Consider the following 55,093-nt stretch of genomic DNA (forward strand, 5'->3'; position numbering starts at 1 on the left):
TTGCCAAATATTACAGAGAGACTGCCTCAGGTCAGTGTTTGGGTGAATCCTTTAACCACTGGTCAAGAAGCCGCGCCATTTTCTGTAGGAGCGAGCGGCGGCCTACATATCCTGGCGCTTGCGAAACGCCCAGCGGCCGGCGATGACGGTGAAGGTGGCGACCAGCGCCACAAGTATCCAGAAACCCTCCGGGTCCCCGGAGAAGGGAATGCCGCCGACGTTCATGCCGAAGAAGCCGGCGATGATGTTGATCGGCAGTGCCAGCACCGTGACCACGGTCAGGGTGAACAGGGTGCGGTTGGTCTGTTCGTTGATATTGGCGGCGATCTCTTCCTGCAGCAGCTTGATCCGCTCGCCGAGGGCGGTGAGGTCGTTGATGATCAGGGCGAACTCCTCGGTGGACTTGCGCAGCTCCTTGACGTCCTCCTTCTGCAGCCATTGCGGCGGACGGTTGAGCAGCCGCAGCAGCGAGCCCGGCTCCAGCGCCAGCAGGCGTTGCAGGCGCACCAGCACCCGGCGCATGGCTCCCAGCTCGGCGCGGTTGGTGGAGATCCGCGCGGCCAGCAACTGGTCTTCGATCTGGTCGACGTTGAGGCTGGTCTTGCGCACGATCTGGGTCAGCACTTCGCCCTGGTCGCGCAGCAGGTGCACCAGCAGTTCCAGGGGCGAGCGGAAACGTTCGCCGGCCTTGACCGAGGAGCGCAGCTTGTCCACCGAATGCAGGGGCTGCAGGCGCGCGCTGACGATCAGCCGGCTGCGCACGCAGACCCACAGGGTGGAGATGTCCGAGGAGACCATGCTGCCGAAGTTGAACACCACGTCGTTGACCACCGCCAGCAGGGCCGAATCCACATGCTCGATGCGGGTCGAGCGCGAACCTTCGTGCAAGGCCTCGAAGAATTCTTCCGGCAGGGCCAGGTGGGTCTGCATCCAGCGTTCGCAGGCGGCATGCGCCAGGTTCAGGTGCAGCCAGAGAAACTCCTCGCCATCGTCCGGTTGTTGCAGGGCTTGCAGGGCCTTGGCCGAATCCAGTTCGCGACCCCGCTCGCCGGGGCGAAACGCAAAGCCGTAGAGCAGGCCGAACAGATCCGAATCGCGATGGGCATGGTCGATGCTGTGGTTCATGGAGTCTCGCAGGAGGGAAGGCACCTGTAGGCGGTTTTACAGGTTCACTTGAACCCGATCATCGCAAGGCTTCATGACTGTTTTGTGACGGTTTGAAGCGCAATATTCAGCGCTTATAACCGGCTGTCGGAGGCCCTCAAGAAAGCCTCTTTCAGGCCGATCACGCATACAACGACTGCGCGGCCGGCTTGCCTCGGTTCGCCTGACAGGGATGTTCGCACGCTACCCATGCCCGCCTCGGGCGTGCTCTATCCCTGTTGAGAGATCTCATTCGATGTCCTTGCAAAAATCCCTGAGAGCGCAAGTTCTGGCTTTGTTGAGCGGCAGTCTGCTGGCGATGCTGTTGATCGCGCTGGCGTGTTTTCACTTCCTGTCCAATGGCGTGCAAGGTTATCGCGACCTGATCGAGGGGCCGCTGCGCACCTCGCAGTTGATCGATGAAGCCAACCTGCAGTTCAAGGTCCAGGTGCAGGAATGGAAGAACGTGTTGCTGCGTGGCAAGCAGAGCGCCGACCTGAGCAAGTACTGGCAGCAGTTCGAGGATCGCCAGCGCGATGTGCAGGGCATTCTGGGCCAACTGGCGGCGGAGCCGGGTATAGGCGCGACCCTCAAGGGCCGCATCGAGCGCCTGCGTGAAGAGCATCGGGTGCTGGGCACGGCGTACCAGAAAGGCCGCGATGCCTTTGTCGCCGCCGGTGCCGACCCGGCCGCCGGCGATGCCGCGGTCAAGGGCGTGGACCGCGCCGCCAGCGAGCAGATGAGTGAACTGGTGAGTGAGCTGCGCAAGCAGGGCAGCGAGCAGTCGCGGGATATCAGCGCCGGCGCCCAGCGCACAGTGTGGATCGGCCTGCTGGTGATGCTGGCCTCGGGTTTGCTGATCGGCCTGCTGAGCCTGTGGCTGGTCAACCGCAGCTTGGTAGAACCGATCCGCCAGTTGATCGACTACGTGGCGCAACTCAGCCGTGGGCGGATTGCCGAACCCGTGGCCAGCAGCCGTCAGGACGAGTTGGGCAAGCTGGCGGTGGCCGCCAACACCTTGCGTGATTTCCTCGCCGAAACCTTCAGCCGTCTGCAGCGCAGCGGGTCCGACCTGGACAGCGCCAGCGGCGAGCTGAATGCCATTGCCACCCTGATGTCCCAAGGCACCAACGACCAGTTCAACCGCACCGACCAGGTCGCCACGGCGATGAACGAAATGTCCGCCACCGCCCAGGAAGTGGCGCGCCATGCGGCGGATGCGGCGCGGGCCGCCGATGACGCCGACCAGTCGGCCCAGCAGGGCGAGCAGGTGATGCAGGGCACCATCCACACCATCACCCTGATGCGCGGCGAAATCGCCAACACCGCCGAGGTGATCCGCCGCCTGGAAGCCGACAGCGGGCGTATTGGCAAGGTGCTGGAAGTGATCCGCGGCATTGCCGAACAGACCAATCTGCTGGCACTCAACGCCGCCATCGAGGCGGCGCGGGCTGGCGAGGCCGGGCGCGGTTTTGCGGTGGTCGCCGACGAGGTACGCAGCCTGGCGCAGCGCACCGCGGCATCGATCATCGAGATCAACCAGATCATCCAGAGTGTACAGACCGGTGCGCTGGACGCCGCCCATGCGATCGAGAGTGGCCAGGCGCGCAGCGATGCCAGCGTCGAGCAGGTGACCCAGGCCGGCGCCATGCTGGAGCGGATCACCGAGGCGGTCGAGGCGATCCGCGACATGAACCGGCAGATCGCCACGGCGGCGGAAGAGCAGACCTCGGTGGCCGAGGACATCTCGCGCAACCTGACCGAGATCACCTCGATCGCCAGCACCAACCTGGATAACGTGCAGCGCACCGAGCGCGCCAGCCAGAACCTGCACGAGCTGTCGGGGCAGTTGAACGAGGTGACGGCACGCTTGAGTGCCTGATGCGCCAGAGCATGAAAAAAGCCGCGTGGCCTTTCGGTCACACGGCTTTTTTGTCTTGAAGAATTACTTGTCTTGCTTGTTGCTCAGGACCTTGCCGGTCTTGGCATCCAGATCGACGTCCCACTCGACGCCCTTGGCGTCACGCAACTCCACCTGGTAGACGTATGCGCCGGCCGCGGTCTGTTCCAGTTCGGTGTCGGTGATGTTGGCGGCGGTGGTGCCAGGGTGTTCGGCCAGTGCTGCCTGGTTGAGTTTTTCCAGGTCCATGATGGTGCCGGCCTTGAGCAGGCCCGGGATCAGGTCCGGGCGCACGTCGGCCTGGGCCAGGCCGGCGGTCAGGGTCAGGGCGGTAGCGGCGAACAGGGCAGTCAACGTTTTCATAGTGTCTTTCCTTGGGGTGATTCGTTTTGAGTGGGTTCAGATTAGCCGGCGCAACTTAATTCACCCTTAATTCAGCGCAAGCTTTGCGTCGTTTGTTCAATTCCAGTGGCCCTCGGGTATTTCAAGCTGTGCTCTCGAACAGGAGAGACAGTGATGAAAGCAATGATCAAAGGCTTGTACGGTCCCGCGTTTTTCGCCGGCTTCATCGGCGCTGGCGTGTGGGTGATAGGCACGCCGGGGCTGGCCCCGGGCTGGTTGCTGCTGGTGTTTGCCGGGGCGCTCGGGGTGTCCTTTCTGGCGGAGTGGTGGTTGCCCTATGAGGTGGACTGGAACCGCCCGCAGCAGGATCGCCTGCGTGACGTGTTGCACGCGCTGGTCAATGAAAGCCTGAACGCCCTGGGGTTGCTGCTGTTGCCGGGGTTGGTGAGCCTGCTGGCGTTCGATGGCTTGTGGCCGCGTGGCTGGTCGTTGTGGGCGCAGTTGGCGCTGGCGATGGTCGTCGCCGACTGCGGCCTGACCCTGGCGCATTACTTCAGCCACCGGCTGTCCTGGCTGTGGCGCCTGCACGCGGTGCATCACAGCGTGCAGCGCCTGTATGGCTTCAACGGCTTGATGAAGCACCCGCTGCATCAGTTGCTGGAAGCCAGCGCCGGGTTGTTGCCGCTGCTGTTCTTGGGGATCCCGTTGCCGGTGGCGCAGCTGTTGGCGTTTGCCATTGCCATCCAGTTGCTGTTGCAACACTCCAATGTCGACATGCGCCCCGGTCCCCTGGGCTGGGTGTTTGCCTGGGCGCCGATGCACCGCTTTCACCACATGAAGTACGGCACCGCCGGCAATGTGAATTTCGGCCTGTTCTTCAATGTCTGGGACTGGTTGCTGGGCACGGCGTTTTATTCCTCGGCCTACCCGATCCGCCAAGGCGACCTGGGCATCGGCAGCCAGCCGGATTATCCGCAGGCGTACTGGCGACAGTTGCTGGCCCCCTTCGGCAGGCAAGCCGTGCATGAGGAACCGCCGGTGCCCTTGCCGTTGCGGCGTTGAGTCAGTCCAGCAGGCGCAGTTCGATGTGTTGCAGGGCCTGGCGCGCGGTGACGCCGAACAGGCTTTTCAGGGTCCGGGAGAAGTGCGCGGAATCGGCAAAGCCGGCGCCATGAGCCGCCTCGGTGATGGCCTGGCCCGCCAGCACCAGGCCCATCGCCAGGCGCAGGCGCCGCCACAGCACCAGGCGCCGCACCGGCAAGCCGAGCTGGCCGCTGAACAGCCGTTCGAGCTGGCTCAGGGACAGGTGCGCATGGGCCGCCAGGGCGCTGGCCGAAACCTTGCCGGCCAATTGTCGGTCGAGAGCAGCCAAGGCTTTTTCGATCCGCCGGTCCTGGAGGATTCGGCGCGGGCAACGCTGCAGCGCTTCGGTCAGCGCCGGCAGCGACAGCTCGACACACAGCAGGCTGTCTTGCAGGGCCTGGGCGTCAATCGTCAGCGGTTCGGCGTAGAGGGTGAACAGGGGGCCGGGCGCATCGAGGATGGCATGCCGTTGCATGGCCGGGATGAACACCTGTCGGGCAGTGCAGGGCTGGCCGTCGAGGCTGACGGTGACCGGCGCGCCGGGGGCGAGGATCAGTTGATGGGCGTAGTGGGCGTGGGGCACGGTGCGCCCCAGCTCTCCCTGGATCAGTCCGTAGTCACGCCCGAGCCACAGCTGGCCTGTCCACTCGGGCGTGCGCACGGCGACCGGCTCAGTAGCCGTTGGCCTCGAGCAGCTGGCTCACGCTGCCGCTGGCCGGACGCTTGACGTACTTGAGCAGCTCCGAGGCGCGGTTGGTGAAGATGCCGTCGACACCGGAGTCCAGGACCTTCTTGAAGTCCACCGGCTCGTCGATGGTGTAGACGTGCACCAGCAGGCCCTGGTCGTGGGTGAACTGGTTCATCCAGGGTTGCACCAGGTCGAAGTAGCTCTGGTCGCCGCCGTTGGTCAGTGCCGCCGACGGACCGGTGCCGATGGCGCCCTGGGCCTTGGCGTAGCTGACCCACTGCTCGAACTCGGCCTTGTCCTTGGGTTCCTGCTTGGCGTAGTAGGCCGCCTTGTCCTTCTCGCCGCTGTTGGCGAAGGTCACGTCGGACTTGGGCTGCATGCCGCCTTCACCGATCCACAGCAGAAGGATCTTCGGCACCTTGGGCATTTCTTTCTGCAGCAGTTCCAGGCTGCTCTTCTCGAAGGTCTGCAACACCACCTTGCCTTTGCCCTGGCCTACCGCCAGGTCGCTTTTCGCCAGCTTGGAGCCGGCCGGGCTGAGCCAGCCGCGGTCCTGGAGTTTTTCCTTGAGGTCGTGCTCGATGCCGGGGAATTGCTTGGGCTCCTTGGTCTCGATGTACAGGCCGGGCTTGTGCTGCGGGTTGCTCTGGGCGATGTCGATGATTTCGTCGAGGGTCAGGATCTTCAGGCCGACGTAGCTCGGACGGGCGCGGTCGGGATGGGCCTGGTTGAACCAGCTGCCGGCGTCGAGGGTTTTCAGTTCGGCCATGGTGAAGGCGTTGGCCGGGCTGTCCTTGCGCTCGGGGAACTTGCTGGCGACGTCGGTGGTGCGCTGCAGGTTGTTGTCATGCAGGGCGAACAGCACGCCGTCCTTGCTGCGTTGCAAGTCCATTTCCAGGTAGTCGGCGCCCAGGTCGCGGGCCAGCTTGTAGGCGGCGGCGGTGGACTCAGGTGCATCGAAGGACGCGCCCCGGTGAGCGATCACCGCGGGGTGTGGAATGCCTTGGCTGACAGCCAGTGCAGTGGGGCTTGGGCTGGCGGCCTGTGCCTGGCCCAGGCCAAGCATCAGGCTCAGCATCAGGGCGCTTTTGGTGAAGGTGGCAGGCATGGTCGAGGTCCTTTCGTGGAGGGCGGTTTTCAAAGGACTACCTTTTAACAATTGAATGGCCGTTGTGCTATCGCGAAACCGACATAAATCTGCACATGCGGCAAATTTTCCGACGCTTTTGTGGGGTGCTTTGCAGTACGCTTGCGCCCTGAAGTTTCCCCGTCAGAGGGAAGCCCGAGATTTCCACTCTTGCCTGGCGTGTAAACCATCGATCACCTGTCCTGCGGGACACTCAGTGAGGTTTACCATGCGCATCACATCCGAACTCATCTGCCAGGCCGCCGACCAGCTCAAGGGTTTTGTCGGTTTCAACCGCAAGAGCGGCCAGCACATCGTGCGCTTCAGCGAAGACTCCTTCGGCATGGACGTCGCCGACGACGCCATCACCCCCGCCAGCGAATTCGTCTGGGCCACCGCCGAGGGCCAGGTCATGGTGCTCAAGCGCGAGCTGATCCAGTTGCTGCTGGAGCAGAACATCGATGAGCGCATCAACATCAGCGAACCCTTGCGCGTGTACATGCGCCGCACCGACCTGCCGGAGATTTCGGCGGTGCGCAACCGGGTGCCGGTGGCGCAATAACCGGGATGCGCGGTGGCCGGGCTGGCGATCAGGTCTCAGCGTTCGAACAGATAGGCGCGTTCAACCTTGCACACCCGGGTATGACAGGCCGCGTACCAGTCGCTGCGCCCGCGTTCGCGGGCGACGCGGTGTTCGGCATTCTGCTTCCAGGCGAGGATCGAGGCCTGGTCCCGCCAGTAGGAGACCGTGATGCCGAAGCCCTCCTCGTTACGCGCGAACTCCATGCCGAGAAATCCCGGCTGCTGCCGCGCCAGCTCGACCATGCGTTCGGCGGCCTGTTCGTAGGCCGGGTCCGGCTCGCGGCGCTGGGCGCTGAAAATCACCGCGTAATAGGGCGCCTCGGGTGTGCGGGCGATCATGCGTGACGCTCCAGGCAAGCGGCGAGCAGGGCGCTGACCAGGGGCGGCACGACGCCTTTGAGCGCCGCCCGTTCCGGCTGGAACAGGGTGGCGATGAAAAACCGATGGTCGCGCAGTTCCACCGCCCGCAGGTCGCCGGCCGAGTCGTAGCCGCTGGGGCGCAGGTTGTGCTTGAGCAATTGCGCCGCGAACTCCGGGTTGACCCCGTAGCGACAGCGATAACCCTCGCTGATCAGGCGCTCGCCATAGGCTTCGGCGATGCGGCTGCCTTCGCACAGGTGAATGCTGTCGGTGGCCTCCACCAAGGAGCAGGTCAACGGCGTGAGCAAGGCGCGTGCTGCTTCGGGATGGGTTTCGCCGTGTTCGGCATCGGCCCAGCCCAGGACGTTGCGCGCGTATTCCAGCACCGCATGCTGAAAACCGCCGCAGGTGCCGAGGAAGGGCCGCTGCTGTTCGCGGGCAAAACGGATCGCCCGCAAGGCACCGTCCATCGAGCGGTAGGGGCTGGCGGGCACACACCAGATGCCGTCGACCTCTTGCAGTGGCTCGTCGCAGGTCAGGCTGTCGGTGGCCATCCAGCGGTAGTGCACCTTGAGGCCGGTTTCCTCGGCGGCCATTTCCAGGGCCCGGGGAATGGCCTGGTGCGCGGTGACCTGAGGGTCGTAGTCGCCTACCAGGGCGATGTTCAGGATGGGTGGACGTGCGATGTGCGGCATGGACTACTCCCGGTATGGCCAGCGCTTGTGGGTGGCTGGCAGTCACTATAGATTGGCGTTCACGCATTCAATATTGGCATTTACCCAAGTGAACAATGCAGCTACGCACTATCGGCTCGACTACCCCGACCTGTCGCTGATCCTCGCCCTGGTGCGTGGCGGCTCCCTGGCCCGCGCGGCGGCGTTGCTGAAGGTCGATGTATCGACGGTGTTCCGTGCGGTGCGTCGCCTCGAAGCCGCGCTGGGCCAGCAGCTGTTCGACAAGAGCCGCGCCGGCTACCTGCCTACCGGCCTGGCCCGCACCCTGGCCGAGCAGGCCGAACGCGCCGAACAGGCGCTGGACGCGGCACAGGTCGGGGTGGAGCAGGGCGGCGCGGTGGTCAGCGGCATGGTACGCCTGACCTGTACCGATTCGGTATTGCAGGGCTTGCTGTTGCCGGCGCTGGCGCAATTCATGCCGCGTTATCCGGCACTGGCCCTGGAACTCAGTACTTCCAATGATTTCGCCAACCTCAGCCGGCGCGACGCCGACCTGGCCCTGCGCCTGACCCGCACACCGCCCGAGCATCTGGTCGGCCGGCAGTTGCGTGCGGTGTCCTACCGGGTCTGTGCCAGCCCGAGCTATCGGCAGTCGGTCGGGGCGACGGATTTGGCCGGGCTGACCTGGATCGCCCCGGACGATTTTCTCCCGGACCACGCTACTGTGGCCTGGCGCCGGCAGGCGTTGCCCGGCGTGGTGCCGGGTTATCGCTGCAACAGCATGCTGGCGGTCAGCGAACTGGTGAAGGCCGGGCTGGGTGTGGCGGTGCTGCCGGATTTCCTGCTCGACGACACGACGGCCCTGCAACCTCTGAGCGACCCGCTGCCGGGATGCGATACCGCGCTCTGGTTGCTGACCCGCGCCGACTGCCGGGCGCTACGCGCGGTGGTGACGCTGTTCGACGAATTGAGCCAGCGCTTGCGCGCGCCGCAGTGAGTCATGCCTGGGGCGGGGCCTTGTGCAGGACATGCTGATGCATTTCCGAGGTCAGGCTCTCGATGCGTTCGGTCAGCTGTTTGGTCATCTCGGTCAGGCGGGTGTTCTGCTCCAGCAGTTCGAGCAGTTGCGCGGTGTGTTGCGCGGCTTGCGCCTGACGTTCGCTGTTGGCGATAGCGATGGCTTCGCGGTGCTGGGCATCGGCCTCGGTCTGGGCTTTGTCGCGTGCGGCCTGGCGGGTCTGGGCCAACAGGATCAGCGGCGCGGCATAGGCCGATTGCAGGCTGAAGGCCAGGTTGAGGAGGATGAAGGGATAGACGTCGAAGTGCGTCACACCGCTCAGGTTGAGCCCGACCCAGACCAGCACGATCAGGGTTTGCGCGCCGAGAAAGGCCGGGGTGCCGAAAAAACGGGCGAAGGCTTCGGCCTTCAGGGCAAAGCTGTCGGTGCCGAAGGTCGGGGCCAGATGGGCATGGGGGCGATGAAAGCGCAGGTGGTCGACAGGGGCGGCTGAGGCTGTTTCGGATGGGGTCGGGTTCATGGCGGGCTCGGGGCGATGGGACTGCCGGTCACTATAGTCCGTTGCCCGACGCCTTCCCTGGCGTCGACGCCGTTGATTCAGAACGGCCGGTTCAGAGCGCGGCGCGTTCGTTGGCAAACATGCTCACCGCCTGTACCGCCTCGCTGGCACCGTCACGAATCTGCAGGATCACGGTGCCGGCCTGGTCCGCCAGGTCCACGCCCTTGGCCGCCCGGTCCCGGGTGCCATCCATGCTTTTGATGGCCTGCTGGGTTTCGTGCTGGATCATGTCGATCATCCCCGAGATTTCCGCAGTCGAGCCGCTGGTACGGGCGGCCAGTTGCCGGACTTCGTCGGCGACCACGGCAAAACCTCGGCCCTGTTCGCCGGCACGCGCGGCTTCGATCGCGGCATTGAGCGCCAGCAGGTTGGTCTGCTCGGCGATCGCGCGGATGGTGTTGACGATGGCGGTGATCTGCTCGGAACGTTCGCCGAGCTTGGCGATCAGGGTCGAGGAGTCTTCGATGTTGGCGGCGATCTGGCGCATCTCGCTGGCCGCCTGCTGGATCACCGCGGTGCCCTGTTCGGCGACTTGCCGGGTTTCCACCGAGATGTGGTAGGCCTGGGTCGCGCTCTGGGCGTCCTGGGCGTGTTTCTCCACCATCGCGGTCACGTCGGAGGCGAACTTCACCACCTTGCACAGGCGCCCGGCGGCGTCGTACACCGGGTTGTAGTTGGCCTCCAGCCATAGCGATTGCCCGCGTTTGTCGACGCGCTCGAACTGCCCGCTGAAGAACTCGCCCTGGTTGAGGCGCCGCCAGAAGTCCTGGTAGGCGCTGCTGTTGGCCAGCTCGGGCTTGCAGAAGATCCGGTGATGCTTGCCCTTGAGTTCGGCAAGGCTGTAGCCGAGGCGATCGAGGAAGTTCTGGTTGGCCGTGATGACGCTGCCGTCGAGGTTGAACTCGATCACCGCCATGGCGCGGTCGATGGCGTGCAGCTTGCCTCTGGACTCGCTTTCCTGCTGGATTTTCTCGGTGACGTCGAGGGCGTACTTGACCACCTTGCAGACCTTGCCGTCGGCATCCCTGATCGGGTTGTAGCTGGCCTCCAGCCACACCGGCTGGCCTTGGGCATTGACCCGTTCGAAGGTTCCCGATTCGAATTGGCCGTTTTTCAGGCGCGTCCAGAGCTCGCGGTATTGATTGCCGCGGGCGAACTCGGCGTTGCAGAACTGGCGATGGGATTGGCCGATGACCTGCTCCGCGCGATAGCCCATGGTCTTGAGGAAGTTGTCGTTGGCCCGCAGGACAGTGCCTTCCAGGTCGAACTCGATCACCGCCATCGAACGGTCGATGGCCTCGAGCAGGCTGGCTTGCTGGGCGATGGTCTGGTGCAAGGCGTCGATGGTTTTGTTATGGCGGTTGAATAGCATGATGGCTGGTGCTCAGTGGGAAAAACCTGGAGTCAGTCCCTGTTGTCTGCGCCTGCATGCCGAAAGCCCCGGGGCCTTGGCACTGTCTGCTCAATGCCAGCATTCCATGACTGACAGATAACCCTTGGAAGGGCACGCCCCTGTCCGGAGCACACCCTTGCTCAACGTCTGAGGTGAGACGCTGGGCCTGCGAGTTAATTTAGGGAAGTTATGTTGCACGGCGGCGAATGTGCCGCGCGGCTTTTTTGGGGTAACCGCATGGCGGCATTATGCCGGCTTGGTTCGGAGTGATGTTCGTGAAAGTTGTACAAGATGTTGGTTTTTACATTCTTGTACAACTTCTCAGGAGCCGGTCGGCACGGCGAGGAAGGCATTGTTTGCCGGGGCGGCGGCCGCGACTTTGTTGCGCCCGGTGTTTTTCGCGGCATACAGGGCCTTGTCGGCTTCCATGAGCCACATCGCCGCATCGCGCAGCCCCGGGTGCCAGGCGGCCAGGCCGATACTCAGGCTGACCCTGAGTTGCGGTACGCCCGGATGGCGATAGTTGCCGAAGACTTCCCGTAGCCGTTCCATCACTTCGCCGGCCTGCTGGATCGAGGTCGCGGGCAGGATCACGCAGAACTCGTCGCCGCCATAGCGCCCGGCCAGGTCGTCCTGGCGCAGGTTGAGCTTGAGGTCCCGGCTCAACTGATGCAGCACGGCATCGCCGAGGATATGGCCGTAGCTGTCGTTGATGTGTTTGAAGTGATCGATGTCGATCAAGGCAATGGTGCCGTGGCAGCGTTGCTGCTGGCACTTGGTGAACTTGAGGTGCAGCAGGTCTTTCCAGGCGCCATGGTTGAGCAGACCGGTCAGGCTGTCGGTGCGGCTCAGCGCGCGGAGGGTGCGCTTGTGCTCGGAGAGCTTGATCGCCAGCTGGTAGCAGACCATGCCCACCGCCATCGGGTAGAGGGTCAGCATCGGCAGGCAGGCGTAGATCTGCAGCTGGGTGGCCTGCCCGGTGAAGGCAGGACCGAGCAGCAACCATGACAGCAGCACACCGCTCAGCTGCGCCAAGGAGCCGTGGATGAACAGGCGCAGGCCACCGGCCGCGACGTTGTTCATCGCCATCATGGCCAGAATGGTCACCGTGGGCAGCGGGTTGAACTGCATCGCCGCTGCCCAGAAACCACCGAAGAGCGAGTCGCACAACAGGTTGCGGCGTTCGGCCTGGTAGGGGAAAGCCGCGCGGGTCGAGATCAGGTACGCCAGGTGCGGCCAGACAAAGCCGTTGAACAGTAGGAACAGCCAAACCCAGGTCGGTTGCTGCACCGGGTACAACCCGGCGAATACGCTGAGGCTGCCGATCCCCAGCCCGACGATCCTTGGCATGTAAATACGTTTGGCAAACGACAGCCCTTTGCCTTGTTGGTTATCCATAAATGTCCGCGTCAGCCCGGGTTTGAAACACTTTGTGGTGTTTTTATTGGCCGTCACCCTTCATTGGGCAAGGCGACGAATATTGTCATTTATTCCAAGAAGAATAATCAGTGTCCTTGCAGGCCATTTAGTGGAACGAGCGTACGCAAACGCCTATTGCAGAGCGCTCGCTGCAAGCCATGGCGGCTGGCATATCCGTTTGTTGGAGTAACCGAGAGAGAAGGGGAGTCAGGCTTGATAGCAGGCCAGGAACATGTCCAGCGTGGACTCGACGATGCGCTGCTGTTCGTCTTCCTTGAGGGGCGGCTGGTTCATGGTGATCTGCGGCCAGAAGGCAAACGCCTTGAGCATGCCGTGGAGCTGCTGGGCGGCGAAGTCCGGGTCCAGCGGCTTGAGTCGGCCGTCCGCCCGGGCGGAGCGAATCCACACCATCAGGCTTTCTTCACGCTCGCCCATGCGCGCCACCATGTACTGGGCGCGTTCGGGGGAATGCAGGGTAGCGGCAATGGCGACCCGCGCCAGGTTGAGGAAGTTGTCATCGGCCAGCAGTTGCAGCTTGGCCATCAACAATTCCCGCAACTGTTCACGCAGGGTTAATCCGGGGTGGTAAAGAATGTCTGTTCGCGCCCTGATGCTCGCCCATAACTTATGCATGATCTCGGTGAACAACTCCTCCTTGCTGGGGAAGTGGTTGTACACCGTGCGCTTGGACACTCCGGCCGTTGCCGCGATCTTGTCCATGCTGGTGATATCGAACCCGCTGGCGTGGAATTCGGTAATCGCCGCCTGGATGATGGCTTCGCGTTTGAGGTCGGTCAGGCGCTTCGGAGCTGTCATAAGTTGGGTTCGATGGCGGTCGTTGGCAGTTATCCGGGGCAGTTTACTTAGTCCCGGGTTTGTTGCAATCTAGAAAAACTACACTGTGCAGTGTAGTTCGTGACAGAAAAAATGATGGCCGGCTGACGCTTGCGTGCATTGGCCTTTGTCGTTCCGCAGAGAATCACCGGAGCCTTGTCGGGCTCCTTGGAGTCACTGATTCATGGCCACTCTCTCTTCCCGTGCAGACAGCGCCTCACGTCCCGAAACGTCCCAGCAGGAACAAGGTGCGTTCCGTAATCACGCGCCGGTCCGGCGTGCCGGGCTGGGCAAGACGCTGGGTATTTTCTGGCGCATGTTGTTCCACAAACCGCGTAACACCCGCCCGGTCGGGGCCATCCCGGTGCAGCCACTGACCCACGAACAGCTGTTGGCGGCGCCGAACCAGAGCGTCTACCGCCTGGGGCATTCGACGGTGTTATTGAAGCTGCACGACAAGTTCTGGATCACCGATCCGGTGTTCGCCGAACGCGCATCGCCAGTGCAATGGGCCGGCCCCAAACGTTTCCACCAGCCGCCTATCAGCCTGGCCGAATTGCCACCGATCGAAGCGGTGATCCTGTCCCATGACCACTACGATCACCTGGACTACCAGACCGTGCTCAAGCTGGCGGACAAGACCCGCTATTTCCTCACGCCCCTGGGCGTGGGCGATACCCTGGTGAAGTGGGGTGTGCCGGCCGACAAGGTACGCCAGCTGGATTGGTGGGAAGGCACTGAAGTCGATGGCATTCGTTTTATCGCCACGCCTTCGCAGCATTTCTCCGGTCGTGGCCTGTTCGATGGCAACAGCACGCTGTGGGCGTCCTGGGTGATGATCGATGGCGACAGCCGGATCTTCTTCAGCGGTGACACCGGTTACTTCGACGGCTTCAAGCGGATCGGCGAACGTTACGGTCCTTTCGACCTGACCCTGATGGAAACCGGCGCCTACAACGTCGAGTGGCCGGGCGTGCACATGCAGCCTGAACAGACCTTGCAGGCGCACATCGACCTCAAGGGGCGCTGGTTGTTGCCCATCCACAACGGCACATTCGATCTGTCGATGCATGCCTGGTACGAGCCGTTCGACCGCATCCTCTCGCTGGCCTGGGAACGCAGCATCGCCATTGCCACGCCGCAGATGGGCGAGCCCTTCAACCTGGCGCACCCGCAACGGGGGCACGCCTGGTGGATGGAGGTCGACCCTGTGGCCGAGCAGGCAACGGCGAGCGATCTGTAGACCCTTCGTCGGCCATAGCTTCGAGCCCGGCCATCGCCAGGTTGCCGTGTTGGCGTCTGGGGGAGTATCTAGAAAACTCTCCTCAATGCTCCAACGGACGGACCTTGTGATGGCTTATCGGCTTCATCTGTTTGGTGCATCCGGTTCCGGTACCACGACCTTGGGCCAGGCGCTGGCCCAGCGTTTGGCTATCGCACACTTTGACGCCGACAACTTCTTCTGGCGCCCCAGTGAGCAGCCCTTCAGTCTGCGACGTCCACGGGACGAGCGCATCCAGTTGTTGCAGCAACAGGTGGCGGGGTTGGACAGCTGGGTGTTGTCCGGTTCGCTGTGCGGTTGGGGCGACCCGATGATTCCGGCCTTCACCCATGCCATTTTCCTCCGCCTGGACCCCGAGATCCGCCTGCAGCGTTTGCGGGTTCGCGAGTTTCAGCGTTACGGCGAGCAGATCCATGAGGGCGGCGAACGCCACCTCGCTACTCAAACCTTTCTTGCCTGGGCGGCCGGCTACGATACGGGTGGCCAAGGCACGCGCAGCCTGCGCCGGCATGAGAGCTGGATCACCGGGCTGAGCTGCCCGGTAATCCGCCTCGATGCCACTCACCGCTCGGTGCAAGCGCTGCAGGAAGAAGTGCTGAGTGCCCTGGATCACTCGATCATGGCGTAGTCGGGTCGTTCCATCGGGTTGGGCGTGGCGCCCTTGATATTCATGCCGCGCCCCGGGGCGAAGCCAGGGAAGAACACCAGGCCTTCTGCTTCCAGGCGAAACGCCAGAGCCAGCCGGGTCACGTCGAGCAATTCGCCGCCAGCCTCGAAGCGGTGAATGGCGGCTACCGAGACGCCGGACTGCTGTGACAGATGTTCCTGGCTCCAACCCAGCATGGCGCGGGCTTGAATGCAGTGTTCTGAGGTGAACTGGAAGAGAGCGATACGTTCCAGGGTGACTTTCATCGCGAGTGAGGCCATGGGGTTTCTCCGGAAGCGGGTGAAGATGAGTCGATAAAGTACTGTTTATTTGTACAGTTGTTTTGCGCCCGGATCAAACTCATTTTGCCGATTGCCTCAACGTCTTAGTGACAAGGCTTGTCCCGGCGCTATGCCCCGGTTTCCAGATAAGCGCTGGGCGGTTGCCCCGCTACCCGGCGGAACATGGTGGAAAAGGCGGCGGGGCTGTCATAGCCGAAATCGAGGGCGATTCGCGTCACTGCCTCACCCGCGGCCAGCCGGGTCAAGGCCCTGACCACGCAGGCGCGCTGGCGCCACTGGACGAAACTCATGCCGGTCTGCTCGCGGAACAGGCGGTTGAAGGTGCGCAGGCTGATATGCAGTTGTTGCGCCCATTGCTCGGGGGACTGGTGGGCATTGGGTTGTTGCAGAAAGGCCTGGCACAGCGTGAGCAGGCGCGGCGTTTCGGGCAGGGGAATGTGCAGGGGCAGGCGGGTGGTGCGGTTCAGTTCATGCAGCAACAGGTTGATCAGCGCACCGTCGCGCCCGTCCTTGTCGTACGCCAGCGGCAGATCCACCGCCTCCATCAGCAACTGGCGCATCAGCGGCGACACGCTGATCACCTGGCACTGATCGCCCAGGGCCGGCATCGCCGCCGGCTCGATGTACAGGCTGCGGGTGCTGACCCCGAGCATCAACACCTCATGGGCCACCTGGGGCGGAATCCATACCGCACGCTGTGACGGCACCACCCAGCGGCCATTCGTCGTACTGACCTGCATCACCCCGGTGGCGCCATACAACAGCTGCGCACGACGATGGCTGTGGTTCGGCAGCAGGTGGCCCTGGGGGTAATCGGTGCCGATCGCCACCACGGCGCGTGGGGTGTGATCCAGCAGGTCTATCGAAGTGTTACGCATGGCGTCAGCGTCCACGGGTTGGCGTAAATGCAAATAATATTGGCTGACTTGCTAAAGCCGGCCAAGCCCTGGCGCTCTATTGTCGAGGTCTTCTGCTAACGGAGAACCTTCGATGTTTTATCTATGGCTGGCGCTGTTTGGCTGCATGACCGGGATCAGTGCGGTGCTGTTCGGTTTCGGCGGCGGCTTTGTGGTGGTGCCGCTGCTGTATCGCATGCTGCTGAGCAGCCACGGTGCTGACGATGCCGTCGCCCGGTCGGCCATGCATATAGCGGTCGCCACCTCGACCTGCGTGATGATCGTCAACGCGCTGATGGCCACCGGCAAACACCGCCGCGCCGGCAACCTGATTCGGCATTACCTGTGGCCACTGGGCGGCTATATCGGGCTGGGAGCGATAGCGGGAGCGGGCTTGGCAATGGCGGTGAATGGTGAGGTGATGCGTTACGCCTTTATCGCCTATCTGGCGCTGACCATTGCCGATTGCCTGATGCGTCGTGGCTTTCTTGAACAGGCCGATACCCGCACGCCGCGCCGCCTGGGGCGACTGGAAACCACCGGCGGCCTGGGCATCGGCGTCATTGCTACCTTTCTGGGAGTTGGCGGCAGTGTGATGACCGTGCCCCTGCTGCGCCGTTGCGGCCTGAGCATGACCCAGGCCACCTCCATGGCCAACCCGCTGAGCGTGCCGGTGGCCCTGGCCGGGACCATGACCTATATGGCCCTGGCCGGTTTCAGCCGCTTCGATCTGGGGCCCTGGTTTATCGGCTATGTCGACCTGCTGGCCTTTGTCGTGCTGACCCTGGGTTCATTGCTGGGTATTCGCCTGGCCTCGCCGTGGATCGGGCGCATTCCCGACCGGCTGCATGCGTGGGTGTATATCGGCCTGTTGGTGCTGGTGATGCTCGGCATGCTGGCCCGCTAAGGATTAGCCTGTCGCCAACCCCGGCGCTTCACGAATGATGAAGTGGTCGAGGTTCTCGATGTTGGCGCTGAATACCCCGAACGTCTGTTCGGGGTGTTTCTTGCTCGGCACCTGTTTCAGCTCCGGGGTCACCCCATAGAAGAAGCAATACAGCTCTTGCTCGCTGTCGATGGCATGCTTGATTTCTTCGAGGAAGGCTTTGCGCTTGCGGTAGTTCTCGATCAGCTTTTTGCTCAGGTAGACGTTGACCGAATAGGGCTTCTTTTTCGCCTCGTCCGCTTGCTTGAACCAGACCTTCTGTTCGAAGTCGATGCGAAAGCTCTGGGTGTAGTCCTTGATCTCCTTGATCTTGCCCCAGTAGATCAAGCCCTTGTTGTCCAGCAAGTATTCGATCTTCTTGAAAAACGAGGCATAGGACGCCGTGTGCTCGCCAATCTTCAACGGCATGCGCTTGAGCAGCTCCTTGTCGTCGATATTCGACACAAAACACTCCACCGGATGGGCGAAGACACTGGTCTTGTCCGGCGTGCTGGCCTGGGCCGGGTGAGGCGTGCGTGGGCTGGAGGTGGACGCTGGCGCTGCAGTTCCTGGCGTTTCGACATCCGCAGTGGGTGTGGCAGGTTTGCGCACATATTCGCGGCGGGCCAGCAGCAATTCCGATGGGAAATGTTCCTCCCGATCATTCTCGTCCGGCGCCCCCTCCGTCCCGGCTGCCAGCGTCCTGCTGCTGCCATAAGGGCAGCCCTCGATATGCCGGGTGGCGGGCAGGTTCTTGAAGTGTGGGGTGCGGATGTAATTGACGTTCTTGGCATTGAACGTGCCCAACTGGTTGTCCGCGGCAAAGGCGGCGCGACAGGCATCGTTGGGGCACTGGAACTGTTCCTTGGCCGAGTCGAAGGCCATGGTCTCGTCGAAATTCAGGTCGCGCACGTCATAGATCGACAGCTTGTCGTCGAGGCTGATGCAGTAGGCGGTGTCGAATTTCATGGGGCTCGGGTCCTTGAGTGAAGAAGGCTATTAATAGCGGGTGGCGGAGGGGAGTGCACTGATCTTTTCAAGCATGGGTGCTTATCTCGGCATAACCTTGTAGGTAGCGCGATCCACCCATCACCGCAAAGGACTCAGGTTCATGTCTGACGGCAACCGCATCAATATCGGCTCCATTGGTGATGCCAACCACATCAACATTGCCCAGAATCAGGCGCCTGAGCGCACCAGTATTCAGTTCGTCATCGACCCCAGGAGTGTCGAGCGGCTGAGCCGGGGCAGCGTTATCAAAGGCGCGGTGGGGTTTTTTCTATCGCTGCCGGCGCTGGCGCTCTCGGTCATGTCGATCCTGGCCGACGCCCTGGGCATCCTTTCCTACTTCAATGTGGAGTCGCGGATCCTGGCCTACCTCATCATGGCCGTCGCCATGGCTGGGGTGATGCTGTGCAACGGCAAACGCAAAATGGCCACCGCCAGCATTGCTCCCGACCAGGCACGATTCATCGATGGGCGTTGGGTCGAGCGGGATGAAAGTGGCGATTACCTGTTGTATCGCAATACCGCGCCCTGCAACTACGAAAACTGCCACGGCACCGTGCGTATCCAGACACCACCGCCTCGCGAACAGCATAACCACGACTTGATCGGCGTCTGCGATATCGGCGGCAAGCAACACACCTATCGCGTCGACTTCAATGGCGTCGGCGAACGGCAGCATTTCGATTGGCGCCCGCTTGAGCAGAACAAGCCATGATCCTGTTCCAACCGCTCCCTTTGTAGGGCGGGCGTGCTCGCAAAAAAATCCCCCGTCAGCACCAATCAAACAGGCAGCCTCCCTGCATCTTTCCGTGTCATCGCGGCAGCATTCCAATGTTTTTGGCGGGTTGGGTCTACGAAACTCCCTACAGCACTAATTAACAAAACTCTCACCATCTAGAGACGAGTCCTACATGCTAAAGCTTGTAAAAACAAAAGCTTAGATGTTCGAGCCAGTCCTGGCAGCGACTGTCATCCCCCTGGCAGGGGGGGACAAGTAAGCCCCAAGGAAATGGCCGATAAGAGGTCGCCGGCCTCATGAGTGAAGGTCCGGTGGGAACAAGCCAAACGGCTTTTCTCCTCACTATGACGAGGACCTTGATATGCCTGTTCTGACGCGTTCATTGTGGTTTTTTCTGGCCCTGTCCGGCGCTGGTATCGTTCTGGCGGAGCAGGCGGCCTTGCCTTATCTGCCGGCGAATCAGTTTCGGTTGGCTGACTACTTGCCACCGCCCCCTGCCATCGACTCGTCACTGCAGCAAAGCGACCTGAAAGCCGTGCTGGCGGCCCAGGCGGTGCGCAGCAGTGCTCAGGTGAGTCAGGTCCAGCAGGATGATGAATGGGAGGACAGCGTGTTCCACTTCGCCAGGGAATCCCTCGGCGCCGGTTTCAGCGTCGAGCGCCTGCCCCTGACCCGCGCCTTCTTCCGGCGGGCCCAGGAGGACCTGGTGCAGTTCCTGATGCCGGCCAAGCACAGCTATGGCCGGCCGCGTCCTTACGAAGCCTCGGCACTGGTGAAGCCGGTACTGCCGCCACCCGAGGGCGATTCCTACCCCAGCGGTCACTCGATGAATGGCTATCTCAATGCCACCTTGCTGAGCATGGCGCTGCCGGAGAAACGCAGCGAGCTGTTCAGCCGCGCACAGATCAATGCCGACAGCCGGGTCATCGCCGGTGTGCATTTCCCCAGCGACCTGGAGGGAGGAAAGATAAGCGCCGCGGTGTTGGCAGCCCGGCTGCTGGACGATCCCAGCGCGGCTGTGGATTTCGAGGCGGTGAAAAAGGAGATTCGTGGAGTCCTGGCCTCCACCGATTGAGCAGGTATCGACCCTAGCCGGGTGATTGGCCTGGAGGCGGGGGGAGGCCCCCCAATAAAAAAGCCCTGAGCAAGTCAGGGCTTTTTTGATCTTTCGTTGTGCCGATTCGGATCGAGATCGGCACAGGGCAGGAGCTCGGAATCAATCCCAGCTCAGCGCGCCACCAGTCTGGTACTCGATTACGCGAGTCTCGAAGAAGTTCTTCTCTTTCTTCAAGTCCATGATTTCGCTCATCCATGGGAAGGGGTTGGTGGTGCCTGGGTATTCTTCTTTCAGGCCGATCTGCGACAGGCGACGGTTGGCGATGAACTTGAGGTAGTCCTCCATCATCGCCGCGTTCATGCCCAGTACGCCGCGCGGCATGGTGTCGCGAGCGTATTCGATTTCCAGTTGGGTGCCCTGGAGGATCATCTGGGTAGCTTCTTCCTTCATCTCGGCATCCCACAGGTGTGGGTTTTCGATCTTGATCTGGTTGATCACGTCGATACCGAAGTTCAGGTGCATGGATTCGTCGCGCAGGATGTACTGGAACTGCTCGGCGACGCCGGTCATTTTGTTGCGGCGGCCCATGGACAGGATCTGGGTGAAGCCGCAGTAGAAGAAGATGCCTTCCAGAACGCAGTAGTAGGCGATCAGGTTGCGCAGCAGCTCTTTGTCGGTGTCGACGGTGCCGGTTTCGAACTTCGGATCGGAGATCGAACGGGTGTACTTCAGGCCCCAGGCCGCTTTCTTCGCGACCGATGGAATCTCGTGGTACATGTTGAAGATCTCGCCTTCATCCATGGCCAGGGATTCGATGCAGTACTGGTAGGCGTGGGTGTGGATCGCCTCTTCGAACGCCTGGCGCAGGATGTACTGGCGGCATTCCGGGTTGGTGATCAGGCGGTACACGGCCAGCACCAGGTTGTTGGCAACCAGGGAGTCGGCGGTGGAGAAGAAGCCCAGGTTGCGCATCACGATGCGACGCTCGTCGTCGGTCAGGCCTTCCGGGTTTTTCCAGAGGGCGATGTCGGCGGTCATGTTGACTTCTTGCGGCATCCAGTGGTTTGCGCAACCGTCCAGGTACTTCTGCCAGGCCCAGTCGTACTTGAATGGCACGAGCTGGTTGAGGTCGGCGCGGCAGTTGATCATGCGCTTTTCATCGACGGCGACACGGGCGGAAGCACCTTCCAACTCGGCCAGGCCTTCGGCGATGTCGAGCTGGTCCAGAGAGGCCTTGGCACGGGCAACGGCAGCGGAATCGTTGGCGGTTACGGCGCGGGCTTCCAGAGCGGCGGCACCGCCGGCGCTGTCGAGGCGGTCCATGGTTGCTTCGGCAGCGTGGCCAGCGTTGGCGCCTTTAACGGCGACTTCGCCTTCTTCTTTGTCGAATTCGTCCCAGCTCAGCATGACGTGTCGTCTCCTGCGTGAGGGCCAGATGCCCGTGTGAAAACTGATGGTTGGCTTTTCACACGGCCGAACTGGCCGCGTTGGATCTTAAGGAATCGTTTGTTGCAGCAGCTAACGCAGGCAATAAACAAAAATATGTACGGGAGTTCCGAGGCGGTTATGGGCACAGAGGACCGGGTCGATTTCTGCGCTGGCTTCGGATTGGCTGTTTATCCCTGTAAGGGAATATTGCAGGCCCGTTTTAAGGCCGCATTATAGGGACTTTTTTGGCGCTGTGGTGCGACGAAGTGGCTCACGAATCGGTCGACGAGGGGCGTTATCGCAGCGGAGCGAGGGTTTACAAGGCTTTGGCCGGTGAAGATTTTTTTTCACCCGGTTTGGCGTGTTTTTGCCGCCTCGAGCTGATCGGAGGCGTTGAAAATTTCGCGCGATGTTCTGCAAGCCCTGTAGGGCGTGGCTTACAGGGATGGATGGGGGCTTTGGTAGACAGGATTGTGTTCAATTTTCGCTGAAAATTGTCGGTTGAATTTTTTGCTCAAAAAACAAGCAAAAAAACTCTTTTGCCACTACATCTTGTGTTGGATGGTCAATTTTTGACCTTTGAAACACTACTGTCTCGGCTTGCAACCCGAGGTCGTTTTTGACGCTCGAGAAGGCATTTCTGGACCTTCATCAAGCCCCTTGGAGCGATACAAAAACGCTCCCCCGCAAGGCGGCTCGATGGTGAAAAAAGGGAGTGCGAAGGCCGTGGTCGCACTGCATGGGGCGATGGCTTGCAACAAGTCTGGGTTCAGTTGTGCGTCTGGCCATCTTTGCCGCAAGAAAGATCTCTTGCGGCCGGCACTTGTTGGAACTTGAAGAGTAACTTGAGTATCAGCCGTTAGAGCAACCGTTACCCATGACGCGGTATTGCAGGATATGCCGCAGGCCTTTCGAGTCTTCGTATTCCATTCGCGCTGGTACAACTTCGCATACATTCGGAACTTCGCTCATGGAGATAACTTTTGCGATGTCCAGGTCTGACGAATAAGAGTATTCCTCTACGGGCGGTTGTTGGCTGGCGACATCAGTCGGGATCTCGTCGGCCATTGCTGTAACGCAAAGACTGCTGAGGGCCAGAACTAATAAAGCTTTCATTTTGATTTCACCTTTCTAAGGTCGTGTGGGGTCACGCAGCCTTTGTGGGGCTGCGTGTGGAACTTGAGTAGAAGTTTGGATTAACTGCCTTCGTGGGGGCTGTAACTTGGTTAATCACATTGCCTTGTTGGCGAGGTTGATTTTAGGCGCCTGAGTAGGCGCTATACAGGCGTGCTTTTGATAAACACTATTGACGGTTTTTGTAACAATCCCGGTAAAAACGACCTCCAGTGGCCTGGCTGCGGTCTTCTACTTGCCGCAGAAACTGCCGCAAGTACCGTAATAGAGGGGGTAAAGCTCTTTTCAGGGGGAGTGGCCGGGGGTTGTTACTACCATCGTCGAATGGTTCTATAGGCCCGCCCCGGCTACAACGGGGTCATACAACAACAACTATGTCACCGAGGTAAGAAAGATGAGTGCGGCTTCTCTGTATCCCGTTCGTCCCGAGGTTGCGGCCAACACGCTGACCGACGAGGCGACCTACAAGGCCATGTACCAGCAGTCGGTCGTCAACCCGGACGGCTTCTGGCGCGAACAAGCCAAGCGCCTCGACTGGATCAAGCCTTTCACCACGGTGAAGCAGACCTCCTTCGACGATCACCATGTCGATATCAAGTGGTTTGCCGACGGCACCCTCAACGTCTCCTACAACTGCCTGGATCGCCACCTGGCCGAGCGCGGCGATCAGATCGCGATCATCTGGGAAGGCGACGATCCTTCCGAAAGCCGCAACATCACCTACCGCGAACTGCACGAGCAGGTCTGCAAGTTCGCCAACGCCCTGCGCGGCCAGGACGTACACCGCGGCGACGTGGTGACTATCTATATGCCGATGATTCCCGAAGCCGTGGTCGCCATGCTGGCCTGTACCCGGATCGGCGCGATTCACTCGGTGGTGTTCGGCGGCTTCTCGCCGGAAGCACTGGCGGGCCGGATCATCGACTGCAAATCCAAGGTGGTGATCACCGCTGACGAAGGCATCCGCGCGGGCAAGAAGATTCCGCTCAAGGCCAATGTCGACGACGCGCTGACCAACCCGGAAACCAGCAGCATCCAGAAGGTCATCGTGTGCAAGCGCACATCGGGCGACATCAAGTGGAACCAGCATCGCGACATCTGGTACGAAGACTTGATGAAAGTGGCCGGTACCGTCTGCGCGCCAAAAGAGATGGGCGCCGAGGAAGCGTTGTTCATCCTTTATACCTCCGGCTCCACCGGTAAGCCCAAAGGCGTGCAGCACACCACTGGCGGCTACCTGCTGTATGCGGCCCTGACCCACGAGCGCGTGTTCGATTACCGTCCGGGGGAAATCTACTGGTGCACCGCCGACGTCGGCTGGGTCACTGGCCACACCTATATTGTCTATGGCCCGCTGGCCAATGGCGCGACCACCCTGCTGTTCGAGGGTGTGCCGAACTATCCGGACGTGACTCGCGTGGCGAAGATCGTCGACAAGCACAAGGTCAATATCCTCTACACCGCGCCGACCGCGATCCGCGCCATGATGGCCTCGGGTAACGCCGCCTGCGCAGGCGCCGACGGCAGCAGCCTGCGCCTGCTGGGTTCGGTGGGTGAGCCGATCAACCCGGAAGCCTGGGATTGGTACTACAAGAACGTCGGTCAATCCCGCTGCCCGATCGTCGATACCTGGTGGCAGACCGAGACCGGCGCGACCCTGATGAGCCCGCTGCCGGGCGCCCATGCCCTCAAGCCGGGTTCGGCGGCACGTCCGTTCTTTGGTGTGGTGCCGGCGCTGGTGGACAACCTGGGCAACATCATCGAGGGCGCCGCCGAAGGCAACCTGGTGATCCTCGATTCGTGGCCGGGCCAGGCGCGCACCCTGTATGGCGACCACGATCGTTTCGTCGATACCTACTTCAAGACCTTCCGTGGCATGTACTTCACCGGTGACGGTGCCCGTCGCGATGAAGACGGCTACTGGTGGATCACCGGGCGGGTGGACGACGTGCTCAACGTTTCCGGCCACCGCATGGGCACCGCCGAGATCGAAAGCGCAATGGTCGCTCACCCGAAAGTCGCCGAAGCGGCGGTGGTCGGTGTGCCCCATGACATCAAGGGGCAGGGCATCTATGTCTATGTCACCCTCAACGGTGGCGAAGAGCCGAGCGAGGCGCTGCGCCTGGAACTGAAGAACTGGGTGCGAAAGGAGATCGGTCCGATCGCCTCGCCGGATGTCATCCAGTGGGCGCCAGGGCTGCCGAAGACCCGTTCCGGGAAGATCATGCGCCGTATCCTGCGCAAGATCGCGACGGCGGAATACGACAGCCTGGGGGATATCTCCACCCTGGCCGACCCGGGCGTGGTGCAGCACCTGGTCGATACCCACAAGACCATGAACGTCGCCTAAGGCGGACCTGTGTCAGCGAAAGCCCCGCCCGGCCTTGTGCCGGGCGGGGCTTTTTTATGGGTGTTATTCAGTTCCCCTGTAGCCGCTTTTTGATCGAATAAATATCGGGATGTCCATCAGGCGTATCTGAATGTTACCGGCCGCAAGGAATGTGTAACCTGCTGCCCGGATTCGGGGCAATGAGAAACGCCCGGCCCTGTTTCAGGGCCTTTTCGGGGCCTGTAAAAAATAAGTCATAACGCTGCGCTTGCCGGAATAGAAGGCTTTGCGAATAATAGGCCCGCAATTTGCAACGTAGATTGGTTTACCGTCTTTTGCTCTTGCATAAACTTGAAGAGCTGTCAATGTGCTCGACCTGGTTTCTCAGTGCTTCTGTAATTTGTTGTCGCATTGAGGAAATATCGGCTTCGGGCCTGTCGTTAGAATGCCGATCACTCGCTCGTCGTTGCCTGCCGAGGAACCCGCATGGGGTTCATGGCCAGGTCCTCAAGGACGCAGCACCGCTATCAGGTTCCACCCATTCGCATATTGGGCTGTCGCTCACTCTGCCGTTTTCGCCCTTTACCGATGGAGTCCTAAGATGAAGAAACTCGTGCTTCTTGGCGCCCTGGCACTGTCCTCCGTGCTTTCCCTGCCGACGTTCGCCGATGAAAAGCCTCTGAAAATTGGTATCGAAGCGGCTTACCCTCCATTCGCCTCCAAGGCTCCGGACGGCAGCATCGTTGGTTTCGACTACGACATCGGCAACGCCCTGTGCGAAGAGATGAAGGTCAAGTGCGTGTGGGTCGAGCAGGAGTTCGACGGCCTGATCCCTGCGCTCAAGGTGCGCAAGATCGATGCGATCCTGTCGTCCATGTCGATCACCGACGACCGCAAGAAGTCCGTGGACTTCACCGGCAAGTACTACAACACCCCTGCGCGCCTGGTCATGAAGGCCGGTACCCAGGTCAGCGACGGCCTGGCCGAGCTCAAGGGCAAGAACATCGGCGTGCAGCGCGGTTCGATCCACGAGCGTTTCGCCCGTGAAGTACTGGCTCCGCTGGGTGCCGAGATCAAGCCATACGGCTCGCAGAACGAGATCTACCTGGACGTGGCTGCCGGTCGCCTCGACGGCACCGTGGCAGACGCTACCCTGTTGAATGACGGCTTCCTGAAAACCGACGCCGGCAAAGGTTTCGCCTTCGTCGGCCCGGCGTTCACCGACACCAAATACTTCGGCGACGGCGTGGGTATCGCCGTACGCAAGGGCGATGCGCTGAAAGACAAGATCACCGGTGCTATCGCTGCCATTCGCGAGAACGGCAAGTACAAGCAAATCCAGGACAAGTACTTCGACTTCGACATTTACGGCAAGTAAAACGTCGAGTCAGCAAGTCCGAGATGGCGCAAGCAGCAGAGTCTCTGAAGTTTGCGCCATTTTTTCATCCCAATTTTCGAGGACCTGAATCATGTTGAAAGGCTACGGGGCTGTCATCCTCGATGGCGCTTGGCTGACGCTTCAGCTTGCCTTGTCGTCCATGGCCCTGGCCATCGTTCTGGGTCTGATCGGGGTCGCACTGCGCCTCTCGCCGGTGCGCTGGCTGGCGTGGCTGGGCGACCTGTATTCCACGGTGATCCGCGGGATTCCCGACCTGGTGCTGATCCTGCTGATCTTCTACGGCGGCCAGGACCTGCTCAACCGTGTCGCGCCCATGCTGGGTTACGACGACTACATCGATCTGAACCCGCTGGCCGCCGGTATCGGCACCCTGGGCTTCATCTTCGGTGCCTATCTGTCGGAAACCTTCCGCGGTGCCTTCATGGCGATTCCCAAGGGGCAGGCGGAAGCGGGCATGGCCTACGGCATGAACAGCTTCCAGGTGTTCTTCCGGGTGCTGGTGCCGCAGATGATCCGTCTGGCGATTCCAGGCTTCACCAACAACTGGCTGGTACTGACCAAGGCCACCGCGCTGATTTCGGTGGTGGGCCTGCAAGACATGATGTTCAAGGCCAAGCAGGCGGCTGACGCCACCCGCGAGCCTTTCACCTTCTTCCTCGCGGTGGCGGCGATGTACCTGGTGATCACCAGTGTCTCGTTGCTGGCATTGCGTCACCTTGAGAAGCGCTACTCGGTAGGCGTAAGGGCGGCTGATCTATGATCTTCGACTACAACGTCATCTATGAGGCCTTGCCGCTGTATTTCAGCGGCTTGTTGACCACCCTGAAACTCTTGGCCCTGTCGCTGTTCTTCGGTCTGCTGGTGGCGCTGCCCCTGGGCCTGATGCGGGTGTCCAAGCAGCCGATCGTCAACCTGAGCGCCTGGCTCTATACCTACGTGATCCGCGGCACGCCGATGCTGGTGCAGCTGTTCCTGATCTACTACGGCCTGGCGCAGTTCGATGTGGTGCGTCAGAGCTTCCTCTGGCCATGGCTGTCCAGCGCGACCTTCTGTGCCTGCCTGGCGTTCGCCATCAACACCAGCGCCTACACCGCGGAAATCATCGCTGGCAGCCTCAAGGCCACGCCGAACGGCGAGATCGAGGCGGCCAAGGCCATGGGCATGTCGCGCTACAAAATGTATGCCCGCATCCTGCTGCCGTCGGCCCTGCGCCGGGCGCTGCCGCAGTACAGCAACGAAGTGATCATGATGCTGCAGACCACCAGTCTGGCCTCCATCGTGACCCTGATCGACATCACCGGTGCGGCCCGTACGGTCAACGCGCAGTACTACCTGCCATTCGAGGCCTACATCACCGCTGGCGTGTTCTACCTGTGCCTGACCTTTATCCTGGTGCGCCTGTTCAAGCTGGCCGAAGGCCGCTGGCTGCGCTACCTGGCGCCGCGGAAGCACTGATATGGAACGCATTGACCACGCATTGCCGTGGAGCCACCTGGGCAGCGAACGGCAGATCTCGGTGTTCCGTTTCGGTCGCGGCGAGCGCAAGGCCTATATCCAGTCCAGCCTGCATGCGGACGAACTGCCTGGGATGCGCACCGCCTGGGAGCTGAAAAAGCGCCTGGCCGAACTGGAAGCCCAGGGCGCGCTGAATGGCGTGATCGAACTGGTGCCGGTGGCCAACCCGATGGGCCTGGGCCAGCTGTTGCAAGGCAATCACCAGGGGCGGTTCGAGGCTGGCAGCGGCAAGAACTTCAACCGTGATTTCGTCGAGCTGAGCGCGCCGGTCGCGGCCCGTCTGGAAGGGTGCCTGGGAGATGATCCGCACGCCAATATCCAGATGATTCGCCAGGCCATGAGCGATGTGCTGGCTGAACTGCCGGCGCCATCGAGCCAGCTGCAAGGCATGCAGCGCATCCTCCTGAGCCACGCCTGCACCGCGGACGTGGTGCTGGACCTGCACTGCGATGCGGAAGCGGCGCTGCATATGTACGCCTTGCCGCAGCATTGGCCGCAGTGGCGTTCCCTGGCGGCCCACCTGAATGTGCGTGTCGGCCTGCTGGCGGAAGACTCCGGCGGCAGCTCGTTCGACGAAGCCTGTTCGCTGCCCTGGTTGCGTCTGTCGCGCCAGTTCCCGCAGGCGCAGATCCCGCTGGCCTGCCTGGCGACCACCCTTGAGCTGGGCGGTCAGGCCGACACCGGTCGTCCGCAAGCGGAGGTGCACGCTGAAGGCATACTGGCGTTCCTCGCCGAGCAAGGACTGATTGCGGGCGAGTGGCCGGCGGCGCAGCATGAGGCGTGTGAAGCCATGCCTTTCGAAGGAACCGAATTGTTGTTTGCGCCGCATCCCGGCGTGGTGAGTTTTCTGCGTCCGGCCGGTAGCTGGGTGGAGAAGGGCGAGCCGATTTTTGAAGTGATTGATCCCTTATCCGATCGGGTCAGCACCCTGTGTGCTGGCACCAGCGGCGTGTTGTTCGCCGTTGAGCGGCTGCGTTACGCCCAACCCGGTTTCTGGCTGGCCAAGGTGGCGGGGCGCGAAGCGCTGCGGCACGGGCGCTTGCTCAACGACTGACTGCTTTTGTGAGAACCGACAGCATGTACAAACTTGAAGTCCAAGACCTGCATAAACGCTATGGCAGTCACGAAGTGCTCAAGGGCGTGTCCCTGAAAGCGGCGGCTGGCGATGTGATCAGCATCATCGGCTCCAGTGGCTCCGGCAAATCCACCTTCCTGCGCTGCATCAACCTGCTGGAGCAGCCGCACGCCGGCAAGATCCTGCTGAACAACGAAGAGTTGAAGCTGGTGGCGAACAAGGACGGCGCGCTGAAGGCGGCAGATCCAAAACAGCTGCAACGCATGCGTTCGCGCCTGTCGATGGTGTTCCAGCACTTCAACCTGTGGTCGCACATGACCGCCATCGAAAACATCATGGAAGCGCCGGTGCATGTACTCGGTGTGCCCAAGGCCGAAGCCCGTGAAAAGGCCGAGCACTACCTGGCCAAGGTCGGCGTGGCGCATCGCAAGGATGCCTACCCCGGCCATATGTCCGGTGGTGAGCAGCAGCGTGTGGCGATCGCCCGTGCGCTGGCGATGGAGCCTGAAGTCATGCTGTTCGACGAGCCGACTTCGGCGCTCGACCCCGAGCTGGTGGGCGACGTGCTGAAAGTGATGCAGGCCCTGGCCCAGGAAGGCCGGACCATGGTGGTGGTGACCCACGAAATGGGCTTTGCCCGCGAAGTCTCGAACCAGCTGATATTCCTACACAAGGGCCTGGTGGAGGAGAGCGGCAACCCGCGCGAAGTGCTGGTCAATCCGCAATCGGAACGTTTGCAACAATTCCTCTCGGGCAGCCTGAAGTAAATCACTCCCGTAATGCACCAAATTAGGTCATGCTGCGCACCGCGCGCCAGATGGTCTAATTTGGTTGCAGCCGCCTTTGGCCTCTAACACTGTTTTCGTTTCGGATTGCCCGCCATGACTGCCCATCGAATTGGTTTCCTGATTTGGCCCAGCACTAAAGCCTTGACGCTGGCGCTGGCCGAGGAGGCCTTGCGTGTCGCTCAGCGCGTGCATCCGGAAGTGGTCTACGAACTGGCCTTCCTGCAGGCCGAGGCTCCGGTCGACGGCGCCTGGCAACTGCCGGGCGAGCCTTGGTCGGGCAAACTCGAAGGCTGCCAGAAACTGTTCCTGCTGGCCGATGAGCCGCCTGCCACCCTGGCGCCGGCCCTGAGCAGCGCGCTCAAGCAAGTGGTGCGCGCCGGCTGTGTGATCGGCGGCTTGTCCGCCGGTGTGTATCCCCTGGCGCAGCTGGGTTTTCTCGACGGCTATCGGGCCGCGGTGCACTGGCGCTGGCAGGACGATTTTGCCGAGCGTTTCCCCAAGGTCATCGCCACCAGCCATCTGTTCGATTGGGATCGCGATCGCCTGACGGCGTGCGGTGGGATGTCGGTGCTGGATCTGTTGCTGGCGGTGCTGGCTCGTGACCACGGCGCGGAACTGGCCGGCGCGGTCTCGGAAGAACTGGTGGTGGAGCGTATCCGCGAAGGCGGCGAGCGCCAGCGCATTCCCTTGCAAAATCGCCTGGGTTCCAGTCACCCGAAGCTGACCCAGGCAGTGCTGCTGATGGAAGCCAATATCGAGGAGCCGCTGACCACCGACGAAATCGCCCAGCATGTGTGCGTCTCGCGTCGGCAACTGGAGCGGATCTTCAAGCAATACCTCAATCGCGTGCCGAGCCAGTACTACCTGGAGCTGCGCCTGAACAAGGCGCGGCAGATGCTGATGCAGACCAGCAAGTCGATCATCCAGATCGGCCTGTCCTGCGGTTTCTCCTCGGGGCCGCATTTCTCCAGCGCCTACCGCAACTTCTTCGGCGCCACGCCGCGGGAAGACCGCAACCAGCGTCGCAGCAGCAGCCCCTTCGAACTGTCTTCGGTGCCTTCCGAGCGCGGTTGATTCGCCTCTTTCGTTTGCCTGTCAAATTGCTATCGCGAGCAAGCTTCGCTCCTACGGAAGAATGCGTTCCGTGTAGGAGCGAAGCTTGCTCGCGATAGCGTCGTCACGCCGGGCGCAAATCGTTGGACAATCCTGCCGTTAAAGCCTCCAGCAGTTTAAACTGCGCCTTTGCGACGCTATTTGTCGCATTGCCGTAAACCCGCGTAAAACCGGGGTTGGCGCTATAAGAAGTTGTCGCTTGGCGACAAGGTCGGGCAGAAAACTGTCCTTACAATCCCCCCATCGCTCGCCAGTTTCAGGCAGGCGTTCCTCTTCAGGAGACTCCGATGTCCGTTGAGCAAGCTCCGGTGCAACGCGCCGATTTCGATCAGGTCATGGTTCCCAACTATGCACCTGCGGCTTTCATTCCTGTGCGTGGCGCGGGCTCCCGAGTCTGGGATCAGTCGGGCCGAGAGCTGATCGACTTTGCCGGCGGGATCGCGGTCAACGTACTGGGTCACGCCCATCCGGCGCTGGTCGCCGCGCTGACCGAACAGGCCAACAAGCTGTGGCACGTATCCAACGTCTTCACCAACGAGCCGGCTCTGCGCCTGGCCCACAAGCTGGTCGACGCCACCTTTGCCGAGCGCGCGTTTTTCTGTAACTCCGGCGCCGAAGCCAACGAGGCCGCCTTCAAGCTGGCCCGTCGTGTCGCCTTCGATCGTTTCGGCGCGGAAAAATACGAAATCATCGCGGCTCTCAACAGCTTCCACGGTCGCACCCTGTTCACCGTGAACGTGGGCGGCCAGTCGAAGTACTCCGACGGCTTCGGTCCTAAAATCACCGGTATCACCCACGTTCCTTACAACGATCTGGCGGCATTGAAAGCGGCGATTTCGGACAAGACCTGCGCGGTGGTATTGGAGCCGATCCAGGGCGAAGGCGGTGTGTTGCCAGCCGAGAAGGCTTACCTGCAAGGCGCCCGCGAACTGTGCGACGCGCACAACGCGCTGCTGGTGTTCGACGAAGTGCAGACCGGCATGGGCCGCAGCGGCGAGCTGTTCGCCTATATGCACTACGGCGTGACCCCGGACATCCTGACCAGCGCCAAGAGCCTGGGCGGCGGTTTCCCGATCGCCGCGATGCTGACCACCGAAGCGCTGGCCAAGCACCTGGTGGTCGGTACCCACGGCACCACCTACGGCGGCAACCCGCTGGCATGCGCGGTGGCCGGCGCGGTGATCGACGTGATCAACACACCCGAAGTGCTGAACGGTGTGAAGGCCAAGCACGATCGCTTCAAGACCCGCCTGCAGCAGATCGGCGAGAAGTACGGCCTGTTCACCGAAGTGCGTGGCCTGGGCCTGCTGCTCGGTTGCGTGCTCAGCGATGCCTGGAAAGGCAAGGCCAAGGACGTGTTCAACGCCGCTGAAAAAGAAAACCTGATGATCCTCCAGGCCGGTCCGGACGTGGTGCGTTTCGCCCCGAGCCTGGTGGTCGAGGAAGCGGACATCGAAGAGGGCCTGCAGCGCTTCGAGCGTGCGGTAGCCAAGCTGACCCAGGCCTGATTCGGGCCGCGGTACTCCTCGGCGCTTGTCTTCAGGGCAAGCGTCGAGCCCCATTTTCGGTGCCGGGCTGTCCCGGCATTTTTTTCCCTGAGTCGGCCTCCTGGCCGGCCTGTTTCGAGTAAGGAGTGACACCATGCTGGTGATGCGCCCCGCGCAAATGGCTGATCTGGGCGAGGTACAGCGTCTGGCTGCGGACAGCCCGATTGGTGTCACTTCCTTGCCGGATGACGTGGAACGCCTGAGCGACAAGATCGCGGCAAGCGAGGCTTCGTTCGCCGCCGAGGTGAGCTTCAATGGCGAGGAGAGCTACTTCTTCGTCCTCGAGGACACCGAAACCGGCAAGCTGGTCGGTTGCTCGGCCATCGTCGCCTCGGCCGGTTACTCCGAGCCGTTCTACAGCTTTCGTAACGAAACCTTCGTGCACGCCTCCCGCGAGCTGAAGATCCACAACAAGATCCACGTGCTTTCCCAGTGCCACGACCTGACCGGCAATAGCCTGCTGACCAGCTTCTATGTGGTCCCGGAGCTGGTGGGTTCGCCGTGGTCGGAACTCAATTCCCGCGGTCGCCTGCTGTTCGTCGCCAGCCACCCGGAGCGTTTCGCCGATTCGGTGGTGACCGAGATCGTCGGCTACAGCGACGAGAACGGCGATTCGCCGTTCTGGGACGCCATCGGCCGCAACTTCTTCGACCTCAACTACGCCGCCGCCGAGCGTCTGTGTGGGCTGAAAAGCCGCACCTTCCTCGCCGAGCTGATGCCGCACTACCCGATCTATGTGCCGCTGCTGCCGGATGCCGCGCAGGAAGCCATGGGCCAGGTGCACCCGCGGGCGCAGATCACCTTCGACATCCTGATGCGCGAAGGCTTCGAGACCGACCATTACATCGACATCTTCGACGGTGGCCCGACCCTGCACGCCCGGGTCTCGGGGATCCGTTCGATCGCCCAGAGCCGTGTGGTGCCGGTGAAGATCGGTGAGCTCGCCAAGGGCGGCGGACGCCAGTACCTGGTCGCCAACGCGCAGTTGCAGGATTACCGCGCGGTGATGCTGGAGCTGGATTACGCACCGGGCAAACCGGTGACCCTGGATCTGCAAGCGGCCGAAGCCCTGGGCGTCGGCGAAGGTGCCAGCGTGCGCCTGGTGGCGGTTTAACGCCTTAAGCGAGTTTCGCGGGGGCCGGCAGCGGCGCCCGTCTGAGGAGATAGCATGATCGTTCGTCCCGTACGCAGCAGCGACTTACCCGCTCTGATCGACCTGGCCCGCAGCACCGGCACCGGCCTTACCACCTTGCCGGCCAACGAAGAGCGCCTGAAACACCGCGTGGGCTGGGCGGAAAAGACCTTCCGTGGCGAAGCCGAGCGGGGCGACGCGGATTATCTGTTCGTGCTCGAGGACGACAACGGTCGCGTGGTGGGGATTTCCGCGATTGCCGGCGCGGTAGGCCTGCGCGAGCCCTGGTACAACTTCCGGGTCGGCCTGACCGTCAGCGCCTCCCAGGAGCTGAACATCTACCGCGAGATTCCGACGCTGTTCCTGGCCAACGACCTGACCGGCAATTCCGAGCTGTGCTCGCTGTTCCTGCACGCCGATTACCGCACCGGCCTCAACGGTCGCATGCTGGCCAAGGCACGCATGCTGTTCATCGCCGAATTCCCGCAGCTGTTCGGCAACAAGATCATCGCCGAGATGCGCGGCATGTCCGATGAAGCCGGGCGCTCGCCATTCTGGGAAAGCCTGGGCCGGCACTTCTTCAAGATGGAATTCAGCCAGGCCGACTACCTGACCGGCGTGGGCAACAAGGCGTTCATCGCCGAGCTGATGCCGAAGTTCCCGCTGTACACCTGCTTCCTCTCCGAGGGCGCGCGCAACGTGATCGGCAAGGTGCACACCGATACCGAGCCGGCGCTGGCCATGCTCAAGAGCGAGGGTTTCAGCTACCAGGGTTACGTCGACATCTTCGACGCCGGCCCGGCGGTGGAGTGTGAAACCGCCAAGATCCGCGCGGTGCGCGACAGCCAGGCGCTGGTGCTGGCCATCGGCACGCCAGGCGACGACGCCACGCCTTTCCTGATTCACAACCGCAAGCGCGAGGACTGCCGGATCACCGCCGCACCCGCGCGCTTCGCGTCGGGCACCCTGGTGGTTGATGCGCTGACCGCCAAACGCCTGCAACTCAATGCGGGCGATCAGGTCCGTGCCGTTGCGCTGTCTGCTTCCCGGGAGTCGAAATAATGAACACGTTGTACATCGCAGGCCAATGGCTGCCAGGCCAGGGCGAAGCCTTTGAGTCGTTGAATCCAGTGACCCAGCAGGTGCTGTGGTCGGGCAACGGTGCCACCGTCGCCCAGGTTGAAAGTGCGGTGCAGGCCGCGCGCCAGGCATTCCCGGCCTGGGCCAAGCGTTCGCTGGACGAGCGTATCGCGGTGCTGGAAGCCTTTGCCGCCAGCCTGAAAAGCCATGCCGACGAACTGGCCCGCTGCATCGGTGAAGAAACCGGCAAGCCGCTGTGGGAAGCCGCCACCGAAGTGACCAGCATGGTCAACAAGGTCGCGATCTCGGTGCAGAGCTACCGTGAACGTACCGGCGAGAAGAGTGGCCCGCTGGGCGACGCCACCGCGGTACTGCGGCACAAGCCTCACGGTGTGGTAGCGGTGTTTGGCCCGTACAACTTCCCTGGCCATCTGCCTAACGGTCATATCGTTCCTGCCCTGCTGGCGGGTAACAGCGTGCTGTTCAAGCCCAGCGAGCTGACCCCGAAAGTCGCCGAGCTGACCGTCAAGTGCTGGATCGAAGCCGGCCTGCCGGCGGGTGTGTTGAACCTGCTGCAAGGCGCGCGGGAAACCGGCATCGCCCTGGCTGCCAACCCGGGTATCGACGGTCTGTTCTTCACCGGCTCCAGCCGGACTGGCAATCACCTGCACCAGCAGTTCGCCGGCCGTCCGGACAAGATCCTCGCTCTGGAGATGGGCGGTAACAACCCGCTGGTGGTGGATCAGGTCGCGGACCTGGACGCGGCGGTCTACACCATCATTCAGTCGGCCTTCATTTCCGCCGGCCAGCGTTGCACCTGCGCGCGCCGTCTGCTGGTGCCGCAAGGCGCCTGGGGCGACCAGTTGCTGGAGCGCCTGGTAGCGGTCAGCTCGACCATCGAGGTCGGTGCGTTCGACCAGCAGCCGGCGCCGTTCATGGGCTCGGTGATTTCCCTTGGTGCTGCCCGCGCGCTGATGCAGGCCCAGGAAAACCTGTTGGCCAATGGCGCCGTGGCGCTGCTGGCAATGACCCAGCCGCAGGATCAGGCCGCACTGCTGACCCCGGGCATTCTCGACGTGACCGCCGTGGCCGAGCGCCCGGACGAAGAACTGTTCGGGCCTTTGCTGCAAGTGATTCGCTACGCCGATTTCGCAGCAGCGATCGCCGAGGCCAACAACACCCAATACGGTCTGGCAGCGGGCCTGCTGTCGGATTCCGAGGCGCGTTACCAGCAGTTCTGGCTGGAAAGCCGGGCCGGCATCGTCAACTGGAACAAGCAGCTGACCGGTGCCGCGAGCAGCGCGCCGTTCGGCGGTGTGGGCGCCTCCGGCAACCATCGCGCCAGTGCCTATTACGCGGCGGATTACTGCGCGTACCCGGTGGCGTCGCTGGAAACCGCGAGCCTGACCTTGCCGAGCGCGCTGACGCCGGGTGTACGCCTGTCGTAACAGGTGGTTTGAATGCGCTGGAAGGCCCTGCGGGCCTTATCGCAGTGCGCCGCGGTGACAGGAGAGTGATCTCTGTCGCCGCTGGCGCAGGCTGCGATCGACCGTGAAGCGGTCGCTTGCGGCCTTGCAGATGTCACATATAAAAAACAGATTCGTGGAGCCTCGCTGATGAAATCCTATGAAGTCAATTTCGACGGTCTAGTGGGGCCTACCCATAACTACGGCGGCCTGTCCTACGGCAACGTCGCGTCCCAGAGCAACAGCCAGCAGTCTTCCAACCCCAAGGAAGCCGCGCTGCAGGGCCTGGCGAAAATGAAAGCGCTGATGGAAATGGGTTTCCAGCAAGGCGTGCTGGCGCCACAGGAACGCCCGGATGTGGCCGCCCTGCGTCGCCTGGGGTTTTCCGGCAGCGATGCGCAGGTCATCGAGCGCGCCGCCAAGGATGCGATGCCGCTGCTGGTCGCCAGCTGCTCGGCGTCGAGCATGTGGGTGGCCAACGCCGCCACGGTCAGCCCGAGTGCCGACACCGCTGATGGTCGCGTGCATTTCACCGCCGCCAACCTGAACTGCAAATATCACCGCAGCATCGAGCACCCGACCACCAGTCGCGTACTGGGGGCGATGTTCGCCGACCAGAAGCACTTCGCCCATCACGCGGCGCTGCCGGCGGTGGCGCAGTTCGGCGATGAAGGCGCGGCCAACCACACCCGTTTCTGCCGCGACTATGGCCAGGCCGGTGTCGAGTTCTTCGTCTTCGGTCGCAGTGCCTTCGATACCCGCTACACGGCACCGCAGAAGTACCCGGCGCGCCAGACCCTGGAAGCCTCGCAGGCCGTCGCCCGGCTGCACGGCCTGAGCGACGACGGTGTGGTGTATGCCCAGCAGAACCCGTCGGTGATCGACCAGGGCGTGTTCCATAACGATGTGATCGCGGTGGGTAACGGCGAAGTGCTGTTCTACCACGAGGACGCGTTCCTCGAGACCGACAAGATGCTCGCCGAGCTGCAGGCCAAGCTGGGCAAGCGTGGCGGCAACTTCCAGTCGATCTGCGTGCCGCGCTCGCAGGTCACGGTGGAAGACGCGGTGCGCTCCTACCTGTTCAACAGCCAGCTGCTGTCCCGTGCCGATGGCTCGATGCTGCTGATCGTGCCGGAAGAGTGCCGCGGCAACGAGCGCGTCTGGCAGTACCTGCAAGGCCTGACCAGCTCCGGCGGCCTGATCCGCGAGGTGAAAGTCTTCGACCTCAAGCAGAGCATGCAGAACGGCGGTGGCCCGGCGTGCCTGCGGCTACGGGTCGCGCTCAACCAAACCGAACTGGCGGCGGTCAACCCAGGGGTTATCATGACCGCGCCGTTGTACGGCACGCTGACCCAGTGGGTCGACAAGCACTACCGCGACCGCCTGAGCGAAAACGATCTGGCGGACCCGCAATTGCTGCTTGAGTGCCGGACGGCACTGGATGAACTGACGCAAATCCTTAAACTGGGCGCGGTTTATCCATTCCAGATCAATTAAAAGCCCGCGCCTGAGTCCGCTGATCCAGGCGCGCCGCTTTACCTCCAGATGAGAGCGTAATAAATGAGCGATACCCTGCAGCTGATCCTTGAAGACACCGATGGCACTCAACTGGAAACTTCCTGCACCCGCGTTGCCGTGATGTGGCAAGGCAAGGAACTGTGGATCCAGCAGGACGGCCGCGGCCAGCTGCTGATCGGCGTGGACGTCGAGGAAGGCGACGAAGAGTATGCCAACCTGCTGTTGCGTCCATTGGCGACTAATCTGGTAAGTCTGCAACTGGAAATGGAACCGGCCGACGCTGGTGACGACGATCACGTGCACGGCCCTGACTGTCAGCACGACCATTAAGGAATAACGTTCTATGCTCGCCCTCGGCAAACTGCTTGAACTGACCCTCGCCGGTCGTGAACCGGCGGAGAAGACTCAACTGACTGTCGACGGCGTGCGGATGCGCTGGCTGAGCGAAGGTGCGCTGGAAGTCCGGCCACCTCAGGCACGTGACAATGGCATGGACCTGCTGCTGTCGGCCGGCATCCACGGCAACGAGACGGCACCGATCGAGTTGCTCGACCGTCTGTTGCACGACATCGCCCGCGGCGACCTCAAGCCGTGCGCACGCATTCTGTTTCTGTTCGGCAACCCCGAGGCCATGCGCCGCGGCGATCGTTTCATCGAGCAGGACATCAACCGGCTGTTCAACGGCCGTCACGAACAAAGCAGTGGCAGCGAAGCCTTGCGCGCCTGCGAGCTGGAGCGCCTGGCGGCGAGTTTCTTCAGCCTGCCGGACCGTACCCGCCTGCACTACGACCTGCACACGGCGATCCGCGGTTCGAAGATCGAACAGTTCGCCCTGTATCCGTGGAAGGAAGGTCGCCAGCACTCGCGCCGGGAGCTGGTGCGCCTGCGGGCCGCGGGCATGGAGGCGGTGCTGCTGCAGAACAAGCCGTCCATCGTGTTCAGCTCCTATACCTACGACAAGCTGGACGCCGAGTCTTTCACCCTGGAACTGGGCAAGGCCCGGCCGTTCGGGCAGAACCAGGGGGTGAATGTCGAGCGTCTGGAAACCCGTCTGAAGCAGATCATCGAAGGCCGCGAACCGCCCATGGCGGAGGAGAAGCTGGATGGCTTGCAGCTGTTCAGCGTCGCTCGGGAAATCATCAAGCACAGCGATACCTTCCACCTGCACCTGCCGGCGGATATCGAGAATTTCTCCGAACTGGAAGTGGGTTACCTGCTGGCCGACGACATTGCCCAGACCCGCTGGATAGTCGAGGAGAAGGGCGCGCGGATCATTTTCCCCAACCCCAAGGTGAAAAACGGCCTGCGTGCCGGGATCCTGATCGTGCCGACCACGGCTGACGGCCTGGCCTGATATCACGGCCCGAGGCAGCGGCTACAAAAACATCGCGAGCCAGCTCGATCCCTGTAGGAGCGAGCTGGCTCGCGATTTTGCTTTCAGCGTCTGACGCTTACACCGCTACCCGCTGCTCATGACGGCGCAGGGCGCGAGTCTTGTGCAGGGTATCGGCGCAGGTCTTCGCCGCTTCCTGGCCCTTGTGCACGAAATGCTCGAAGAAGAACTTCTGATGTTCTTCGCCGGCGTGGAAGTGGTGCGGGGTCAAGACCACCGAGAACACTGGCACTTCGGTTTCCAGCTGGACCTGCATCAGGCCGCTGATCACTGACTGGGCGACGAACTCGTGGCGGTAGATACCGCCGTCCACCACCAGGCCCGCGGCGACGATGCCGGCATAACGGCCGGACTTGGCCAGCAGCTTGGCGTGCAGTGGAATTTCAAAGGCGCCGCCGACTTCGAAGAAGTCGATATCGGTTTCCTGATAACCCTGGGCGAGCATCTCGCTGACGAAACCTTTGCGGCTCTGGTCGACGATTTCCTTGTGCCAGCAGGCCTGGATAAACGCCACGCGTTCGCCGTGATGTTGTTTGCTTTTGCTATCGATTGCGGTGGGTTGCATCTGTTCTGACTCCTGTTTGTGTGAAAAACAGGGCGTTATGAATCGAAAGGGATTTAAGGGTACGTACGGGCCAGGCGCACAAGCAGTCGCGCGCAGGTCTGTGGACGGCCCTTTGGCGCCAATCCCGTTCTCTCTTCATCCGGACTATGACCGTCGGCCCCGGGATCACACCGGGTCTGCTGACCTTGCCGTCATTCGCCGCCGAAGCGGTGTCTGTCGCCAAGCGCTCGCGGGCTATGCGCATTGCGCGCAATTACCGCCGGTGGGGAATTACACCCCGCCCTGAGAACGTTGCCACCGGGCTTTGCGGCGGCGGTGAGTTTGTAACACATATTTTTCGGCGATGCATTGCGGCTTTTGGATGATAAGCATCGGTTTTTCCTGTCCATCGACGGGCTTTTCCCGAGCGGGCCTTGATAAATCGCGTTTGTGCCCGTAGTAATTCAGTTCGAAAGAATTTCCCTATCCGCAGTGACGTTCGCGTCCCTTTGCCGAGGCCTGATTCATGAGCGTTATCGATCTTCGCAGTGACACCGTTACCCAACCCACGGCAGGCATGCTGGAGGCAATGGCCACAGCGGCCACGGGCGATGACGTCTACGGCGAAGATCCAACGGTCAACCGCCTGGAAGCCGAACTGGCGCAGCGCCTCGGATTCGCCGAGGCGCTGTTCGTGCCAACGGGGACCATGAGCAACCTGCTGGGCTTGATGGCCCATTGTGGGCGTGGCGACGAATACATCGTCGGCCAGCAGGCGCATACCTATAAGTACGAGGGCGGCGGGGCGGCGGTGCTGGGTTCGATCCAGCCCCAGCCGCTGGAAGTCCAGGCCGATGGCTCGCTGGACCTGACCCAGGTCGCCGCGGCGATCAAGCCGGATGATTTCCACTTTGCCCGTACCCGCCTGCTGGCGCTGGAAAACACCATGCAGGGCAAGGTGCTGCCGTTGAGCTATCTGGCGCAGGCCCGGGCCTTCACCCGCGAGCATGGCCTGGCCCTGCACCTGGACGGCGCGCGCTTGTACAACGCGGCGGTCAAGCTGGGTGTCGATGCGCGGCAGATTACCCAGCACTTCGATTCGGTCTCGGTGTGCCTGTCCAAGGGCCTGGGCGCGCCGGTGGGCTCGGTGCTGTGCGGTTCGGCGGAGCTGATCGGCAAGGCTCGACGCCTGCGCAAGATGGTCGGTGGCGGCATGCGCCAGGTCGGGATTCTGGCCGCGGCGGGCCTGTATGCGCTCGATCATCATGTAACGCGCCTGGCCGATGACCACGCCAATGCCCAGTTGTTGGCCGAGGGGCTGCGCGAGGCGGGCTATGAGGTCGAGCCGGTGCAGACCAACATGGTCTATGTTGCGATGGGTGACAGGGCAGAGGCCCTCAAGGCCTTCGCCGGTGAGCGCGGGATCAGGCTGAGCGCCGCGTCGCGGCTGCGGATGGTCACCCATATGGACGTCAGTCGTGCACAAATCGAGCAAGTCATCGGGACTTTTATCGATTTTTCCCGCAACTGACAGTGTTAGCCGTCCAATTGACCGTCTCTATCGTATAAACACGCTGTACCCCAAGCTCAGGGCCGATATAATGCGGCCCTTTGCCGTCGTTTCGTCTGATGACGTTTCGCACAGGCCTTTGGCCGCAGTCTCCGTGGAAGAACCTAATGAAAAGCGCAGAAATCCGTGAAGCCTTCCTTCGCTTCTTCGAAGAGCAAGGCCACACCCGTGTAGCCTCCAGCTCTTTGATTCCGGGCAACGACCCAACCCTGCTGTTCACCAACGCGGGGATGAACCAGTTCAAGGACTGCTTCCTGGGCCAGGAAAAGCGCGCCTATACCCGCGCCGTAAGCAGCCAGAAATGTGTGCGCGCCGGCGGCAAGCACAACGACCTGGAAAACGTCGGTTACACCGCCCGTCACCACACTTTCTTCGAAATGCTGGGCAACTTCAGCTTCGGCGATTACTTCAAGCGTGACGCCATCACCTTCGCCTGGACTTTCCTGACGTCCGACAAGTGGCTGAACCTGCCGAAAGAAAAGCTCTGGGTCACTGTCTACGCCAGCGATGACGAGGCCTATGACATCTGGACCAAGGAAGTCGGGGTTCCAGCCGAGCGCATGGTCCGTATCGGCGACAACAAGGGCGCGCCCTACGCCTCCGACAACTTCTGGACCATGGGCGATACCGGCCCGTGCGGTCCTTGCACCGAGATTTTCTACGATCACGGCGCCGACATCTGGGGCGGCCCACCGGGCTCGCCGGAAGAGGATGGCGACCGTTACATCGAGATCTGGAACAACGTGTTCATGCAGTTCAACCGCACCGCCGATGGCGTGTTGCATCCGTTGCCAGCGCCGTCGGTGGACACCGGCATGGGCCTGGAGCGGATCAGTGCGGTCCTGCAGCACGTTCACTCGAACTATGAAATCGACCTGTTCCAGAGCCTGCTGAACGCGGCGGCCAAGGCCATCGGTTGCACCAACGACGCCCAGGCGTCGCTGAAAGTCGTGGCCGACCACATCCGTTCCTGCGGCTTCCTGATCGCGGACGGTGTGCTGCCTTCCAATGAAGGTCGCGGTTATGTGCTGCGTCGCATCATTCGCCGCGCTTGCCGTCATGGCAACAAGCTGGGCGCCAAGGGCAGCTTCTTCTATCAGATCGTGGCCGCGCTGGTCGCCGAGATGGGCGAAGCCTTCCCGGAACTGAAATCCCAGCAGGCGCATATCGAGCGCGTGCTGAAAGCTGAAGAAGAGCAGTTTGCCAAGACCCTGGAGCAGGGCCTGAAGATCCTCGAGCAGGACCTGGCCGAGCTCAAAGGCACTGTGGTGCCGGGCGATGTGGTGTTCAAACTGTACGACACCTACGGTTTCCCGATGGACCTGACCGGCGACATCGCCCGCGAGCGCGAGCTGACCCTCGACGAGGAAGGTTTCGAGCGCGAGATGGAAGCCCAGCGCGTACGTGCCCGTTCCGCCAGCTCCTTCGGCATGGACTACAACAGCCTGGTCAAGGTCGATGTGGCTACCGAGTTCACCGGTTATCGTGCCACCAGCGGTGCGGCCAAGGTGGTTGCTCTTTATAAGGAAGGGCAATCGGTCGACGTGCTGAGCGAAGGCGAAGAGGGCGTGGTCATTCTCGACCAGACACCTTTCTACGCCGAGTCGGGTGGCCAGATCGGCGACTGCGGTTACCTGCAAGCGGGCAGCGCGCGTTTCGACGTGCGCGATACCACCAAGACCGGCGGTGCCTTCCTGCATCACGGCGTATTGGCCAGCGGCAGCCTGACCGTTGGCGCTCCGGTGCAAACCCAGGTCGATGCCGAAGTGCGTCACGCCACTTCGCTGAACCACTCGGCCACCCACTTGCTGCACGCCGCTCTGCGCCAGGTGCTGGGTGAGCATGTGCAGCAGAAGGGCTCGCTGGTCGACAGTCAGCGCCTGCGCTTCGACTTCAGTCATTTCGAAGCGATCAAGCCTGAGCAGATCAAGGCCCTGGAAGACATCGTCAACGCCGAGATTCGCAAGAACACCGAAGTGGAAACCGAAGAAACCGATATCGACACCGCCAAGCAGAAGGGCGCCATGGCGCTGTTCGGCGAGAAGTACGGCGACAGCGTGCGTGTACTGAGCATGGGCGGCGACTTCTCCGTTGAACTGTGTGGCGGTATCCACGCCAACCGTACCGGCGATATCGGCCTGCTGAAAATCATCAGCGAAGGCGGTGTGGCCTCGGGCGTACGTCGTATCGAAGCAGTCACCGGTGCCGCGGCACTGGCGTACCTGAACACTGCGGAAGAGCAACTCAAGGAAGCGGCGACCCTGGTCAAGGGCAGCCGCGACAACCTGATCGACAAGCTGTCGGCCGTGCTGGAGCGCAACCGCCTGCTGGAGAAACAGCTCGAGCAGCTGCAGGCCAAGGCCGCCAGTGCCGCTGGCGACGACCTGTCGGCGCAGGCGCTGGATGTCAAAGGCGCGAAAGTGCTGGCGGCGCGCCTGGACGGTCAGGACGGCAAGGCGCTGTTGGCGCTGGTCGATCAGTTGAAAAACAAACTCGGTCGCGCAGTGATCCTGCTCGGCAGTGTCCATGAGGAAAAGGTCGTACTGGTTGCGGGCGTAACCAAGGACCTGACTGGCCAACTCAAAGCCGGTGATTTGATGAAGCAAGCCGCTGCGGCGGTGGGCGGGAAGGGCGGTGGTCGTCCGGACATGGCGCAGGGCGGTGGCGTCGATGCCGCTGCGCTGGATGCCGCGCTGGCCCTGACCGTTCCGTTCGTCGAGCAGGGGATTTAAGGTTCCAAGCCGAGCCTGTCGTCTAGTGGCGGGCTTTGGAGCTGCGCAGTTTGATTGATTAATGGGCGCCCCTTTACGGGCTGAGGCGGCTTAGAAATGGCTTTGATCGTACAGAAATTTGGAGGTACCTCGGTCGGTTCCGTCGAAAGAATCGAGCAGGTCGCCGACAAGGTGAAAAAATTCCGCGAAGCCGGTGACGACCTGGTGGTTGTACTGTCGGCCATGAGCGGCGAAACCAACCGTCTGATCGACCTTGCCAAGCAAATCAGCGGCGACGGTCAGCCGGTTCCTCGCGAGCTGGACGTGATCGTTTCCACCGGTGAGCAGGTGACGATCGCACTGCTGGCCATGGCGCTGATCAAGCGCGGCGTGCCGGCAGTCTCCTATACCGGCAACCAGGTGCGGATTCTGACCGATAGCGCGCACAATAAAGCGCGCATATTGCAGATCGACGATCAGAAAATTCGCGGTGACCTGAAGGCTGGTCGCGTGGTTGTTGTCGCCGGTTTCCAGGGCGTTGACGAGCACGGCAACATCACGACCCTCGGTCGTGGCGGTTCCGACACCACCGGCGTGGCGCTGGCGGCAGCCCTGAAGGCTGACGAATGCCAGATCTACACCGATGTCGATGGCGTCTACACCACCGATCCGCGCGTGGTGTCCGTGGCCCAGCGCCTGGACAAGATCACCTTCGAAGAAATGCTGGAAATGGCCAGCCTGGGCTCCAAGGTGCTGCAGATCCGCGCGGTCGAGTTCGCCGGCAAGTACAACGTTCCGCTGCGCGTACTGCACAGCTTCAAGGAGGGTCCGGGTACCCTCATTACTATTGATGAAGAGGAATCCATGGAACAGCCGATCATTTCCGGCATCGCTTTTAACCGCGATGAAGCCAAGCTGACTATCCGTGGCGTGCCAGACACTCCCGGCGTGGCCTTCAAGATTCTCGGCCCGATCAGCGCCGCGAACATTGAAGTCGACATGATCGTGCAGAACGTTTCGCACGATAACACCACCGACTTCACCTTCACTGTGCACCGCAACGATTACCTGGCAGCCCAGCAAGTGCTGGAAAACACCGCCCGTGAAATCGGCGCCCGGGAAGTGGTCGGCGACACCAAGATTGCCAAGGTCTCGATCGTTGGCGTCGGCATGCGCTCCCACGCGGGCGTTGCCAGCCGTATGTTCGAAGCGCTGGCCAAGGAAAGCATCAACATCCAGATGATCTCGACCTCGGAAATCAAGGTTTCCGTGGTGATCGAAGAGAAGTACCTGGAACTGGCCGTGCGCGCTCTGCACACGGCTTTCGAACTGGACGCGCCGGCCCGACAGGGCGAGTGATGCGTTGCCCGAAGGGCGCGGTTTACCGCGCCCTTTGTTTTTTTGATCGGCGTGACAGAAAACTGTTCTTTTGCTCGCGCTAGTCAATACTTAGGCGTGTAGGGCTACGGCCGTCCTGGTTGTAGGTCGATACCCTTTTTTTTGCAGACTGTTGTCCCTGAAATGAAATGCGTGAGGAGAAAGGTATGCTGATTCTGACTCGTCGGTGCGCAGAAAGCCTGATTATTGGTGATGGCGAAATCACTGTGACCGTGCTTGGCGTCAAAGGAAATCAAGTGCGTATCGGTGTCAACGCCCCTAAAGAGGTAGCGGTGCACCGTGAAGAAATTTACCTGCGGATAAAGAAAGAGAAGGACGAAGAACCAAGCCATTAATTTTTATCGTTTTTTTTGTTTGCAAACGGGGAGAAAGCTGGTTAATATACGCCCCGTGTTGCGGAGAGCTGGCCGAGTGGCCGAAGGCGCTCCCCTGCTAAGGGAGTACACCTCAAAAGGGTGTCGGGGGTTCGAATCCCCCGTTCTCCGCCATTATTTACTTAGTTCGTTGTAATCTGGCTTCTTCTGTAAGTTGTTGAAATTACTAGAAAAAGTGCTTTACAAAAAGATTTAACGGCCTATAATGCGCGGCAACAAATGCACTCGTAGCTCAGCTGGATAGAGTACTCGGCTACGAACCGAGCGGTCACAGGTTCGAATCCTGTCGAGTGCACCATATACCAAGAAGCCCGCATTCATTGCGGGCTTTTTGCTTTCTGTCGTTTGGGTTTTCTCCCTTCTTTATTGATTCCTCTCTTTGAACGTCGCGATCATTCCGGCGTCGTATCCAGCGTGTACCTGTCTTTTTGATGTGGCCGTTCGAAAGCTCCCGGCAATTGTGAATCGATAGCGAGGGAGGTCCCGGGCGCAGTTTTTTCGTCTGGGGTGTGTTTTCTTTTTCGGATGGTGCGTCGCAGCTTTATAGATTCAGCGCTTCTTCAGCTTTGCGCCGCAAGCGCTTGTTCTTGCCATGATTTTTTAACGTTTAAAGCCGTCAAGCGGTGTATGATTGCGCCCGTCAGCCCCGCCGGGGCTTGTGGAATACCTCCATGGACTTACCCAGTAGTTACTCAGTATCCCGTTTTTACAATCATGAATTGACTGATTGATCCTTCCGGCGTGCTCCTCTGCTGGGAGTGGAGTTCGCCTATGACCGAAGTAGAAGTAAAGAAAACACAAGACAGCCTGCAGGATCGCCTCGCTCAAGTCGTTGAGCTGCTGCAGCGCCAGCGGGTGGTCGAAGACCTGACCCATCGTCAGGAAGGTCATCATCAGGATCGGGTCGAGAACCTGGTCCACCGGCAAAACCTCGTCGAGCTGCAACGCAAACTCGACGATCTGCACTCTGCCGACGTTGCCTACATCCTTGAAGCCTTGCCGCTCGACGAGCGTCTGACTGTCTGGCAACTGGTCAAGGCCGAGCGCGACGGCGACATCCTGCTCGAAGTATCCGATTCCGTACGTGAAACCCTGATCGCCGACATGGACGATCATGAGCTCCTGGCTGCTGCCAAGGAGATGGACGCCGACGAACTTGCTGACCTGGCCCCCGAGCTGCCGCGAGACGTTGTCCACGAGCTGATGGAGGCGTTGGACGGTCAGCAGCGTGAGCGCGTTCGCTCCGCCTTGTCGTATGACGAGGAGCAGGTAGGTGCGTTGATGGACTTCGAGATGGTGACCATCCGTGAGGATGTCAGTCTTGAAGTGGTTCTGCGTTATCTGCGTCGACTCAAAGAGCTGCCAGGCCATACCGACAAGCTGTTCGTCGTCGACTACGACGGCGTGCTCAAGGGTGTGCTGCCCATCAAGCGGTTGCTGGTGAATGACCCGGAGAAACAGGTTTCGGAAGTCATGGCCAGCGATCCGGTAAGTTTCCATCCGGACGAAGATGCCTACGACGCTGCGCAAGCGTTCGAGCGTTACGACTTGATTTCGGCGCCGGTGGTCGACAAGAACGGCAAATTGATCGGCCGTCTGACCATCGACGAAATGGTCGACCTGATTCGTGAGGAGAGCGAGACCGAAGTCCTCAACATGGCCGGTCTGCGTGAAGAGGAAGACATTTTTGCCTCGGTCTGGCGTTCCCTGCGCAACCGCTGGGCCTGGCTGGCAATCAACCTGATCACTGCCTTTGTCGCTTCGCGAGTGATCGGCCTGTTTGAAGGTTCCATCGAAAAGCTGGTGGCCCTGGCGGCCCTGATGCCGATCGTGGCGGGTATCGGCGGCAACTCGGGTAACCAGACCATCACCATGATTGTTCGCGCCATGGCGCTGGACCAGGTCAGCACCGGTAATACTTCGCGCCTGATGCGCAAGGAGCTGGCGGTGGCCTTGATCAATGGCCTGGTCTGGGGCGGAGTGATCGGCGCGGTGGCCTATCTGCTCTACGGCAGTTGGTCGTTGGGTGTGGTGATGACGGCGGCCATGACGCTCAACCTGTTGCTGGCGGCGCTGATGGGGGTTCTGATTCCGATGACGCTGGCGCGCCTGGGGCGCGACCCGGCAATGGGGGCCAGCGTCATGATCACGGCGATGACCGACAGTGGCGGCTTCTTTATCTTCCTTGGGTTGGCCACCATCTTCCTGCTTTGATCCTGCATACAGCCCCTCTAATGGGGCTGTATCGTTTTCTCCATCCCCTTGCAATCCAGGCTTAGCGCTTTTGTAGCGCTCGAGCAGCAAATTTCGGGTAAAAAAAAGCCAGCGCAAGGCTGGCTCTAGCTTTCGAGGTCGAATCAGGAAGCGTCTGCGGCCATTTCGGCGTCATGGGCGATCAGCGAAACGAGGGCGTTCTGCTGGCGGTGGGAAAGTTGACGGAAACGTTGAAGCAGTTCGCGTTCATGCAAGGAGAGCTCTGGGCTGTCCAGGCGCATGCTCAACTCTTCACCCAAGGCGCCTTCCTGAATAAGACTCTGTTCCAGGCGCGCGATGATTTCGGAGTTCATGCTGCGGTGATGATTGCGAGCCACCTCGGCAATGCGTTCACGCATCCCGTCGGGTAGACGTACGACGAACTTGTCAGCCGTACGGCTGGAATAAATTGCCTGTTTCAATGGGCGCATATATTTAACCGGTTAGTTCAGGGGAGCGGTTCTCGGAATTGGCCGCGGGATGTCAGTTAGGACAAGCGTTGCTGCCAAATGTTCAACCTGAATTGTTAAGAGGCCCGCATCATGCCTCAAAGTAGCCAGATCCTTGGCGTCAATTCTGTGACAAATATTGAACTGGGTAAAGGCGTTATGCCAGCACCAATTATCAGAAATGCGGACTGGTTTGAAAAGATTGCCTGGTCCGCCTATCTGCCCGCGTCCTGTTGCCTGATAGGCGGCGTTTGAGTGTCGCCAGGAGGGCATCTATGCGGATCCGATCATCGTTCCCTACTCTATACAGAATAGTGGCAAATTGCCGATTTACTAGGCTGCGAGTGCCATGGAGTCTCTGAATGTCAGGCAGACTGATTTATTTGATAGGGCCATCCGGGTCGGGCAAGGACAGCCTGATCGAGGCTGCGCGCCGGCCTCTGGCACAACTCGGTTGTGATGTGGTGCGGCGGGTGATCACCCGTTCCGCGGAATCCGTGGGGGAAGAGGCCCATGGGGTAAGTGCTGATGAGTTCGAGCGCCTGGAGCGGCAGGGCGCCTTTGCCTTGTGCTGGCGGGCTAATGGCCTGGCCTACGGAATTCCTGTGCAGATCGACGAATGGCTGACCAGTGGGCGTCATGTCCTGGTCAATGGCTCCAGGGCATACCTGGATCAGGCTCGCCAACGTTATCCGGAGCTTTTGGCGATTCTGTTGACGGTGGACATCGACGTGCTGCGGCAAAGACTGATGAACCGCGGTCGCGAAAGTGCGGCGCAGATCGAGGCGAGACTCAAGAGAAGCACTCTTTTTTCTGCTGACGACGGACCTGTGCTGGGAGAGTCCGTGTTTTTTCTGGACAACTCGAGCGAGCTATCCGTGACGCTTGAGCGTTTTCTGAAGCTATTGAGAGATCAGGGAGTCAGCGCAGCACTGGGTCGAACTTGATTTTGCGTCCCAACGCCAGCGCCAGCAGGAACAAGCCGGAAAAAACGCCACAAGCAATCAAGGGCACATCACCCAGGGTATTTTCAGTGGTGAAGCAGCCCAGTGTGGCACTGAGTACTGCAAGGATGAGAAGGCCTTTGGCAAGTCGGGACATTAACAGGCTCCTGATAGGGTCGTATTCAAAATACCCAGCTTTCGGGTCTTGGATTGGCAGGTAGAACAACGGCTTCCGGGTCATCGGCGACCTGCGCCATGCCTGGATTCTCCAATGCGCTGCTCATCACAGCCAATTGCGGGGCCTGGTGTTGCGCGTAGTGGGCCCTGTACTGGGTGCTCTGATCAGCGCTGCCATCAGGCTGAAAGTGGAAGGCCACCAGTACGGCGATGGCAATGGCATTCGATAGAAGAAGGGCGCTGTTCATGGGCTTGATCTCCACTGTTCTTTCATAGAGATGAAGCAGCGCTCATGCCAAGAGTCTAACCTCTAATAAACCCTTTAAAAACAATGATTTGATAGGGGCTTTAGAAGGCGGAGGATTGCATTCTGCAATGATGGCTTTTTGCAGTGATGCAATTTGCACGGCGACTCTGGCAAGTTGCCTGATGACCAGAGGTGGCCACCGGTTAAAAAGCCCTACTCACAACATGACAAAATCAGGGCTGGCCGTTAACATGCACGCCGTCCTTTGCGCCGCAGCAGTACACGCGGCAGTCAATTTGTCCCAGTAGCTCAATTGGATAGAGCATCCCCCTCCTAAGGGGAAGGTTGGCAGTTCGAACCTGCCCTGGGACACCATATAATTCAAGGTTTGCAGCCTTTTCGTTCAATCCGTGATCTCTTCCGTGACAGCAGGGTGGCAGAAACTGCGGACGAGTGGATCGTGAAATACCTCCCTTCCAAATCAAAATGTGATTCACTTTGCCATCAGCGCCAATCGGCGCGTTCAGTGCTGGCCTTTGGAAGGTGGTTGGATTGAGTGAAGTCAGGGAAGTAATAATCAGGAATGAAGCAGAAGCCGTGGCCATCCTTGAGCAGGCTTTGGCAGGCGAATTGTCTGATAACGATTCATTTCTAATCAAATTCGATGGCTGGCCGGTTTTCGATTTAGACATCGAAGGTGCTCGATACCACAGCACGGTCACAACGCCTCTGATGAAGGGGCTGCTGGAATACCAGCAAGTGATAAATCGACTTTTCGCAGATAGCGTTTACTCAAAGGGCGCTCGTGCGCTCACTGAGGAAGATCGGGCGAATCTTGAGCTAACCTTCGAGGTTGCAGAAGGCTCCAGCGACATTACCGCCTTGCTTGGGGACGCCTTCAACAAACTTGGTGAAAAAATGATTGATAAGATGACTGGCAGGCAGCTGGTCTTTTCTGTTGTCGGTCTTGCGCTGATAGCTGCCGGGTACTTTGGTCACCAAAACTATACTTCCTCCCAGCTTGCCCTGGCGGCGGAGGGTAACCGGAGCGCGCTCGAGATTCGCCTGGTTGAAAATAACGAGAAGATGTCAAAGGCGTTGGCCGACACCAATCAAGCTCTCGTCGGCATTGTAAGAAGCGCGCCTGATGCCACAAAAGTCACCGCCGGTAATGCCGTCTTTGACCGAGAGCAGATCATTCAAATTAACCAGAAGGAGCGCGAGCCTTCTGTACCAGTGAGAATGGATGGCAACTATCACGTTTATTCTGTTCGAAGCTTTGACGACAAGTGGCGCATGGATATAGGTCGAGTCGGTTCTGATGAAATGATCAAGGTAGACCTCTTCAAAGGGCAGCACGCAGCCGCGGGTGTAAACGAGATGATGACGGCGCTAGTCGAGGGCGGAACGACTTTCCTTTATGTTCTGGCTAGGTCGAAGGACGGCAAAGTGGTTTCAGCGAACGTTCTCGGCACGTCAAAAACGGGACTTCCGCCATCGCCGTTGTAATTTAGCCGGCGTCTCTGATCCTCAGCACGGTAGTAGTTGAGCAGGATGCGTGCCGAGCAGTAGCACGGATGCCTAGCCCAGCCCCGAGCAGTTCCTTTACCCGCTTGTGCAGATCCGCATCCACTGGACGCCCTTGATACTTACCGGCGGCCTTGGCTTTTTCGATCCCTTGCGCCTGGCGATCACGGCGCTGCTCGTAATCCTTGCGCGCGATCGCCGCCATCATCTCCACCAGCATCGAGTTGATCGCGCCCAGCATACGGCCGGTGAACTCGTCTCCCTTGGTGTCCTGCATTCCTTGGTGGCTGGTCGGTAGGTCGAGCGCGACGATGCGCAAGCCCTTGGAGTCGATAGCTGCCTTGAGTTTGTGCCAGTCCTCAACAGGAAGGCGCGATAGGCGGTCTATCGACTCCACCAGCAGGACGTCACCCTTGCGCGCATCCTTCAGCAGGCGCAGCAGCTCAGGCCGATCTGCCGAGGCGCCGCTGGCGTTCTCCAGGTACACGCTCGCGATCACCTTGTTGTGGTCGGTGGCGAATTGCTCGAGCGATGCCCGGGCGCGGCCGGCGTCCTGCTCTTCAGTCGATGCTCGGAGGTATGCGCGAATGAACATGATGTGCTGCCCGTATCAGTTAAGGTGTTCTACTAATACTGTTGCACTTTGAGTGTTACTTATCAAGCGGGGAGGGCGAATAAACCCGAATTTGTGCGTATCAGCTCAGGCATACCCATGTGATGTATAGACAGAGTGATGGCGAAACAGTAGCTTCAGGAGAACAGTGACCGGAATTTCACTAGCAGGGAGCATGAACCAATGACAACCTCCGCTTATCAAGAAAACCCTCTTCGTGCCACCGTGCAGCAAATACTGGATATGCAGAAAATGAAGGAGTTTTCGGCTGAGGCTGTGGCAGTTAGTGAGACGTTTACCTTTGCCCGCGATAAAATATTCGCCATTCTCCAAACACTGAAAGACCTCCTGGAAAAGACACCGGCAGAGCTAGCTAGTGTCTCTGGGATGTCCTCAATCAATACCAGCCTTCAGACACCTCTTTCTGAAATTACGCATTTCGTTGGTAATGGTAATGCTCAGCACTTGATAAATGCCGCATCACAATTAGAACAAAACGTGATGCCTTACTTCTGGGCATTAACACCACCACTCACTGCGGTGTCAAAAACAGCATTTCCAGCTCTTCTGAAATCACAATCCGATTTCTCACAAGCTGCCATTCAAGAGCTATCAGATCAACGAGATCAGCTTGCAAAAAAACTAGATGCGGCAATTGAAAAGAGCGATGTACTCGCACAAAAACTCGATGATGCAAATGAGGCCGCCGCGCGCGAGCGAGCCGAAAGTGCCGCCGCGGTAGCCAAGCTGGAGCAAATGTTCACTCAGGCAGAAGGTGCGCGCCAACTGGCTTTCGACACAGCGCTTGCAGAGCAGCAGAAAATGCACAAAGAGGAAATGGATCTTGAGGCATACGCAGCCTCGAAAACTCTTGCGGAAATTGGTGCGTTTCGGGATGACGCCGCACGTATAGTGCAGGTGGTCGGCAATATTGGAGTAACAGGGAATTACCAGCGAATTGCTACTGCGGAAGGGGAGAGTGCAAACTTCTGGCGATGGGCGACGGTGGTGATCTTTGGAACAGGCATTGCGATCGCGATGGCAACATTCTACAAATTTTGGCATGAGCCTTTTTCGCAAGATACTGCGATATCGGTGCTAATTCGCTTGTTCTACGCGATTGTTATAACTTCCCCCGCAATTTATACAGCCCGCGAATCAGCTCGGCATCGCACCAATGCTGACAGAGCTAGGCAGACAGAGCTAGAACTTGCCTCGATCGGGCCCTTCATTGAGCTCCTGCCAGAGGAAAGCAAGGTGGCGATTCGCACCGGGCTCACATCTAGCTATTTCGGTCGGACAACAGAGGCGCATACAGTCAGCAGCCCTCTGGATCCGGAGCACTTCAAAAATCTGATCGAAGTACTGAAAGCTGCGAAGCCCAGTTGAGAATACGCCACACCACACGGCGTGTGTTTCAACACAGTGTGTTGATTCCGACGCAGTGACCCATCAGATGGAACTGGGGCGGATATCGGTACCGTTCTGGGTACCAGATATCCGATATTTCTGCACTTCGCCGGAGACCACATCGGCTACTGTCTCTTTCACCGGCTGGCCGATCTGCATTGCGCACAGGCCGTTGCCATCTTCATCACCGCCGATGCCAACGATATGCCGACCTGGCTTGACCTGAAATTTTGCGACTTCGCCGGTATCGATGCGCGCGGCCTTTTTGCCATCTATCAGTAGTGTGGCGAAGCAGCCACCAGATGCCCAGAATCCGTTGTCACGGCTGATAACGAGCGTCGCCCCGCCTGCCACTTCAGTTTGATAGGCATAGATCCGGTCTGCCGGCACCCGCTTTGCGGAGCCAGGCTCTACTGGAGTGCTTGAGCATCCCGCGATAAGAGCGATGGCCGCGGCGGTGAGCAAAATCCTGTGCATGATACGTCCTCAATGTTGGGTAGGTGACTCTACACTAGGCCGGCTATACCTGGTCTTCGGCATAGATCGCGGCACTGATGATCGCGCCACCCCATCGACGGTAACCGATGCAGATTGGTACCGGGTTCCCGCTGGCAGTGGTGTTTCGTGCCGACCCAAAAGCGTAACTCGGCATATTTTCGGGGGCGCCGCTCTGCTTCAATCCTGTGGCTTGCGGGCTGAGCATCTGAATTACACCACCGGCGGCCATAGCAATACCTGGAGCGAGTGTCGCGCCGTTGGTAAATGGGCTGGCGATAATCAACGCGACCCCGATGATGGTTTGCAGAAGGCCTGCACGCTTGCTGCCGCAAACCACCGGTACGATGCGTATTTCCTTCGCGCCGCCCAGCGCCAGTTCTTTTTCGTCGACGTTCCTGCGGTTTCGAAAAACTGCGAACTCAAGCCCCATCTGTTTTGCGGTTGCGAGATATCGTGCGAAGCCTGGATGGTTTACATCGATCGCTTTCACGGCCTCGCGCACATCACCAGTCGATAGCTCGTAGGTGTGTTCACGCCCGAACAGCTTCGCGGCCGATCCGCTGAGCAAAATTCGAGTCTTGGTGCCGTAGTTGGTGGCTATGGCCATAGCGTTACTCCAGTGCGCCGGTGGCGCTGTTAGTGGGGGCTTCCACACCCAGGCGGATGGCGAGAATGGACCGCGACATACGCGCCTGATCGAATGTCACCTGCTCGCGTCGCGGGTCGTAATTCCAAATTCGGTCATAGATCACTTCGTAGGCCCGGGCGCCACGGAACGTCCCGCGCAGCAGATCGGCCGAGACCAGCGCTTCTTCCTCGGTGAAAAATGGCCCATCAATGGTCACCTTCTGGCCGTCGCGAACGTGCTGGACATCCCACACCACGTAGCCAGAATCAGGACCTTGTTTGAGTGGGTGCGACGCAAAGCGGTTTGTCTTGCACGCCTCGGCGAAGCGCTCTTGATAGGTGGTCAAGGTATTGGCTCCTGGGGTGGCGGCCGCACCGTGACGGCCGCACGCCTATCTGATTACGCTGCTTCGGATTCTTCCGCTGCTGCTTTTGGCTTTCCTCGGGTCGGGATCTTGTCCAGCCAGGCGCGCAACACTTCCGAGCCGTCACACCCCGACCGCCATCTTTCGAATCGACCTGCGTAGCCAGCCGAATTTGCAACCATCCCACTGAGCGCCACACCAACTTGGGAGGTGGTCGCGAGCACGTCGTCGTAGACCGCCAGCATCTGGCGAAGAGCCTCAAGGTCATCAGCTCGCGAGGCTGCAATGCCGGCCCTGGCGAGGCTCGCCGCCGATTCGGAGTTGAGGCCAGAAAGCATGGGGTTTGCTCTCAGCACCGCTTCGACGATATCGGGATGACCACCTTGGCGGGCTTCAAGCATCAGATTGCGGCGCTCTTCAGAGCTGAGCCCTCGAACCAATGACCTCAGCTCTTGGTCCGCGAGGAATCCTGCGATGTCGTTACTGGCGCGTG

55 protein-coding genes, 3 tRNA genes, 2 pseudogenes and 1 riboswitch (1 of these 61 cut by a window edge) are annotated in these 55,093 nt (G+C 60.7%); of the genes and pseudogenes, 35 read left to right on the forward strand and 25 right to left on the reverse strand.

Annotated features, from left to right (window positions below):
• Positions 1-102: 102 nt before the first annotated feature.
• Entirely contained in the window at positions 103-1,125 is a 1,023-nt protein-coding gene (locus J4D52_RS03710; protein ID WP_102676820.1) for a transporter, read from the reverse strand.
• A gap of 856 nt (positions 1,126-1,981) precedes the next feature.
• Between J4D52_RS03710 and J4D52_RS30690 the strand changes: the two are divergent.
• Both J4D52_RS30690 and J4D52_RS30695 read left to right on the forward strand, forming a co-directional pair.
• Positions 1,982-2,092: pseudogene (locus tag J4D52_RS30690) on the forward strand (hypothetical protein); the annotation flags it as partial.
• A 228-nt stretch (positions 2,093-2,320) separates the two neighbouring features.
• Positions 2,321-3,025, forward strand: coding sequence for a methyl-accepting chemotaxis protein (locus J4D52_RS30695; protein ID WP_371356886.1), 705 nt, complete (start codon positions 2,321-2,323; stop codon positions 3,023-3,025).
• A 63-nt stretch (positions 3,026-3,088) separates the two neighbouring features.
• Here the strand turns inward: J4D52_RS30695 and J4D52_RS03720 are convergent, their stop codons facing one another.
• Complete coding sequence (locus J4D52_RS03720) at positions 3,089-3,406, reverse strand: PepSY domain-containing protein (protein WP_007925169.1); 318 nt, start codon at positions 3,404-3,406, stop codon at positions 3,089-3,091.
• Between the two features lie 153 nt (positions 3,407-3,559).
• Here J4D52_RS03720 and J4D52_RS03725 point away from each other — a divergent pair, with 153 nt between their 5' ends.
• Positions 3,560-4,447 (forward strand): sterol desaturase family protein, encoded by an 888-nt coding sequence (locus J4D52_RS03725; protein ID WP_025805775.1) that lies wholly within the window; start codon positions 3,560-3,562, stop codon positions 4,445-4,447.
• A 1-nt stretch (position 4,448) separates the two neighbouring features.
• Here the strand turns inward: J4D52_RS03725 and J4D52_RS03730 are convergent, their stop codons facing one another.
• Complete coding sequence (locus tag J4D52_RS03730) at positions 4,449-5,129, reverse strand: helix-turn-helix domain-containing protein (RefSeq protein WP_102676818.1); 681 nt, start codon at positions 5,127-5,129, stop codon at positions 4,449-4,451.
• Between the two features lie 10 nt (positions 5,130-5,139).
• Complete coding sequence (locus J4D52_RS03735) at positions 5,140-6,264, reverse strand: glycerophosphodiester phosphodiesterase (protein WP_102676817.1); 1,125 nt, start codon at positions 6,262-6,264, stop codon at positions 5,140-5,142.
• A gap of 247 nt (positions 6,265-6,511) precedes the next feature.
• Between J4D52_RS03735 and J4D52_RS03740 the strand changes: the two genes are divergently transcribed.
• Positions 6,512-6,844: a DUF2025 family protein gene (locus J4D52_RS03740; RefSeq protein WP_025805772.1), complete on the forward strand. Its 333-nt coding sequence runs from the start codon at positions 6,512-6,514 to the stop codon at positions 6,842-6,844.
• Between the two features lie 35 nt (positions 6,845-6,879).
• Here the strand turns inward: J4D52_RS03740 and J4D52_RS03745 are convergent, their stop codons facing one another.
• Both J4D52_RS03745 and J4D52_RS03750 read right to left on the reverse strand, forming a co-directional pair.
• Positions 6,880-7,203: an antibiotic biosynthesis monooxygenase gene (locus J4D52_RS03745; RefSeq protein WP_102676816.1), complete on the reverse strand. Its 324-nt coding sequence runs from the start codon at positions 7,201-7,203 to the stop codon at positions 6,880-6,882.
• Positions 7,200-7,919, reverse strand: a complete 720-nt coding sequence (locus tag J4D52_RS03750; protein WP_102676815.1) for a CTP synthase — start codon at positions 7,917-7,919, stop codon at positions 7,200-7,202. The genes J4D52_RS03745 and J4D52_RS03750 overlap by 4 nt, the downstream gene beginning before the upstream one ends.
• Between J4D52_RS03750 and J4D52_RS03755 the strand changes: the two genes are divergently transcribed.
• Entirely contained in the window at positions 7,918-8,895 is a 978-nt protein-coding gene (locus tag J4D52_RS03755) for a LysR family transcriptional regulator (protein ID WP_371860288.1), read from the forward strand. The genes J4D52_RS03750 and J4D52_RS03755 overlap by 2 nt on opposite strands.
• A gap of 1 nt (position 8,896) precedes the next feature.
• Here the strand turns inward: J4D52_RS03755 and J4D52_RS03760 are convergent, their stop codons facing one another.
• The 5 genes and pseudogenes from J4D52_RS03760 to J4D52_RS03775 form a co-directional block, all read right to left on the reverse strand.
• A complete protein-coding gene (locus J4D52_RS03760) occupies positions 8,897-9,436 on the reverse strand; it encodes a DUF1003 domain-containing protein (protein ID WP_102676814.1) in 540 nt (179 codons plus the stop codon).
• A gap of 91 nt (positions 9,437-9,527) precedes the next feature.
• Entirely contained in the window at positions 9,528-10,079 is a 552-nt protein-coding gene (locus tag J4D52_RS30700; RefSeq protein WP_404940823.1) for a methyl-accepting chemotaxis protein, read from the reverse strand.
• Between the two features lie 3 nt (positions 10,080-10,082).
• Positions 10,083-10,847 (reverse strand): annotated as a pseudogene (locus tag J4D52_RS30705) (PAS domain-containing protein); the annotation flags it as partial.
• A 342-nt stretch (positions 10,848-11,189) separates the two neighbouring features.
• Positions 11,190-12,266, reverse strand: a complete 1,077-nt coding sequence (locus J4D52_RS03770) for a diguanylate cyclase (protein WP_102676812.1) — start codon at positions 12,264-12,266, stop codon at positions 11,190-11,192.
• Positions 12,267-12,494: 228 nt separating this feature from the next.
• On the reverse strand, positions 12,495-13,103 hold the full coding sequence (locus tag J4D52_RS03775; RefSeq protein WP_102676811.1) for a TetR/AcrR family transcriptional regulator: 609 nt from the start codon (positions 13,101-13,103) through the stop codon (positions 12,495-12,497).
• A 202-nt stretch (positions 13,104-13,305) separates the two neighbouring features.
• Here J4D52_RS03775 and J4D52_RS03780 point away from each other — a divergent pair, with 202 nt between their 5' ends.
• On the forward strand, positions 13,306-14,364 hold the full coding sequence (locus tag J4D52_RS03780) for an MBL fold metallo-hydrolase (RefSeq protein ID WP_025805764.1): 1,059 nt from the start codon (positions 13,306-13,308) through the stop codon (positions 14,362-14,364).
• 109 nt (positions 14,365-14,473) lie between these two features.
• On the forward strand, positions 14,474-15,031 hold the full coding sequence (locus J4D52_RS03785) for an AAA family ATPase (RefSeq protein WP_063432696.1): 558 nt from the start codon (positions 14,474-14,476) through the stop codon (positions 15,029-15,031).
• On the opposite strand, the gene J4D52_RS03790 is transcribed toward J4D52_RS03785, so the two are convergent.
• Both J4D52_RS03790 and J4D52_RS03795 read right to left on the reverse strand, forming a co-directional pair.
• Positions 15,013-15,330, reverse strand: coding sequence for a helix-turn-helix transcriptional regulator (locus J4D52_RS03790; RefSeq protein ID WP_025805762.1), 318 nt, complete (start codon positions 15,328-15,330; stop codon positions 15,013-15,015). The two genes, J4D52_RS03785 and J4D52_RS03790, sit on opposite strands and share 19 nt — an antisense overlap.
• Before the next feature lie 128 nt (positions 15,331-15,458).
• Positions 15,459-16,229, reverse strand: a complete 771-nt coding sequence (locus tag J4D52_RS03795; protein ID WP_063432695.1) for a helix-turn-helix domain-containing protein — start codon at positions 16,227-16,229, stop codon at positions 15,459-15,461.
• Between the two features lie 112 nt (positions 16,230-16,341).
• Here J4D52_RS03795 and J4D52_RS03800 point away from each other — a divergent pair, with 112 nt between their 5' ends.
• On the forward strand, positions 16,342-17,154 hold the full coding sequence (locus J4D52_RS03800) for a sulfite exporter TauE/SafE family protein (RefSeq protein WP_063432694.1): 813 nt from the start codon (positions 16,342-16,344) through the stop codon (positions 17,152-17,154).
• Positions 17,155-17,157: 3 nt separating this feature from the next.
• On the opposite strand, the gene J4D52_RS03805 is transcribed toward J4D52_RS03800, so the two are convergent.
• Positions 17,158-18,141: a hypothetical protein gene (locus tag J4D52_RS03805; RefSeq protein WP_063432693.1), complete on the reverse strand. Its 984-nt coding sequence runs from the start codon at positions 18,139-18,141 to the stop codon at positions 17,158-17,160.
• A gap of 142 nt (positions 18,142-18,283) precedes the next feature.
• Between J4D52_RS03805 and J4D52_RS03810 the strand changes: the two genes are divergently transcribed.
• Both J4D52_RS03810 and J4D52_RS03815 read left to right on the forward strand, forming a co-directional pair.
• The gene (locus J4D52_RS03810; RefSeq protein WP_025805757.1) at positions 18,284-18,895 is read left to right on the forward strand and encodes a phage holin family protein; all 612 of its coding nucleotides are present in this window, start codon (positions 18,284-18,286) and stop codon (positions 18,893-18,895) included.
• Between the two features lie 385 nt (positions 18,896-19,280).
• Positions 19,281-19,994, forward strand: a complete 714-nt coding sequence (locus J4D52_RS03815; protein ID WP_063432692.1) for a phosphatase PAP2 family protein — start codon at positions 19,281-19,283, stop codon at positions 19,992-19,994.
• A gap of 141 nt (positions 19,995-20,135) precedes the next feature.
• On the opposite strand, the gene J4D52_RS03820 is transcribed toward J4D52_RS03815, so the two are convergent.
• Positions 20,136-21,383, reverse strand: a complete 1,248-nt coding sequence (locus J4D52_RS03820) for a ribonucleotide-diphosphate reductase subunit beta (protein WP_025805755.1) — start codon at positions 21,381-21,383, stop codon at positions 20,136-20,138.
• 873 nt (positions 21,384-22,256) lie between these two features.
• Positions 22,257-22,520 (reverse strand): DUF2790 domain-containing protein, encoded by a 264-nt coding sequence (locus J4D52_RS03825; RefSeq protein ID WP_025805754.1) that lies wholly within the window; start codon positions 22,518-22,520, stop codon positions 22,257-22,259.
• A gap of 412 nt (positions 22,521-22,932) precedes the next feature.
• Between J4D52_RS03825 and acs the strand changes: the two genes are divergently transcribed.
• The 14 genes from acs (at position 22,933) to astE (ending at position 38,854) form a co-directional block, all read left to right on the forward strand.
• The gene (gene acs / locus J4D52_RS03830) at positions 22,933-24,888 is read left to right on the forward strand and encodes an acetate--CoA ligase (protein ID WP_025805753.1); all 1,956 of its coding nucleotides are present in this window, start codon (positions 22,933-22,935) and stop codon (positions 24,886-24,888) included.
• Between the two features lie 580 nt (positions 24,889-25,468).
• Complete coding sequence (locus tag J4D52_RS03835) at positions 25,469-26,245, forward strand: ABC transporter substrate-binding protein (protein WP_063432691.1); 777 nt, start codon at positions 25,469-25,471, stop codon at positions 26,243-26,245.
• A 91-nt stretch (positions 26,246-26,336) separates the two neighbouring features.
• Entirely contained in the window at positions 26,337-27,026 is a 690-nt protein-coding gene (locus J4D52_RS03840; protein ID WP_007921541.1) for an ABC transporter permease, read from the forward strand.
• A complete protein-coding gene (locus J4D52_RS03845) occupies positions 27,023-27,721 on the forward strand; it encodes an ABC transporter permease (RefSeq protein WP_025805751.1) in 699 nt (232 codons plus the stop codon). The genes J4D52_RS03840 and J4D52_RS03845 overlap by 4 nt, the downstream gene beginning before the upstream one ends.
• Position 27,722: 1 nt before the next feature.
• Entirely contained in the window at positions 27,723-28,835 is a 1,113-nt protein-coding gene (locus tag J4D52_RS03850) for a succinylglutamate desuccinylase/aspartoacylase family protein (protein ID WP_063432690.1), read from the forward strand.
• A 23-nt stretch (positions 28,836-28,858) separates the two neighbouring features.
• Entirely contained in the window at positions 28,859-29,623 is a 765-nt protein-coding gene (locus tag J4D52_RS03855) for an ABC transporter ATP-binding protein (RefSeq protein WP_007921545.1), read from the forward strand.
• Positions 29,624-29,737: 114 nt separating this feature from the next.
• The gene (gene argR / locus J4D52_RS03860; protein WP_063432689.1) at positions 29,738-30,718 is read left to right on the forward strand and encodes a transcriptional regulator ArgR; all 981 of its coding nucleotides are present in this window, start codon (positions 29,738-29,740) and stop codon (positions 30,716-30,718) included.
• 326 nt (positions 30,719-31,044) lie between these two features.
• Entirely contained in the window at positions 31,045-32,265 is a 1,221-nt protein-coding gene (locus J4D52_RS03865) for an aspartate aminotransferase family protein (RefSeq protein WP_009050325.1), read from the forward strand.
• Between the two features lie 133 nt (positions 32,266-32,398).
• Positions 32,399-33,418 (forward strand): arginine/ornithine succinyltransferase subunit alpha, encoded by a 1,020-nt coding sequence (gene aruF, locus J4D52_RS03870; RefSeq protein WP_025805747.1) that lies wholly within the window; start codon positions 32,399-32,401, stop codon positions 33,416-33,418.
• A 54-nt stretch (positions 33,419-33,472) separates the two neighbouring features.
• Positions 33,473-34,498 carry an arginine N-succinyltransferase gene (gene astA / locus J4D52_RS03875; RefSeq protein ID WP_007921553.1) on the forward strand — a complete coding sequence of 342 codons (1,026 nt, stop codon included), beginning with the start codon at positions 33,473-33,475 and terminating at the stop codon, positions 34,496-34,498.
• Positions 34,495-35,964, forward strand: coding sequence for a succinylglutamate-semialdehyde dehydrogenase (gene astD / locus J4D52_RS03880; RefSeq protein WP_164485816.1), 1,470 nt, complete (start codon positions 34,495-34,497; stop codon positions 35,962-35,964). Before astA ends, astD begins: the two co-directional genes overlap by 4 nt.
• A 168-nt stretch (positions 35,965-36,132) precedes the next feature.
• Positions 36,133-37,479 (forward strand): N-succinylarginine dihydrolase, encoded by a 1,347-nt coding sequence (gene astB, locus J4D52_RS03885; RefSeq protein ID WP_063432687.1) that lies wholly within the window; start codon positions 36,133-36,135, stop codon positions 37,477-37,479.
• Positions 37,480-37,542: 63 nt separating this feature from the next.
• Entirely contained in the window at positions 37,543-37,830 is a 288-nt protein-coding gene (locus tag J4D52_RS03890; protein ID WP_007921560.1) for a hypothetical protein, read from the forward strand.
• A 13-nt stretch (positions 37,831-37,843) separates the two neighbouring features.
• Complete coding sequence (gene astE, locus J4D52_RS03895) at positions 37,844-38,854, forward strand: succinylglutamate desuccinylase (protein ID WP_102676810.1); 1,011 nt, start codon at positions 37,844-37,846, stop codon at positions 38,852-38,854.
• 97 nt (positions 38,855-38,951) lie between these two features.
• Here astE and J4D52_RS03900 read toward each other — a convergent pair whose 3' ends face one another.
• On the reverse strand, positions 38,952-39,458 hold the full coding sequence (locus tag J4D52_RS03900) for a 6,7-dimethyl-8-ribityllumazine synthase (protein WP_025805741.1): 507 nt from the start codon (positions 39,456-39,458) through the stop codon (positions 38,952-38,954).
• A 122-nt stretch (positions 39,459-39,580) separates the two neighbouring features.
• Positions 39,581-39,752: riboswitch (FMN riboswitch) on the reverse strand.
• 211 nt (positions 39,753-39,963) lie between these two features.
• Between J4D52_RS03900 and ltaE the strand changes: the two genes are divergently transcribed.
• The 7 genes from ltaE to mgtE all read left to right on the forward strand — a co-directional run bounded on the left by ltaE (position 39,964) and on the right by mgtE (position 47,704).
• Positions 39,964-40,968: a low-specificity L-threonine aldolase gene (ltaE, locus tag J4D52_RS03905; protein ID WP_063432685.1), complete on the forward strand. Its 1,005-nt coding sequence runs from the start codon at positions 39,964-39,966 to the stop codon at positions 40,966-40,968.
• 146 nt (positions 40,969-41,114) lie between these two features.
• Positions 41,115-43,739 (forward strand): alanine--tRNA ligase, encoded by a 2,625-nt coding sequence (alaS, locus tag J4D52_RS03910; protein WP_063432684.1) that lies wholly within the window; start codon positions 41,115-41,117, stop codon positions 43,737-43,739.
• A 96-nt stretch (positions 43,740-43,835) separates the two neighbouring features.
• Positions 43,836-45,077: an aspartate kinase gene (locus tag J4D52_RS03915; RefSeq protein WP_007921569.1), complete on the forward strand. Its 1,242-nt coding sequence runs from the start codon at positions 43,836-43,838 to the stop codon at positions 45,075-45,077.
• Between the two features lie 185 nt (positions 45,078-45,262).
• Positions 45,263-45,451 (forward strand): carbon storage regulator CsrA, encoded by a 189-nt coding sequence (gene csrA, locus J4D52_RS03920; protein WP_002554426.1) that lies wholly within the window; start codon positions 45,263-45,265, stop codon positions 45,449-45,451.
• 62 nt (positions 45,452-45,513) lie between these two features.
• A tRNA-Ser gene (locus J4D52_RS03925) sits at positions 45,514-45,604 on the forward strand.
• 107 nt (positions 45,605-45,711) lie between these two features.
• Positions 45,712-45,788 (forward strand) — tRNA-Arg (locus J4D52_RS03930).
• A gap of 473 nt (positions 45,789-46,261) precedes the next feature.
• Positions 46,262-47,704, forward strand: coding sequence for a magnesium transporter (mgtE, locus tag J4D52_RS03935; protein WP_025805723.1), 1,443 nt, complete (start codon positions 46,262-46,264; stop codon positions 47,702-47,704).
• A gap of 143 nt (positions 47,705-47,847) precedes the next feature.
• Here mgtE and J4D52_RS03940 read toward each other — a convergent pair whose 3' ends face one another.
• On the reverse strand, positions 47,848-48,174 hold the full coding sequence (locus tag J4D52_RS03940; protein WP_003178899.1) for an Arc family DNA-binding protein: 327 nt from the start codon (positions 48,172-48,174) through the stop codon (positions 47,848-47,850).
• A 380-nt stretch (positions 48,175-48,554) separates the two neighbouring features.
• Between J4D52_RS03940 and phnN the strand changes: the two genes are divergently transcribed.
• Entirely contained in the window at positions 48,555-49,139 is a 585-nt protein-coding gene (gene phnN, locus J4D52_RS03945; protein WP_063432681.1) for a phosphonate metabolism protein/1,5-bisphosphokinase (PRPP-forming) PhnN, read from the forward strand.
• Here the strand turns inward: phnN and J4D52_RS03950 are convergent.
• Positions 49,114-49,293 (reverse strand): PA3371 family protein, encoded by a 180-nt coding sequence (locus tag J4D52_RS03950; RefSeq protein WP_063432680.1) that lies wholly within the window; start codon positions 49,291-49,293, stop codon positions 49,114-49,116. The genes phnN and J4D52_RS03950 overlap by 26 nt on opposite strands.
• Before the next feature lie 25 nt (positions 49,294-49,318).
• On the reverse strand, positions 49,319-49,561 hold the full coding sequence (locus tag J4D52_RS03955; protein WP_063432679.1) for a hypothetical protein: 243 nt from the start codon (positions 49,559-49,561) through the stop codon (positions 49,319-49,321).
• A gap of 297 nt (positions 49,562-49,858) precedes the next feature.
• Between J4D52_RS03955 and J4D52_RS03960 the strand changes: the two genes are divergently transcribed.
• Both J4D52_RS03960 and J4D52_RS03965 read left to right on the forward strand, forming a co-directional pair.
• A tRNA-Arg gene (locus J4D52_RS03960) sits at positions 49,859-49,935 on the forward strand.
• A 177-nt stretch (positions 49,936-50,112) separates the two neighbouring features.
• Positions 50,113-51,069, forward strand: a complete 957-nt coding sequence (locus tag J4D52_RS03965) for a hypothetical protein (protein WP_124304059.1) — start codon at positions 50,113-50,115, stop codon at positions 51,067-51,069.
• Position 51,070: 1 nt separating this feature from the next.
• Here the strand turns inward: J4D52_RS03965 and J4D52_RS03970 are convergent, their stop codons facing one another.
• On the reverse strand, positions 51,071-51,682 hold the full coding sequence (locus J4D52_RS03970) for a recombinase family protein (RefSeq protein WP_102676808.1): 612 nt from the start codon (positions 51,680-51,682) through the stop codon (positions 51,071-51,073).
• A gap of 201 nt (positions 51,683-51,883) precedes the next feature.
• Between J4D52_RS03970 and J4D52_RS03975 the strand changes: the two genes are divergently transcribed.
• Complete coding sequence (locus J4D52_RS03975) at positions 51,884-53,089, forward strand: hypothetical protein (RefSeq protein ID WP_102676807.1); 1,206 nt, start codon at positions 51,884-51,886, stop codon at positions 53,087-53,089.
• A 63-nt stretch (positions 53,090-53,152) separates the two neighbouring features.
• Here J4D52_RS03975 and J4D52_RS03980 read toward each other — a convergent pair whose 3' ends face one another.
• The 4 genes in view from J4D52_RS03980 to J4D52_RS03995 are tightly spaced (at most 53 nt apart) and all read right to left on the reverse strand, a layout consistent with a single transcriptional unit that may run on beyond the window.
• The gene (locus J4D52_RS03980) at positions 53,153-53,587 is read right to left on the reverse strand and encodes a hypothetical protein (protein ID WP_102676806.1); all 435 of its coding nucleotides are present in this window, start codon (positions 53,585-53,587) and stop codon (positions 53,153-53,155) included.
• Positions 53,588-53,630: 43 nt separating this feature from the next.
• Positions 53,631-54,215: a tail assembly protein gene (locus J4D52_RS03985; protein WP_102676805.1), complete on the reverse strand. Its 585-nt coding sequence runs from the start codon at positions 54,213-54,215 to the stop codon at positions 53,631-53,633.
• 4 nt (positions 54,216-54,219) lie between these two features.
• The gene (locus tag J4D52_RS03990) at positions 54,220-54,582 is read right to left on the reverse strand and encodes a hypothetical protein (RefSeq protein WP_102676804.1); all 363 of its coding nucleotides are present in this window, start codon (positions 54,580-54,582) and stop codon (positions 54,220-54,222) included.
• Between the two features lie 53 nt (positions 54,583-54,635).
• Positions 54,636-55,093, reverse strand: the 3' portion of a protein-coding gene (locus J4D52_RS03995; protein ID WP_102676803.1) for a hypothetical protein. The gene runs 376 nt beyond the window's last position; 458 of the gene's 834 nt are visible here — the last part of the coding sequence; its start codon lies off the right edge, out of view; its stop codon occupies positions 54,636-54,638.

This window comes from Pseudomonas sp. GW460-12-10-14-TSB1 (assembly GCF_017349775.1).
GTDB lineage: Bacteria > Pseudomonadota > Gammaproteobacteria > Pseudomonadales > Pseudomonadaceae > Aquipseudomonas > Aquipseudomonas piscium.

Excerpts from the sequence above, each read along its gene's own strand:
- J4D52_RS03710 (WP_102676820.1), bottom strand. The coding sequence starts at position 1,125 with ATGAACCACAGCATCGACCATGCCCATCGCGATTCGGATCTGTTCGGC.
- J4D52_RS30695 (WP_371356886.1), top strand. The coding sequence starts at position 2,321 with ATGTCCGCCACCGCCCAGGAAGTGGCGCGCCATGCGGCGGATGCGGCG.
- J4D52_RS03720 (WP_007925169.1), bottom strand. The coding sequence starts at position 3,406 with ATGAAAACGTTGACTGCCCTGTTCGCCGCTACCGCCCTGACCCTGACC.
- J4D52_RS03725 (WP_025805775.1), top strand. The coding sequence starts at position 3,560 with ATGAAAGCAATGATCAAAGGCTTGTACGGTCCCGCGTTTTTCGCCGGC.
- J4D52_RS03735 (WP_102676817.1), bottom strand. The coding sequence starts at position 6,264 with ATGCCTGCCACCTTCACCAAAAGCGCCCTGATGCTGAGCCTGATGCTT.
- J4D52_RS03740 (WP_025805772.1), top strand. The coding sequence starts at position 6,512 with ATGCGCATCACATCCGAACTCATCTGCCAGGCCGCCGACCAGCTCAAG.
- J4D52_RS03745 (WP_102676816.1), bottom strand. The coding sequence starts at position 7,203 with ATGATCGCCCGCACACCCGAGGCGCCCTATTACGCGGTGATTTTCAGC.
- J4D52_RS03755 (WP_371860288.1), top strand. The coding sequence starts at position 7,918 with ATGGACTACTCCCGGTATGGCCAGCGCTTGTGGGTGGCTGGCAGTCAC.
- J4D52_RS03750 (WP_102676815.1), bottom strand. The coding sequence starts at position 7,919 with ATGCCGCACATCGCACGTCCACCCATCCTGAACATCGCCCTGGTAGGC.
- J4D52_RS03760 (WP_102676814.1), bottom strand. The coding sequence starts at position 9,436 with ATGAACCCGACCCCATCCGAAACAGCCTCAGCCGCCCCTGTCGACCAC.
- J4D52_RS30700 (WP_404940823.1), bottom strand. The coding sequence starts at position 10,079 with ATGGTGGAGAAACACGCCCAGGACGCCCAGAGCGCGACCCAGGCCTAC.
- J4D52_RS03770 (WP_102676812.1), bottom strand. The coding sequence starts at position 12,266 with ATGGATAACCAACAAGGCAAAGGGCTGTCGTTTGCCAAACGTATTTAC.
- J4D52_RS03775 (WP_102676811.1), bottom strand. The coding sequence starts at position 13,103 with ATGACAGCTCCGAAGCGCCTGACCGACCTCAAACGCGAAGCCATCATC.
- J4D52_RS03780 (WP_025805764.1), top strand. The coding sequence starts at position 13,306 with ATGGCCACTCTCTCTTCCCGTGCAGACAGCGCCTCACGTCCCGAAACG.
- J4D52_RS03785 (WP_063432696.1), top strand. The coding sequence starts at position 14,474 with ATGGCTTATCGGCTTCATCTGTTTGGTGCATCCGGTTCCGGTACCACG.
- J4D52_RS03790 (WP_025805762.1), bottom strand. The coding sequence starts at position 15,330 with ATGGCCTCACTCGCGATGAAAGTCACCCTGGAACGTATCGCTCTCTTC.
- J4D52_RS03795 (WP_063432695.1), bottom strand. The coding sequence starts at position 16,229 with ATGCGTAACACTTCGATAGACCTGCTGGATCACACCCCACGCGCCGTG.
- J4D52_RS03800 (WP_063432694.1), top strand. The coding sequence starts at position 16,342 with ATGTTTTATCTATGGCTGGCGCTGTTTGGCTGCATGACCGGGATCAGT.
- J4D52_RS03805 (WP_063432693.1), bottom strand. The coding sequence starts at position 18,141 with ATGAAATTCGACACCGCCTACTGCATCAGCCTCGACGACAAGCTGTCG.
- J4D52_RS03810 (WP_025805757.1), top strand. The coding sequence starts at position 18,284 with ATGTCTGACGGCAACCGCATCAATATCGGCTCCATTGGTGATGCCAAC.
- J4D52_RS03815 (WP_063432692.1), top strand. The coding sequence starts at position 19,281 with ATGCCTGTTCTGACGCGTTCATTGTGGTTTTTTCTGGCCCTGTCCGGC.
- J4D52_RS03820 (WP_025805755.1), bottom strand. The coding sequence starts at position 21,383 with ATGCTGAGCTGGGACGAATTCGACAAAGAAGAAGGCGAAGTCGCCGTT.
- J4D52_RS03825 (WP_025805754.1), bottom strand. The coding sequence starts at position 22,520 with ATGAAAGCTTTATTAGTTCTGGCCCTCAGCAGTCTTTGCGTTACAGCA.
- acs (WP_025805753.1), top strand. The coding sequence starts at position 22,933 with ATGAGTGCGGCTTCTCTGTATCCCGTTCGTCCCGAGGTTGCGGCCAAC.
- J4D52_RS03835 (WP_063432691.1), top strand. The coding sequence starts at position 25,469 with ATGAAGAAACTCGTGCTTCTTGGCGCCCTGGCACTGTCCTCCGTGCTT.
- J4D52_RS03840 (WP_007921541.1), top strand. The coding sequence starts at position 26,337 with ATGTTGAAAGGCTACGGGGCTGTCATCCTCGATGGCGCTTGGCTGACG.
- J4D52_RS03845 (WP_025805751.1), top strand. The coding sequence starts at position 27,023 with ATGATCTTCGACTACAACGTCATCTATGAGGCCTTGCCGCTGTATTTC.
- J4D52_RS03850 (WP_063432690.1), top strand. The coding sequence starts at position 27,723 with ATGGAACGCATTGACCACGCATTGCCGTGGAGCCACCTGGGCAGCGAA.
- J4D52_RS03855 (WP_007921545.1), top strand. The coding sequence starts at position 28,859 with ATGTACAAACTTGAAGTCCAAGACCTGCATAAACGCTATGGCAGTCAC.
- argR (WP_063432689.1), top strand. The coding sequence starts at position 29,738 with ATGACTGCCCATCGAATTGGTTTCCTGATTTGGCCCAGCACTAAAGCC.
- J4D52_RS03865 (WP_009050325.1), top strand. The coding sequence starts at position 31,045 with ATGTCCGTTGAGCAAGCTCCGGTGCAACGCGCCGATTTCGATCAGGTC.
- aruF (WP_025805747.1), top strand. The coding sequence starts at position 32,399 with ATGCTGGTGATGCGCCCCGCGCAAATGGCTGATCTGGGCGAGGTACAG.
- astA (WP_007921553.1), top strand. The coding sequence starts at position 33,473 with ATGATCGTTCGTCCCGTACGCAGCAGCGACTTACCCGCTCTGATCGAC.
- astB (WP_063432687.1), top strand. The coding sequence starts at position 36,133 with ATGAAATCCTATGAAGTCAATTTCGACGGTCTAGTGGGGCCTACCCAT.
- J4D52_RS03890 (WP_007921560.1), top strand. The coding sequence starts at position 37,543 with ATGAGCGATACCCTGCAGCTGATCCTTGAAGACACCGATGGCACTCAA.
- astE (WP_102676810.1), top strand. The coding sequence starts at position 37,844 with ATGCTCGCCCTCGGCAAACTGCTTGAACTGACCCTCGCCGGTCGTGAA.
- J4D52_RS03900 (WP_025805741.1), bottom strand. The coding sequence starts at position 39,458 with ATGCAACCCACCGCAATCGATAGCAAAAGCAAACAACATCACGGCGAA.
- ltaE (WP_063432685.1), top strand. The coding sequence starts at position 39,964 with ATGAGCGTTATCGATCTTCGCAGTGACACCGTTACCCAACCCACGGCA.
- alaS (WP_063432684.1), top strand. The coding sequence starts at position 41,115 with ATGAAAAGCGCAGAAATCCGTGAAGCCTTCCTTCGCTTCTTCGAAGAG.
- J4D52_RS03915 (WP_007921569.1), top strand. The coding sequence starts at position 43,836 with ATGGCTTTGATCGTACAGAAATTTGGAGGTACCTCGGTCGGTTCCGTC.
- csrA (WP_002554426.1), top strand. The coding sequence starts at position 45,263 with ATGCTGATTCTGACTCGTCGGTGCGCAGAAAGCCTGATTATTGGTGAT.
- mgtE (WP_025805723.1), top strand. The coding sequence starts at position 46,262 with ATGACCGAAGTAGAAGTAAAGAAAACACAAGACAGCCTGCAGGATCGC.
- J4D52_RS03940 (WP_003178899.1), bottom strand. The coding sequence starts at position 48,174 with ATGCGCCCATTGAAACAGGCAATTTATTCCAGCCGTACGGCTGACAAG.
- phnN (WP_063432681.1), top strand. The coding sequence starts at position 48,555 with ATGTCAGGCAGACTGATTTATTTGATAGGGCCATCCGGGTCGGGCAAG.
- J4D52_RS03950 (WP_063432680.1), bottom strand. The coding sequence starts at position 49,293 with ATGTCCCGACTTGCCAAAGGCCTTCTCATCCTTGCAGTACTCAGTGCC.
- J4D52_RS03955 (WP_063432679.1), bottom strand. The coding sequence starts at position 49,561 with ATGAACAGCGCCCTTCTTCTATCGAATGCCATTGCCATCGCCGTACTG.
- J4D52_RS03970 (WP_102676808.1), bottom strand. The coding sequence starts at position 51,682 with ATGTTCATTCGCGCATACCTCCGAGCATCGACTGAAGAGCAGGACGCC.
- J4D52_RS03975 (WP_102676807.1), top strand. The coding sequence starts at position 51,884 with ATGACAACCTCCGCTTATCAAGAAAACCCTCTTCGTGCCACCGTGCAG.
- J4D52_RS03980 (WP_102676806.1), bottom strand. The coding sequence starts at position 53,587 with ATGCACAGGATTTTGCTCACCGCCGCGGCCATCGCTCTTATCGCGGGA.
- J4D52_RS03985 (WP_102676805.1), bottom strand. The coding sequence starts at position 54,215 with ATGGCCATAGCCACCAACTACGGCACCAAGACTCGAATTTTGCTCAGC.